The sequence below is a fragment of the Adlercreutzia sp. CNCM I-6216 genome, from assembly GCF_977113345.1.
The window spans coordinates 1-49,439 of record NZ_CDSBIE010000014.1 but is presented as its reverse complement, the minus strand read 5'-3'; the positions used below and the strand labels follow the sequence as shown (position 1 = coordinate 49,439).

Annotated in this window: 57 protein-coding genes, 6 tRNA genes and 2 pseudogenes; 24 read left to right on the top strand and 41 right to left on the bottom strand. The window is 65.3% G+C overall.

Annotated features, from left to right (window positions below; translation table 11 throughout):
• Window positions 1–99: 99 nt before the first annotated feature.
• The 9 genes and pseudogenes from ACYVRU_RS10770 to ACYVRU_RS10730 form a co-directional block, all read left to right on the top strand.
• A pseudogene (locus ACYVRU_RS10770) lies at window positions 100–642 on the top strand (amino acid kinase family protein); the annotation flags it as partial.
• 269 nt (window positions 643–911) lie between these two features.
• Window positions 912–1,706: a helix-turn-helix transcriptional regulator gene (locus ACYVRU_RS10765; protein WP_455798431.1), complete on the top strand. Its 795-nt coding sequence runs from the start codon at window positions 912–914 to the stop codon at window positions 1,704–1,706.
• A gap of 259 nt (window positions 1,707–1,965) precedes the next feature.
• Window positions 1,966–3,309 (top strand): phenylacetate--CoA ligase family protein, encoded by a 1,344-nt coding sequence (locus ACYVRU_RS10760; protein ID WP_417179821.1) that lies wholly within the window; start codon window positions 1,966–1,968, stop codon window positions 3,307–3,309.
• A 98-nt stretch (window positions 3,310–3,407) separates the two neighbouring features.
• Complete coding sequence (locus ACYVRU_RS10755) at window positions 3,408–4,064, top strand: LysR substrate-binding domain-containing protein (protein WP_288220901.1); 657 nt, start codon at window positions 3,408–3,410, stop codon at window positions 4,062–4,064.
• A 91-nt stretch (window positions 4,065–4,155) separates the two neighbouring features.
• Window positions 4,156–4,827 carry a 2-oxoacid:acceptor oxidoreductase family protein gene (locus ACYVRU_RS10750; protein WP_161127431.1) on the top strand — a complete coding sequence of 224 codons (672 nt, stop codon included), beginning with the start codon at window positions 4,156–4,158 and terminating at the stop codon, window positions 4,825–4,827.
• Window positions 4,811–5,356, top strand: a complete 546-nt coding sequence (locus ACYVRU_RS10745) for a 4Fe-4S dicluster domain-containing protein (protein WP_455798432.1) — start codon at window positions 4,811–4,813, stop codon at window positions 5,354–5,356. The genes ACYVRU_RS10750 and ACYVRU_RS10745 overlap by 17 nt, the downstream gene beginning before the upstream one ends.
• A complete protein-coding gene (locus ACYVRU_RS10740) occupies window positions 5,353–6,543 on the top strand; it encodes a transketolase C-terminal domain-containing protein (protein WP_455798433.1) in 1,191 nt (396 codons plus the stop codon). Before ACYVRU_RS10745 ends, ACYVRU_RS10740 begins: the two co-directional genes overlap by 4 nt.
• Window positions 6,540–7,457, top strand: coding sequence for a thiamine pyrophosphate-dependent enzyme (locus tag ACYVRU_RS10735; RefSeq protein ID WP_455798434.1), 918 nt, complete (start codon window positions 6,540–6,542; stop codon window positions 7,455–7,457). The genes ACYVRU_RS10740 and ACYVRU_RS10735 overlap by 4 nt, the downstream gene beginning before the upstream one ends.
• Before the next feature lie 125 nt (window positions 7,458–7,582).
• A tRNA-Arg gene (locus ACYVRU_RS10730) sits at window positions 7,583–7,658 on the top strand.
• A 44-nt stretch (window positions 7,659–7,702) separates the two neighbouring features.
• Here the strand turns inward: ACYVRU_RS10730 and ACYVRU_RS10725 are convergent.
• Window positions 7,703–7,776: transfer RNA gene (locus tag ACYVRU_RS10725), tRNA-Gly, on the bottom strand.
• A gap of 421 nt (window positions 7,777–8,197) precedes the next feature.
• Complete coding sequence (locus tag ACYVRU_RS10720) at window positions 8,198–8,467, bottom strand: hypothetical protein (protein WP_114539678.1); 270 nt, start codon at window positions 8,465–8,467, stop codon at window positions 8,198–8,200.
• Between the two features lie 207 nt (window positions 8,468–8,674).
• Here ACYVRU_RS10720 and ACYVRU_RS10715 point away from each other — a divergent pair, with 207 nt between their 5' ends.
• Complete coding sequence (locus tag ACYVRU_RS10715) at window positions 8,675–9,190, top strand: GNAT family N-acetyltransferase (protein ID WP_455798435.1); 516 nt, start codon at window positions 8,675–8,677, stop codon at window positions 9,188–9,190.
• A gap of 102 nt (window positions 9,191–9,292) precedes the next feature.
• On the top strand, window positions 9,293–10,888 hold the full coding sequence (gene cimA / locus ACYVRU_RS10710; protein WP_461186150.1) for a citramalate synthase: 1,596 nt from the start codon (window positions 9,293–9,295) through the stop codon (window positions 10,886–10,888).
• On the opposite strand, the gene ACYVRU_RS10705 is transcribed toward cimA, so the two are convergent.
• Window positions 10,885–12,084, bottom strand: coding sequence for a DUF3810 domain-containing protein (locus ACYVRU_RS10705; protein ID WP_461186149.1), 1,200 nt, complete (start codon window positions 12,082–12,084; stop codon window positions 10,885–10,887). The genes cimA and ACYVRU_RS10705 overlap by 4 nt on opposite strands.
• Before the next feature lie 128 nt (window positions 12,085–12,212).
• On the opposite strand from ACYVRU_RS10705, the gene ACYVRU_RS10700 reads away from it, so the two are divergent.
• The 6 genes from ACYVRU_RS10700 (at window position 12,213) to ACYVRU_RS10675 (ending at window position 18,692) form a co-directional block, all read left to right on the top strand.
• Window positions 12,213–12,289: transfer RNA gene (locus ACYVRU_RS10700), tRNA-Pro, on the top strand.
• Window positions 12,290–12,597: 308 nt separating this feature from the next.
• On the top strand, window positions 12,598–13,821 hold the full coding sequence (gene arcA / locus ACYVRU_RS10695) for an arginine deiminase (RefSeq protein WP_370797743.1): 1,224 nt from the start codon (window positions 12,598–12,600) through the stop codon (window positions 13,819–13,821).
• 98 nt (window positions 13,822–13,919) lie between these two features.
• On the top strand, window positions 13,920–14,915 hold the full coding sequence (gene argF, locus ACYVRU_RS10690; RefSeq protein WP_022739640.1) for an ornithine carbamoyltransferase: 996 nt from the start codon (window positions 13,920–13,922) through the stop codon (window positions 14,913–14,915).
• Window positions 14,916–15,032: 117 nt separating this feature from the next.
• On the top strand, window positions 15,033–16,631 hold the full coding sequence (locus ACYVRU_RS10685; protein ID WP_181815611.1) for a YfcC family protein: 1,599 nt from the start codon (window positions 15,033–15,035) through the stop codon (window positions 16,629–16,631).
• A 213-nt stretch (window positions 16,632–16,844) separates the two neighbouring features.
• Window positions 16,845–18,572, top strand: a complete 1,728-nt coding sequence (argS, locus tag ACYVRU_RS10680) for an arginine--tRNA ligase (protein ID WP_114549655.1) — start codon at window positions 16,845–16,847, stop codon at window positions 18,570–18,572.
• A 45-nt stretch (window positions 18,573–18,617) separates the two neighbouring features.
• Window positions 18,618–18,692 (top strand) — tRNA-Ile (locus ACYVRU_RS10675).
• Window positions 18,693–18,733: 41 nt separating this feature from the next.
• On the opposite strand, the gene ACYVRU_RS10670 is transcribed toward ACYVRU_RS10675, so the two are convergent.
• The gene (locus ACYVRU_RS10670; RefSeq protein WP_461186148.1) at window positions 18,734–19,765 is read right to left on the bottom strand and encodes a DNA/RNA non-specific endonuclease; all 1,032 of its coding nucleotides are present in this window, start codon (window positions 19,763–19,765) and stop codon (window positions 18,734–18,736) included.
• 371 nt (window positions 19,766–20,136) lie between these two features.
• Here ACYVRU_RS10670 and ACYVRU_RS10665 point away from each other — a divergent pair, with 371 nt between their 5' ends.
• The 3 genes from ACYVRU_RS10665 to ACYVRU_RS10655 all read left to right on the top strand — a co-directional run bounded on the left by ACYVRU_RS10665 (window position 20,137) and on the right by ACYVRU_RS10655 (window position 21,275).
• A complete protein-coding gene (locus ACYVRU_RS10665) occupies window positions 20,137–20,850 on the top strand; it encodes a tRNA threonylcarbamoyladenosine dehydratase (RefSeq protein ID WP_417004043.1) in 714 nt (237 codons plus the stop codon).
• A gap of 194 nt (window positions 20,851–21,044) precedes the next feature.
• Window positions 21,045–21,121, top strand: a tRNA-His gene (locus ACYVRU_RS10660).
• A 78-nt stretch (window positions 21,122–21,199) separates the two neighbouring features.
• A tRNA-Lys gene (locus ACYVRU_RS10655) sits at window positions 21,200–21,275 on the top strand.
• A 113-nt stretch (window positions 21,276–21,388) separates the two neighbouring features.
• On the opposite strand, the gene ACYVRU_RS10650 is transcribed toward ACYVRU_RS10655, so the two are convergent.
• Genes ACYVRU_RS10650 through ACYVRU_RS10640 form a run of 3 tightly spaced genes read right to left on the bottom strand, consistent with a single transcriptional unit; the run spans window position 21,389 to window position 23,125 of the window.
• Window positions 21,389–22,249, bottom strand: coding sequence for a CHAP domain-containing protein (locus ACYVRU_RS10650; RefSeq protein WP_461186147.1), 861 nt, complete (start codon window positions 22,247–22,249; stop codon window positions 21,389–21,391).
• Window positions 22,236–22,634, bottom strand: coding sequence for a phage holin (locus tag ACYVRU_RS10645; protein WP_461186146.1), 399 nt, complete (start codon window positions 22,632–22,634; stop codon window positions 22,236–22,238). Before ACYVRU_RS10645 ends, ACYVRU_RS10650 begins: the two co-directional genes overlap by 14 nt.
• Window positions 22,631–23,125 (bottom strand): hypothetical protein, encoded by a 495-nt coding sequence (locus ACYVRU_RS10640; protein ID WP_461186145.1) that lies wholly within the window; start codon window positions 23,123–23,125, stop codon window positions 22,631–22,633. The genes ACYVRU_RS10645 and ACYVRU_RS10640 overlap by 4 nt, the downstream gene beginning before the upstream one ends.
• Before the next feature lie 142 nt (window positions 23,126–23,267).
• Between ACYVRU_RS10640 and ACYVRU_RS10635 the strand changes: the two genes are divergently transcribed.
• The 4 genes and pseudogenes from ACYVRU_RS10635 to ACYVRU_RS10620 all read left to right on the top strand — a co-directional run bounded on the left by ACYVRU_RS10635 (window position 23,268) and on the right by ACYVRU_RS10620 (window position 25,622).
• Window positions 23,268–24,170, top strand: coding sequence for a tyrosine-type recombinase/integrase (locus ACYVRU_RS10635; RefSeq protein WP_461186144.1), 903 nt, complete (start codon window positions 23,268–23,270; stop codon window positions 24,168–24,170).
• 66 nt (window positions 24,171–24,236) lie between these two features.
• On the top strand, window positions 24,237–24,572 hold the full coding sequence (locus ACYVRU_RS10630; RefSeq protein WP_461186143.1) for a hypothetical protein: 336 nt from the start codon (window positions 24,237–24,239) through the stop codon (window positions 24,570–24,572).
• Window positions 24,573–24,605: 33 nt separating this feature from the next.
• Window positions 24,606–25,076, top strand: a pseudogene (locus tag ACYVRU_RS10625) (phage baseplate protein); the annotation flags it as partial.
• A gap of 15 nt (window positions 25,077–25,091) precedes the next feature.
• The gene (locus ACYVRU_RS10620) at window positions 25,092–25,622 is read left to right on the top strand and encodes a hypothetical protein (RefSeq protein WP_461186142.1); all 531 of its coding nucleotides are present in this window, start codon (window positions 25,092–25,094) and stop codon (window positions 25,620–25,622) included.
• Here ACYVRU_RS10620 and ACYVRU_RS10615 read toward each other — a convergent pair.
• From ACYVRU_RS10615 to ACYVRU_RS10450, 34 genes are all read right to left on the bottom strand, one after another.
• Window positions 25,619–26,647, bottom strand: a complete 1,029-nt coding sequence (locus ACYVRU_RS10615) for a hypothetical protein (protein ID WP_461186141.1) — start codon at window positions 26,645–26,647, stop codon at window positions 25,619–25,621. The genes ACYVRU_RS10620 and ACYVRU_RS10615 overlap by 4 nt on opposite strands.
• Before the next feature lies 1 nt (window position 26,648).
• The gene (locus tag ACYVRU_RS10610) at window positions 26,649–26,900 is read right to left on the bottom strand and encodes a hypothetical protein (protein WP_461186140.1); all 252 of its coding nucleotides are present in this window, start codon (window positions 26,898–26,900) and stop codon (window positions 26,649–26,651) included.
• A 2-nt stretch (window positions 26,901–26,902) separates the two neighbouring features.
• The gene (locus ACYVRU_RS10605) at window positions 26,903–27,877 is read right to left on the bottom strand and encodes a hypothetical protein (RefSeq protein WP_461186139.1); all 975 of its coding nucleotides are present in this window, start codon (window positions 27,875–27,877) and stop codon (window positions 26,903–26,905) included.
• The gene (locus tag ACYVRU_RS10600) at window positions 27,871–28,683 is read right to left on the bottom strand and encodes a hypothetical protein (protein ID WP_461186138.1); all 813 of its coding nucleotides are present in this window, start codon (window positions 28,681–28,683) and stop codon (window positions 27,871–27,873) included. Before ACYVRU_RS10600 ends, ACYVRU_RS10605 begins: the two co-directional genes overlap by 7 nt.
• A complete protein-coding gene (locus ACYVRU_RS10595; RefSeq protein WP_461186137.1) occupies window positions 28,684–31,623 on the bottom strand; it encodes a phage tail tape measure protein in 2,940 nt (979 codons plus the stop codon). It abuts the gene before it with no gap.
• Complete coding sequence (locus ACYVRU_RS10590) at window positions 31,616–32,308, bottom strand: Gp15 family bacteriophage protein (RefSeq protein ID WP_461186136.1); 693 nt, start codon at window positions 32,306–32,308, stop codon at window positions 31,616–31,618. Before ACYVRU_RS10590 ends, ACYVRU_RS10595 begins: the two co-directional genes overlap by 8 nt.
• Complete coding sequence (locus ACYVRU_RS10585; protein WP_461186135.1) at window positions 32,277–32,744, bottom strand: hypothetical protein; 468 nt, start codon at window positions 32,742–32,744, stop codon at window positions 32,277–32,279. Before ACYVRU_RS10585 ends, ACYVRU_RS10590 begins: the two co-directional genes overlap by 32 nt.
• Window positions 32,745–32,839: 95 nt before the next feature.
• Window positions 32,840–33,547, bottom strand: coding sequence for a phage tail tube protein (locus ACYVRU_RS10580; RefSeq protein ID WP_461186134.1), 708 nt, complete (start codon window positions 33,545–33,547; stop codon window positions 32,840–32,842).
• A gap of 4 nt (window positions 33,548–33,551) precedes the next feature.
• Complete coding sequence (locus ACYVRU_RS10575; RefSeq protein WP_461186133.1) at window positions 33,552–33,947, bottom strand: minor capsid protein; 396 nt, start codon at window positions 33,945–33,947, stop codon at window positions 33,552–33,554.
• On the bottom strand, window positions 33,944–34,273 hold the full coding sequence (locus ACYVRU_RS10570; RefSeq protein WP_303148446.1) for a minor capsid protein: 330 nt from the start codon (window positions 34,271–34,273) through the stop codon (window positions 33,944–33,946). The genes ACYVRU_RS10575 and ACYVRU_RS10570 overlap by 4 nt, the downstream gene beginning before the upstream one ends.
• Window positions 34,270–34,602 carry a putative minor capsid protein gene (locus ACYVRU_RS10565; protein ID WP_418380795.1) on the bottom strand — a complete coding sequence of 111 codons (333 nt, stop codon included), beginning with the start codon at window positions 34,600–34,602 and terminating at the stop codon, window positions 34,270–34,272. The genes ACYVRU_RS10570 and ACYVRU_RS10565 overlap by 4 nt, the downstream gene beginning before the upstream one ends.
• The gene (locus tag ACYVRU_RS10560; protein ID WP_418380796.1) at window positions 34,599–34,967 is read right to left on the bottom strand and encodes a head-tail connector protein; all 369 of its coding nucleotides are present in this window, start codon (window positions 34,965–34,967) and stop codon (window positions 34,599–34,601) included. The genes ACYVRU_RS10565 and ACYVRU_RS10560 overlap by 4 nt, the downstream gene beginning before the upstream one ends.
• A gap of 3 nt (window positions 34,968–34,970) precedes the next feature.
• Window positions 34,971–35,144 carry a hypothetical protein gene (locus ACYVRU_RS10555; protein WP_330037442.1) on the bottom strand — a complete coding sequence of 58 codons (174 nt, stop codon included), beginning with the start codon at window positions 35,142–35,144 and terminating at the stop codon, window positions 34,971–34,973.
• 10 nt (window positions 35,145–35,154) lie between these two features.
• Window positions 35,155–36,183: a hypothetical protein gene (locus ACYVRU_RS10550; protein ID WP_461186132.1), complete on the bottom strand. Its 1,029-nt coding sequence runs from the start codon at window positions 36,181–36,183 to the stop codon at window positions 35,155–35,157.
• An 18-nt stretch (window positions 36,184–36,201) separates the two neighbouring features.
• Window positions 36,202–36,720, bottom strand: a complete 519-nt coding sequence (locus ACYVRU_RS10545; protein ID WP_461186131.1) for a hypothetical protein — start codon at window positions 36,718–36,720, stop codon at window positions 36,202–36,204.
• A gap of 190 nt (window positions 36,721–36,910) precedes the next feature.
• Complete coding sequence (locus ACYVRU_RS10540; RefSeq protein WP_461186130.1) at window positions 36,911–37,198, bottom strand: hypothetical protein; 288 nt, start codon at window positions 37,196–37,198, stop codon at window positions 36,911–36,913.
• Window positions 37,195–38,814 (bottom strand): phage minor capsid protein, encoded by a 1,620-nt coding sequence (locus tag ACYVRU_RS10535; RefSeq protein ID WP_461186129.1) that lies wholly within the window; start codon window positions 38,812–38,814, stop codon window positions 37,195–37,197. Before ACYVRU_RS10535 ends, ACYVRU_RS10540 begins: the two co-directional genes overlap by 4 nt.
• Window positions 38,814–40,211, bottom strand: coding sequence for a phage portal protein (locus tag ACYVRU_RS10530; protein WP_418380800.1), 1,398 nt, complete (start codon window positions 40,209–40,211; stop codon window positions 38,814–38,816). The genes ACYVRU_RS10535 and ACYVRU_RS10530 overlap by 1 nt, the downstream gene beginning before the upstream one ends.
• 27 nt (window positions 40,212–40,238) lie before the next feature.
• Complete coding sequence (locus tag ACYVRU_RS10525) at window positions 40,239–41,900, bottom strand: phage terminase large subunit (protein WP_418380801.1); 1,662 nt, start codon at window positions 41,898–41,900, stop codon at window positions 40,239–40,241.
• Window positions 41,894–42,043, bottom strand: coding sequence for a hypothetical protein (locus ACYVRU_RS10520; RefSeq protein WP_418380802.1), 150 nt, complete (start codon window positions 42,041–42,043; stop codon window positions 41,894–41,896). Before ACYVRU_RS10520 ends, ACYVRU_RS10525 begins: the two co-directional genes overlap by 7 nt.
• Window positions 42,044–42,275: 232 nt before the next feature.
• Window positions 42,276–42,650 (bottom strand): hypothetical protein, encoded by a 375-nt coding sequence (locus ACYVRU_RS10515; protein ID WP_461186128.1) that lies wholly within the window; start codon window positions 42,648–42,650, stop codon window positions 42,276–42,278.
• Window positions 42,651–42,692: 42 nt separating this feature from the next.
• Entirely contained in the window at window positions 42,693–42,914 is a 222-nt protein-coding gene (locus ACYVRU_RS10510; protein WP_461186127.1) for a hypothetical protein, read from the bottom strand.
• Window positions 42,904–43,041, bottom strand: a complete 138-nt coding sequence (locus tag ACYVRU_RS10505) for a hypothetical protein (protein ID WP_461186126.1) — start codon at window positions 43,039–43,041, stop codon at window positions 42,904–42,906. The genes ACYVRU_RS10510 and ACYVRU_RS10505 overlap by 11 nt, the downstream gene beginning before the upstream one ends.
• Window positions 43,041–43,259, bottom strand: a complete 219-nt coding sequence (locus ACYVRU_RS10500) for a hypothetical protein (RefSeq protein ID WP_461186125.1) — start codon at window positions 43,257–43,259, stop codon at window positions 43,041–43,043. The genes ACYVRU_RS10505 and ACYVRU_RS10500 overlap by 1 nt, the downstream gene beginning before the upstream one ends.
• A 216-nt stretch (window positions 43,260–43,475) precedes the next feature.
• Window positions 43,476–43,829: a DUF4406 domain-containing protein gene (locus ACYVRU_RS10495; protein WP_461186124.1), complete on the bottom strand. Its 354-nt coding sequence runs from the start codon at window positions 43,827–43,829 to the stop codon at window positions 43,476–43,478.
• Entirely contained in the window at window positions 43,822–44,202 is a 381-nt protein-coding gene (locus ACYVRU_RS10490; RefSeq protein ID WP_461186123.1) for a zinc-finger-containing protein, read from the bottom strand. The genes ACYVRU_RS10495 and ACYVRU_RS10490 overlap by 8 nt, the downstream gene beginning before the upstream one ends.
• On the bottom strand, window positions 44,199–44,411 hold the full coding sequence (locus ACYVRU_RS10485; protein WP_461186122.1) for a hypothetical protein: 213 nt from the start codon (window positions 44,409–44,411) through the stop codon (window positions 44,199–44,201). The genes ACYVRU_RS10490 and ACYVRU_RS10485 overlap by 4 nt, the downstream gene beginning before the upstream one ends.
• 2 nt (window positions 44,412–44,413) lie before the next feature.
• Window positions 44,414–45,349, bottom strand: a complete 936-nt coding sequence (locus ACYVRU_RS10480) for a hypothetical protein (protein WP_461186121.1) — start codon at window positions 45,347–45,349, stop codon at window positions 44,414–44,416.
• 119 nt (window positions 45,350–45,468) lie between these two features.
• A complete protein-coding gene (locus ACYVRU_RS10475) occupies window positions 45,469–45,714 on the bottom strand; it encodes a hypothetical protein (protein ID WP_461186120.1) in 246 nt (81 codons plus the stop codon).
• The gene (locus ACYVRU_RS10470) at window positions 45,711–46,124 is read right to left on the bottom strand and encodes a hypothetical protein (protein ID WP_461186119.1); all 414 of its coding nucleotides are present in this window, start codon (window positions 46,122–46,124) and stop codon (window positions 45,711–45,713) included. Before ACYVRU_RS10470 ends, ACYVRU_RS10475 begins: the two co-directional genes overlap by 4 nt.
• The gene (locus ACYVRU_RS10465; RefSeq protein ID WP_461186118.1) at window positions 46,121–46,861 is read right to left on the bottom strand and encodes an ATP-binding protein; all 741 of its coding nucleotides are present in this window, start codon (window positions 46,859–46,861) and stop codon (window positions 46,121–46,123) included. Before ACYVRU_RS10465 ends, ACYVRU_RS10470 begins: the two co-directional genes overlap by 4 nt.
• A complete protein-coding gene (locus tag ACYVRU_RS10460) occupies window positions 46,845–47,498 on the bottom strand; it encodes a hypothetical protein (protein WP_461186117.1) in 654 nt (217 codons plus the stop codon). The genes ACYVRU_RS10465 and ACYVRU_RS10460 overlap by 17 nt, the downstream gene beginning before the upstream one ends.
• Window positions 47,499–47,507: 9 nt before the next feature.
• Window positions 47,508–48,410 carry a phage recombination protein Bet gene (gene bet, locus ACYVRU_RS10455; RefSeq protein ID WP_461186116.1) on the bottom strand — a complete coding sequence of 301 codons (903 nt, stop codon included), beginning with the start codon at window positions 48,408–48,410 and terminating at the stop codon, window positions 47,508–47,510.
• The coding region (locus ACYVRU_RS10450; RefSeq protein WP_461186115.1) for a DUF1351 domain-containing protein at window positions 48,403–49,439 on the bottom strand (1,037 nt) is incomplete at its 5' end. The genes ACYVRU_RS10450 and bet, both read right to left, overlap by 8 nt.

Below are 49,439 nucleotides of genomic sequence, written 5' to 3'. Positions count from 1 at the left end.
GGGTCGAGGAGGTATCTGGACGTGTCGCTGCTGGACGAGTGATCATGCCGACGGCTGGCGGTCGCCTGCTGGAATTTGCGCAAGATTATTGACAGTACCTTCATGGACGAGGAGACCGCCAAGGCCAAGGCCGAGGCCATGAACATCACCGTGAAGGAGGACGCCGGCCGCGGCTGGCGCCAGGTGGTCGCCTCCCCGATCCCCAGGCGCATCGTCGAGTTCGACGCCGTGCGCGATTTGGTGGAGGACGGCTACGTGGTCGTGTCCACCGGCGGCGGCGGGGTGCCGGTCTTCGAGACTAAGGGCGGCTACGTGGGCACGCCCGCGGTCATCGACAAGGACCGCTCGAGCGCGCTGATGGCCTCGGAGCTTAACGCCGACATGCTCGTGATCCTCACCGCCGTGGAGAAGGTGTGCGTCAACTTCAACACGCCGGAGCAGGAGCAGATCTCCGAGATGACCGTGTCCCAGGCCCGCGAGTACATCGCCCAGGGCCAGTTCGCCCCCGGCTCCATGCTGCCCAAGGTGGAGGCCTGCATCGACTACGTCGAGAAGTACCCCGAGGGCAAGGCCCTCATCACCTCGCTGGAGTGCGCGGCCGCCGGCCTTCGCGGCGAGACGGGTACCGTCATCGTCGCCTAGTCAAAGCTTGGGTGATGTGAAAGTAGTCCATGTTGGCATCGCGTTTTCTTACTGCAGGCAAAGGCTTCATTAAGTTTGATGGAGCCTTTGCGGTATTGTAAATGGAGGATATAAGCCCTTTTCATCACCGCATTATCGTGGCAAAAGGCGCACGGTGCCCATAGCGATTGCAGAGAGTTCGCAAGGGTGTTTTCTCTGCAAAGACCGACGAACACAGGAGAATGCAATTAATACAAGAGAGTTAGCGAATCGCAAATGAGGTGTTGCACATGGATGATGACGTTCGAAGGAAGCAAAATGAAATAATCATCGGAATATATACTACTCCTGTGGAAGATTTGCTGATTAGCTGCTGCGAGGGCTTACGCGAAATTATTCCTTTTGATCATTCGTATACAGCCCTTAACGATCAATCCGATCGATTCAAGGCGGCTTTCAATTATCAAAGTATGGACACTGACGAAGAAACCACGGCTCTTTACGCGGATTACTATCACACCATTGACTATCTTTCGTGGTTTTATAATCAGGGGATACCAGCAACGGTTCGATCAACGGATTTAGTGCCTCCGGAAGTAATTGAGCAATCGCGCATTCATCAGGAATGGGAAAGCCGCATGGGCATTTTTTATACAGCGACTGCGTGCATTGCCACAGACGGTATACTTTTTGGGACGATTTCCTTAATGCGCGCAAAAGAGCAGGGAAATTTTTCCGATGAGGAGATGCGCATACTGAATGAGGTCAATGAGCATCTCTGCAATCGTTTCAGGCTCGCCTATCCCAATGGTGTGAATCGCTTTATGATGGACTGCAATGTCGATAGCATAATTGCAACTTACTCTCTTTCCCAACGCGAGTGGGAAGTGTGCAGTCTTTTAGTTAAAGGTATGTCTCGCGCGGAAATTGCCGATAGCCTAAGTATTAGCAAGAACACTCTCAAGCATCATGTCGCTAGCATTTATCGCAAGATGCATGTATCGAATGGAATGCAGTTTTTTGCAGCGTTCAACCGAGCTCTGAAAAATAATGATAATTCAAAGAGCGATAGCGATATAACATGAGGACTATCGAATTACGCAGAGCTTTCTAGTGATATTTCATTGATTTTGCGAAACAAAGGGATGTGTAGCGGCTTGGTGGCCGTTAGGAGCTTAAATCCTTCTATTAAATAGTATTTCCCCAGGTAAAGCCCGTCATCGAAATCGGCGATGGCGGGCTTTACGCTTTCCGTATGCCGATTCGGCTTGCTTCGGGAGTGGGGTTCTGGTTTCATACTGGCTTACCGAAACAACCCCCGATACCTGCGAGCAAGGAGCAGTGATGGCGAAGAAGAACATTCCCTACGACCAGAAGTACTACGATCCCGAGATCGAGTGCATGCCGCGTCCCGAGCTGGAGCAGATGCAGCTCGAGCGTTTGCAGGAGATGGTCCAGTACGCCTACGACAACACGGTGTACTACAAGCGCTCTTTCGACGAGGCCGGTGTGGCGCCCTCCGACATCAAAACCCTGAAGGACCTGGAGAAGTTCCCTTTCATCGATAAGAAAACCGAGCGCGAGACCCAGCATGTGGGAACGTTTTTCGGCGAGATGTGCTCGGTGCCCGAGGAGGACGTCATCTTCATGGCCACCTCGTCTGGCTCCACGGGCGTTCCCACGGTAAGCCCGTTCACCCAAGAGGACTTCGATTTGTGGCAGGACACCGAGGCGCGCCTGTTCTGGCAGGCCGGCATGCGCCCGACCGACCGCTACGTGCACGGTTTGAACTTCGCCCTGTACGTGGGCGGCCCCGACGTCATCGGCGCCCAGCGCCTGGGCGCGCTCGCCATCTGGGTGGGCGCGGTGCCTTCCGACCGCCTCATCTTCGTGCTGCAGCAGTACCAGCCCACGGTCATCTGGACGTCACCGTCATACGCCTGGACGCTCGGCGAGAAGATCAAGGAGAAGGGCCTCGACCCGCGTACCGACTTCTCTATCCACACCATCATCGTGGCCGGCGAGCCGGGCGGCTCCATCCAGAGCACCCGCGAGGCCATCGAGGAGCTGTGGGACGCGAAGGTGGTCGACTTCTTTGGGCTCTCCGACATCTACGGCGCCTGCGCGGCCATGTGCGAGGCGAAGGACGGTCTGCACATCGTGGAGGACCAGATCCTCGTGGAAACGGTGGATCCGGTCACCGGCGAGGTGCTCGAGCCGGGCAGCGTGGGCGAGCTCGTGTACACCACGCTCATGAAGAAGGCCCGCCCCATGATCCGCTTCCGCACGGGAGATATCGGCTACTTCTCCACCGAGAAGTGCGAGTGCGGCCGCACCTTGGGCCGCATCCACATCACCGGCCGCAAGGACGAGATGTTCATCGTGGGCGCCGTGAACGTGTTCCCCTCCGACGTGGAGTACGTGGTGCGCGCCGAGAAGGGGCTCACCGGCGAGTACCTCATCCGCGTGTACGACGAGAACTTCTCCACCCGCTACGAGGTGTCCGTGGAGCGCGCCCAGGGCTCCGACGAACCCTTCGACGCCGTGGCCGCCCGCGTGACGGCGGCGCTGAAGGCCCACACCGGCGTGAAGCCGGCCCGCGTCATCGTCTACGACGCCGGCAAGCTCGGCACGTCCTCCGAGCACAAGGCGAGCCGCTTCATCGACGAGCGCGGCAGCGCGAAGTAGGGCAACGAACGTGCAAGCCGATGGTCGGGCGCGGCTATTTCGCTCGACCATCGGGTATCATTCCATTTGAAGAGATCCCACCGAAGAAGGGAACCTACATGACCTCTTACGACTTCGCCATTTCCGGGCAGCACTACTTGTTCGACGTGCAGTCCTTCGCCCACACCATCCTGGCGGCCGGCGGCGACGCCTTCTCCTACGCGCTTTTGGACCGCACGACCCAGGGCGTCATCGACGACGTGGCCTCCGGGGCCGCCGAGCTGGGCGTCATCATGCAGACCTCCGAGACGGAAAGCGCCCTGAACGAGGCGCTGGCCGAGGCGGGCCTCGCCTTCCACGAGCTGGCCGTCTCCGCGCCGCTCGTGGCCCTGCCGTCAAGCCACCCCTTCGTGAACGCGAAGAGCCTTACCCTCGAGCAGCTGGCCGACTTCCCCTACGTATACTTCGATCAGGGGGAGGACGCCCCCATCGCCTTCTTTGAGGAGGCCCTTTCGCAGGTGCCGCGCGCCAAGAAGGTGGCCTGCACCGACCGCGCCTCGCTCACCGAGCTCATCATGGCCATCAACGGCTACACCGTGACGAGCGGCATCCTCGTGGGCATCACCGACGGCAGCGCGCTCACCACCATCCCGCTTGAGACCGACCTCAAGCTGCATCTGGGTTACGTGACCGCCGACAACCGCGAGCTCTCCGTCATGGGCGAGCGCTTCGTAAGCCACCTGAAGCGCAGCCTCGACCTGTATGCCAATCGATAGGGAGTAGCAATGCTGCCGGTGGGGCAATCGCAGGTATAATGAAGGGACGGGTGAGAGACCCGTCCCTTTTTATTTCACGTAAGGAACCACTATGTTGGAATTCATTTGGCATGCCCGGGGTGGGCAGGGGGCCTTTACGGCGGCCCGGTGCCTGGGGGCGGCCGCAGCGCTGTCGGCAGGCGCCTATGCGCTGGCGTTCCCCACTTTCGGCCCCGAGCGGCGCGGCGCCCCCATGCGGGCGTTCACGAAGATCGACACCGCTCCCATTGGCGACCGCAGCGCCGTGCATCGGGCCGCGTTCGTCATCTATTTGGACGAGACGCTCGTGGAAGACGGCTGGGAGGACGAGCTCGCCCCCGGCGGCCTCATGCTGCTGAACACGAAGCGGGCCCTTGACGACCCGCGCATTCTGGGAATCGACGCCGATGGCATTTCCGCTGCCGTGCTCGGCCGCCCCATTCCCAACACGGTGTTTCTCGGGGCCATTCCCGCGCTCACGGCGGCCGTGACCATCGAGGACATCCATGCCGGCATCTGTGCCACCATGCCCGAGAAGCTGCACGCGAAGAACTTACGCATCGTGGATGCCGCCTTCGCCGAGGTGGCCTCCCGCGAGATCGCCGCCACGCGCGACCTGGTGGCCGCCGAGCAGGCGGCGACGGATGTGACCGCCGTGCTTTCCGAGAAGGACGCTATGTTCTCGCTGGCCGCCGAGATGCTCGTCGAGGGAGAGGGGAGGGATTTCGATGTCCGCGATTGCTAGTCAGAGCCGCCGCCCCTTCACGCCCACGTTGCGCGAAGGACTCGCCGCGCGTCCGAGCCAGTTCGCCCGCTCCACCTGCTTTGAGGCGGGGCACCTCACCTCGGTGAACGCTGGGTGGCGCAGCGTGCGGCCCGTCATCGATGCCGAGCAGTGCACGCTCTGCCTTAACTGCTATATGTACTGTCCCGACGGCACCATCGCGAAGGTGCGCGACGACGAGGGAGTGTGCGTGGCCGTCGTCGTCGACTACGATTTCTGCAAGGGCTGCGGCGTGTGCGCGAAGGTATGCCCCGTGCCTTGCATCGCCATGGTGGACGAGCGCGCCGGCGAGAACGAAGGGGCGGCTGAGACGGCCGAGACCCTGGATGAGACCTCGCCCTCGAGTGGCGTTGCCGGGGTTTCGGGTGTCTCGACCGAGCGAGTTCCGCAGCGACGGGAACAGGACTCAATGTCCTGTTCCCCAAAGCGAGGACTGTCTGAGCGAATCGAGATTCCCGAAACCCCCACTGGGAAGGGAGGCTTAGCATGAGGAAGTTCCTTTCCGGCAACGAGGCCTTCGCCGAGGGGGTGCGGCTCGCCCGGCCCCAGGTGATCTCCGCCTATCCCATCACGCCCCAGACCACGGTCGTGGAGGCGCTCGCCTCCATGGTCGAGGACGGCAGCCTCGCCTGCGAGTACCTGCACGTGGAAAGCGAGCACACGGCGCTCTCCGCCGCCATCGGCGCGTCCGCTACGGGTGCGCGCACGTTCACGGCCACCTCGTCCCAGGGGCTGCTCTACATGGCCGAGTGCCTCACCTACGCCTCGGGCGGCCGGTTTCCCATTGTGATGATGAACGCGAACCGGGCCCTCGCGTTGCCTTGGAACATCTACGGCGACCAGCGCGACTCGCTGTCGCTGCTCGATCATGGCTGGATCCAGGTGTATGCCGAGAACAACCAGGAGGCGCTCGATCTGGCGCTCATGGCCTATGCCGTGGCGGAGGATCCCCGGGTGAGCCTGCCGGTGATGGTGAACGTGGACGGCTTCGCGCTCACCCACACCTACGAGTCGGTGGAGGTGCCCGCCGCCGCTGAGGCCGACGCCTTCCTGCCTCCCTACCGCACGGCCAACAAGTTCGATTTCGAGAACCCCGTGAACATTGGCTACTCGGCGGGGCCTGAGTTCAATCGCTACTACCAGTACTGGCACCACCGCGACATGCTGGCCGCCGAGGCGGTGGTGGAAGAGGTGGAGGCGCGCTTTGCCGAGGTGTTCGGTCGCACCTACCCCGGCATGGTGGACGCCTACCTTTGCGAGGACGCCGATTTCGTGCTCGTCACGCTGGGCTCGGCGGCCGGCCTTGCCCGCGATGTAGCCGACGAGCTGCGGGCGCAGGGCAAGCGGGCCGGCGTGCTGCGCATCCGCTATCTGCGGCCGATGCCCGATGCCGCGCTCGCCCGAGCGCTGGCCGGCGCGGGCGCCGTGGGCGTGCTGGAGCAGGACATCTCCTTCGGCGGCACCGGCACCGTGTACGCGAATGTGCTGGCATCGCTCGCCCGTGCGGGCGTTGCGCGACCGAGCGCGAACTTCATCGGCGGCCTCGGCGGCGACGACATCAGCCGCGAGGCCATGCGCGGCGCCTTCGCGCGCCTGGAAGCGCTGGCAGCGGGGGAGGGCGCCTCGGGTGAGGTCGTCTTCCTCGGCATCGAAGAGGGAGAGGAGGAGCAGCGATGACGGTGAACGCGCGCACCATTACCGACGAGGAGTTCTTCTATGGGCACAAGGCGTGCCCCGGCTGCGGAGGCGCCCTGGCCGTGCGCCAGGCGCTCAAGGTGCTCGGCCCCCATGCGGTGGCGGCGCTGCCCGCCGGCTGCATGAGCGCCACCGGCTTCAACTTCCCGCAGCTGGCCTTCGGCAACAACGCGATGATCACGCCCTTTGCGGCCACGGCGGCGGTGCTCTCGGGCATCGAGGCGGGCCTGCGTGCCCAGGGGGCGGCGCCCGAGGACGTCATCGTAGTGGGTTTCGCCGGCGACGGCGGCACGGCGGACATCGGCCTGCAGGCGCTCTCCGGCGCTATCGACCGCAACGACGACGTGCTCTACATCTGCTACGACAACGAGGCCTACATGAACACGGGTATCCAGAAGTCGAGCCTCACCCCCTTCGGCGCCTCCACCACGACCACACCGGCCGGAAAGCGCGAGCACGGTTGTCTCACGCAGAAGAAGAGCCTGTTCGACATCGTGGCGGCCCACCGCATCCCCTACGCGGCCACGGCCTCGGTGGGGTATCTGAACGACTTCATCAAGAAAGTGGAACGAGCGCGCGATATCAAGGGCACCCGTTTCATCCACGTGATGGCACCGTGTCCCGTGGGCTGGGGCTTCCCTTCGGCCGACATGGTAGACGTGGCGAAGGAGATCGTGGATACGGGCCTGTGGTACCTCGCCGAGTATGAGGGCCCGGCGCTCACGGGGACGCCCGGCGGCACGTTCCGCCTGAACCGCGACCCCAAGCAGTTCAAACCCATCGAGCCCTACCTGCGCCGCCAGGGCCGCTTCTCCGCCGACGACGAAGCCGACCTCGCCCTCATCGAGCGCGCCCGCGACGAGCGCTGGGCCTACATGCGCGAGACGTGGGGGTAGGGAAGGGCTGCCCCTGCGAATAGCGGCGCTTTCGAACGCTGAGGGCGCGGGTTCATCTCCGAGGTTTGCCGCGCGAGAAGATGCGCTATAATGGCTTGCGACCGGGCGACCCCGGCGAACGTTAAGCGCCCATGGCTCAACGGATAGAGCAACGGACTTCTAATCCGTAGGTTGTAGGTTCGATTCCTACTGGGCGCACCAGAAAAGAAAACGGCCCCGTCGCAGTGACGGGGCCGTGGCATTTCTGGAGCGGGTGACGGGAATCGAACCCGCGTTATCAGCTTGGAAGGCTGGAGTTCTACCATTGAACTACACCCGCAGAGGCAGAGGGGATTATACCCCAATCCTCAAGGCTTTCGTCTCAAATCCGATGAATAATCCATTAAGCGGTCCACGCATGGCAATCGTGCGGCAACACCGAAGGGCGGCCTTTTCTGGAGCTGGTATCGGATCCGCGCGACTGCCTTTGGAGGATCGGGTGTCGCGAACCGGTGTCGATATCCGGAGGTTTGGAACTTGGGGCGACGAACTGCCTGAAAATGCACGAGATCGCGAGTTGTAAGCGTCCCGAGGGTGCGAATGACTCGGAACTGAAGGCATGCAAATCGGCTCCAATTCGCTGAGCAGGCATTTCTCGATAGCTTTTCGGAACGCGGGTCTTCATCGGCGGGATTGGACGCTTATAACTCGAGATCTCGTGCATTTTCGGGGTGCTTCGGCGACTGAGCGGGGCGCCAGCGTTAGCGAACCTCTGCCAAATAGGCGTTGGCGCTGCGGGGGAACTCGCGCTTGAAGGCCTCCCTCAGCAGGCGCTTGCCGGCAGCGCCCGGCGGCAGGGGAGAGCGGCTCTTCTCGAAGCCGTCCTCGACGAGGAACCAGCCCTCTCCATCGCGCTCGAGGATGAGGGAGCGGTCCTTCTTGAACGTCGCCAGAGTGAGCGACTTCAGCCCCTTGTCAGCCGGGGCGTTGAAGAACTTGGCTTGGGCCTGCTTCACGGGAACGAGCTTCATGGCGACCTCCTGTCGGGTGTACCTCAGCAGTCTGTCCGACTCTCGCCGATTTCGGACGCGCTTCCCGCGGCGATTGTACGTCGCGGCGCCTCCGCTCCAAGCGCCCCGACCCCCTCCTTGCCCAAACCGTTACGCGAGCTAGGGAAGAGAGGCGATACAATGGGCAGAAAATCACGGGAGTTGTCAAAAACGAGAGAAGAGGTGCTCATGGACATCGTTGTTGCGCAACCAGGGCACGTGGATGCCGTGGTCGCTATCACCGAGCAGGCCCGGGCTAACATGGCCGCTATGGGTATCGATCAGTGGCAGTGCGGCTATCCCGACCGGGGCACCTGGGAGGCCGACGTGGCGGCAGGTGCTGCCTACGTCGCCATGGACGAGGGACGCGTGGTGGCCGTGTTCTGCTACGCCGATGAGCCCGAGGCCGCCTATGAGACCCTGGAAGGGGAGTGGCTGACCGACGGCCCCTACGCCACGGTGCACCGCTGCGCCGTGGATCCGGTCTGTCGGGGTCGCGGCATCATTGGAAAGCTCTTCGCCTTTGCCTGCGAAAAGGCGGCTGCCGACGGCATGGTTTCCGTGCGCATCGACACCCATGCCGACAACGCTCCCATGCGCCGGGCGGTGGAGAAGTTCGGCTTCATCCCATGCGGCGACATCACGCTGACGGAAGGCCCCGAGGCCGGCGCCCCGCGCATCGCCTTCGAGAAGGTTCTAGGTTAGGTGGTCGAAAACGGGGGCCTCAACTGTATCGGGAAGGTGAAAGCGTGCGGATGACTTTGCGGGCGCTATAATGGCACCCGACCAGAGACTCGGGAGGCACCTATGACCGCAACGCGCATCTACACCTACGACTCCACCTTGCGCGATGGGGAGCAATGCGAGGGCATCACGCTCTCGCTGGCCGACAAGCTCGCCATCGTGCGGCGTCTCGACGAGTTCGGCATCGACTACATCGAGGGCGGCTTCCCTGCGTCGAACCCCAAGGACGTGGCCTTCTTCCGCGAAGTGGCGGCTATGGATTTGAAGCACGCCCAAATCGCGGCCTTCGGTTCCACCTGCAAGAAGGGCGTCGCCGCTGCCGAGGACCCCGGGTTGGCCGACCTCATCGCGTGCGGGGCGCCGGTCGCCACTATCGTCGGGAAGACGTGGGACGCCCAGGTGGAGCGCGCGCTGCAAACGACGCTCGAAGAGAACCTGCGCATGATCGGCGAGTCGGTGGCCCACTTGAAGGCGGCTGGCCGGCATGTGGTGTTCGATGCCGAGCACTACTTCGACGGCTTCAAAGCGAACCGCGACTATGCCCTGGCCTGCGTGGGGGCGGCCGTGGAGGCGGGCGCCGACTCGGTAGATCTTTGCGAGACCAACGGCGGCGCGCTACCCTTCGAGGTGGAACAGATCGTCGCAGCCACAGTCGCTGCCTTCCCGAGCCAGGCTTTCGGCATCCACTGCCACAACGACTCCGGTTGCGCGGTGGCCAACACGCTCGCGGCCGTGCGCGCCGGCGCCACGCAGGTGCAGGGTACCGTGAACGGCATCGGCGAGCGCGTGGGCAACACCGACCTGCTCACGGTCATCGCCGATCTGGAGCTGAAAATGGGCGCGCGCTGTGTGGGAGGCCACAGCCTCACCCAGCTCACGTCCGTGGCCCAGTACGTGGCCGAGCTCTGCAACGTGTCGGTGCCGGCGCACCATCCCTACACCGGCTCTTCGGCCTTCGCCCACAAGGGTGGCCTGCACGCGAGCGCCATTGCGCGGTTTCCCGCTGCCTACGAGCACGTGAGCCCGGCGGCGGTGGGCAACGCGAGCCGCACGGTGGTGAGCGAGCTGGCGGGGAAGGCCTCGCTGCTCGCGAAGGCGAAAAACCTCGGGTTCGACCTGGCAGCGGCCGGCGTGAACGTGCAGGCCGTGCTCGACGACATCAAGGCGCGGGAGGCGGCCGGGTTCACCTACGAGGTGGCCGATGGCTCGTTGGGGCTTCTGCTCATGCGCCATCTGGGGCTGTACGCGCCCGCCTTCACCCTGGAGAGCTTCCGCGTCATCGTGGACGACCGCGAGGACACGGGAGCCCTGGCCAAAGACGCGCTGTCCGAGGCCACGGTGAAGATTCACGTGGGGGAGGGGCGCTTCGTGGCCACGGGCGAGAGCGCCGGCCCCGTGGGCGCGCTCGACGCCGCGCTGCGCATGGCCATCCTGGAGTCGTACCCGCAGGTGGCGGCCATGGAGCTTACGGACTACAAGGTGCGCCTGCTCGACGAGTCCCAGGGCACCGACGCTATCACACGGGTGACCATCACCGCCACCGACGGCGTTGATACCTGGGGCACCGTGGGCGTCTCGGAAAACGTCATCGAGGCCTCTTGGAACGCGCTCGTCGATTCCCTGGAATACGGCCTTTTCCGCGCCCGCGTGCGCGCCTAGCCCTCCTGTCGTGCCTCGGCGAGGAGGAGGTCTACCATGCGGCCGTAGCTGCGGGTGCCGTCTTGCTGTTGGTTTGCCTTCAGATAGGCGTTGTTGGCGGCGTTGGAGGCCTCGGCCACGGGGCCTTCGAATTGTTTCAAGTATTCCGAGCGCGCGCGGCGGTCGGCCTTCACTTCTTCCGACAGCCCGTCGTTCACGGCCACGGCCGCATCACGATCGGCCTTGATGAGCGCCGAGAGCGCGTAGTCGTAGGCGAGCGAGTAGCCGCTGTAGCGTGTCAGCGGGTCACTTGCGTCCTTGCAGGCGAGGTACCCGATGAAGTTCGCTTCGTCTTCGCGCATGAAGCCGCATTGGTGGGCCATCTCGTGCCCCATGGTGGCGGGGATGGTGAAGAACGGCCCGTCGGTGTTGATGTTCGACTCCACGGTGAAGGGGAAGTACATGCCGGCGATGTCGGCGTAGCTCATCAGCTCCGAGAAGAGCACGGGCTTGGGAGGGGAGTACAGCGGACGGGCGAGCGCCGGATAGCGCTCGGCCAGGGCCTCCATGTTCGCGACGGTCTCGTGGGAGTAGGTCCAGAAGCCGCCGCGGGATTCGGCGTACTCGTCGGGAATCGCGGCCGCATCGGCATCGGTTCGGGCGGTACCTTCGGCGCCCGTCGTCGCGTCGCCGCCATTCGGCTCCGATTCCTTGGTCGCGCCGGCTGCCGCAGTTACCTCGGCACGCGTCTCGTTCATGTTAGCGGCCAGGTTCTCGCACAGCGCTGTCAGCTCTGCGGTGGAAGATTCCCTCAGCTCGAACCCGGCGTCCTCGGCGAAGGTGTGGCGGTAATAGTTCAGCCCGCACATGAGGGCGAAGATGCAGTAGGCCACCGATAGCACGGCGAGCATTGTGGCGACCGCGCGCCACGCCACGAACCGTCGCCGACCGCGTCCACGTACGAAGGCCACGAGGTAGAAGACGAGCCATCCGACGCAGAACGCGAGTGCCGCCACCACGATCCACTGCGCCACCGAGAACGGCGCCAGCGACGGCAGAAACCCCCACGCCGATGACAACCACGGGTAGATGCCCCGCGAGAACCACGTCTCGGTGAGCGACAGATTCGCACTCGCCGCCCACGTCAGCAACAGTGCTGCCGCGCCGGGCAGCAAAAGCCAAAGCCGCTTCAGCCGGTATGTCGGTGTTTTCTCCATAAGCGCTATTATGCAGATACGCGAGGGGGCAGGCAAAAGAAGACTCATATGGTAATGATTTTGTTTCCGCAAAAATCCTGCGCTTTTGCTCGGCAACGAGGGTTCTGCTATACTTTTCAAGCTATTTTCGGGACGTGGCGCAGTCTGGTAGCGCGCCTGCTTTGGGAGCAGGATGTCGCAGGTTCGAATCCTGTCGTCCCGACCATGAATCTAAGCTGCGAGCCCTGTCGAGCAATCGCGTTTGACAGGGCTCGTCTCTCCCTTACCAAAAAGCTCACCGAAAATAAAGAGCAGTTGGCCGAATTGGAAGTGACAAATAGGGAACGTCTCGTTTGCGCTGAGACAACCAAAGCCCCGGGCACCTGGAGCGACCCACAAGTTGTGGGACAGTAGGCGATGTCAAACACAACGGGCCTTGATACGACTTGGGGAAGCGAAGCTCCCGAAGCCGCGAGAAGTCTTGTGTGGCTGGCACGTTTCTATCTGTATCCGATCTAGGATAGGAGAGCTTCTATGCAAGGAGTAAACGTCAAAAGCGAGATCGGCAATCTCAAGAAGGTCATCCTTCACCGCCCCGGCGACGAGCTGCTGAACCTCACCCCGAACACCTTGGAAGAGCTGCTGTTCGACGACATCCCGTTCCTTCCCGTGGCCCAGGAAGAGCATGACGCCTTCGCGAAGATCCTTCGCGACGAGGGTGTCGAGGTCGTGTACCTGGAGGACCTCATGGCCGAGGTCCTGGACGCCAAGCCCGAGCTGCGCCGCCAGTTCCTCGATCAGTGGATCTACGAGGCGGGCATCCGCACCGACATGTACCACGACATCATCACCGACTATATCGAGAGCAACTACCCGAACACCAAGGACATGGTCATGAAGACCATGGCCGGCATCAACCTGCAGGAGCTGCCGCAGAAGGACACGCACCTGCTCGTCGACATGGTGTCCGATCGCTGCAAGCTCGTGTGCGCCCCGATGCCGAACCTGTACTTCACCCGCGACCCGTTCGCGATGATCGGCAACGGCGTGTCCATCAACCGCATGTACAGCCAGACGCGCAACCGCGAGACCATCTACGGCGATTACATCTTCAAGAATCACCCCGATTTCGTGGGTACCCCCGAGTATTACAGCCGCAACGATACCTTCCACATCGAGGGCGGCGACATCCTGAACATCAACGAGCACGTGCTGGCCATCGGCATCTCCCAGCGCACCGAGCCCGACGCCATCGATCACATCGCTCACAACATCTTCAACGACGAGACGAGCCCGATCGACACCATCCTGGCGTTCAACATCCCGGTATCCCGCGCCTTCATGCACCTCGATACCGTGTTCACGCAGATCGACCGCGACAAGTTCACCATCCATCCCGGCATCATGGGCCCGCTGACCGTCTTCGAGATCACCCCGGACGGCAAGGGTGGCACCAAGATCCGCGAGCGCAACGAGGATCTGGAGTCCGTGCTCTCCGAGTACGTCGGCGAGAAGGTCACGCTCATCCCCTGCGGCGGCGGCGACCGCATCGCGGCCGAGCGCGAGCAGTGGAACGACGGCTCCAACACCCTGTGCATCCGCCCCGGCACCGTGGTGGTGTACCAGCGCAACAACGTCACCAACGACGTGCTGTACAAGAACGGCATCAACTGCCTGGTCATGCCGTCCGCGGAGCTCTCCCGCGGCCGTGGCGGCCCGCGCTGCATGTCCATGCCGGCCTGGCGCGAGGCGCTGTAAGGCAACCCATCGCGCGGCTTGAAGCGCTGCGCATTGCTTGAGAATTTCCCGGCGGCCGGCCTGTCGGTCGGCCGCCATCTCATTGAAAGGAACGTATTATGCCCGTGAATATTTCCGGCCAGTCCTACCTCCGCCTGCTCGATTTCTCCACCGAGCAGATCGAGTACCTGCTGAAGCTCTCCAAGAACTTCAAGGACCTCAAGCGCACCGGCACCCCGCACCGCTACCTCGAGGGCAAGAACATCGTTCTCTTGTTCCAGAAGACCTCCACGCGCACCCGCTGCGCCTTCGAGGTCGGCGCCATGGACCTCGGCATGGGCGTGACCTACCTTGATCCGGGCAGCTCCCAGATGGGCAAGAAGGAGTCCATCGAGGACACCGCCCGCGTGCTCGGCCGCTTCTACGACGGCATCGAGTTCCGCGGCTTCGCCCAGTCCGATGTGGAGGAGCTCGCCGAGAAGGCCGGCGTCCCGGTGTGGAACGGCCTGACCGACATGTGGCATCCCACCCAGATGCTCGCCGACGCGCTCACCGTGCAGGAGAACTTCAACTACGACATCAAGGGTCTGAAGTTCGTCTTCTTCGGCGACCTTAAGAACAACATGGGCCGCTCGCTCATGGTGATGTGCGCCAAGCTCGGCATGAACTTCGTCGGCTGCGGCCCGAAGGACTGCTGGATGGACGATGAGCTCATCAAGACCTGCGAGGGTATCGCTGCCGAGAACGGCTGCACCGTGAAGTGCACCGAGGACGTGAAGGAAGCTGCCACGGACGCCGACGTCATCTACACCGACGTGTGGGTGTCCATGGGCGAGCCCGACGAGGTGTGGCAGCAGCGCATCGAGCAGCTGCAGCCCTATCGCGTGACCAAGGAGATCATGGCCATGGCGAAGCCGACGGCCATCTTCCTGCACTGCCTGCCGGCCTTCCACGACACCAACACCACCACCGGCGCCGACATCGCGAAGCGCTTCGGCGTGACGGAGATGGAAGTGGAAGACGACGTGTTCGAGTCGAAGCAGTCGAAGGTCTTCGACGAGGCCGAGAACCGCATGCACACCATCAAGGCCGTCATGTACGCCACGCTGCAGTAGCTTTCGTACCGCTACGGTAGCTGGCACATAGTTCGACACCTCGGGGCCGTGCGGAGTCGGGAGGGGAACCGCACGGCCCCCGTGTTTTGTCAGTCATTCGATTAAGGAGGGATAACCATGGCAGCTGCAGAGAAAGGCAAGAAAAAGAGGGCGCCTCTGTCCTCGTTCACCATCTTGCTCATCATCTTGGTGGTTCTGGCGATTGTCACTGTTATCATGTCCGCGTCGGGCGTCGAGGGTGTCCAGGGCGCGACGCTTTCCCAGGTGCTCACCGCGCCCGTGTTCGGCTTCCAGGACGCCATCGGCGTGTGCCTGTTCGTCATGATCCTGGGCGGCTTTCTGGGCATCGTCACCGAGACCGGCGCCCTTGACGCCGGCATCGCGGCCCTCGTGCACAAGCTGAAGGGCAACGAGCTCGTGCTCATCCCGATTTTGATGGCGATCTTCTCCATCGGCGGCACCACCTACGGCATGTGCGAGGAGACGGTGCCCTTCTACCTGCTGCTCGCCGCCACCATGGTGGCCGCCGGCTTCGACAGCCTGACCGGCGCGGCCGTGGTGCTGCTCGGCGCCGGCGTCGGCGTCATGGGCTCCACCGTGAACCCGTTCGCCGTCGGCGTGGCCGTCGACGCTTTGAACGGCATCGGCGTGTCCGTGAACCAGGGCATCATCATCGCGCTCGGCGTGATCATTTGGCTCGTGTCGCTCGCCATCGCCATCGTCTTCGTGATGCGCTACGCCAAGAAGGTGAAGGCCGACAAGGGCTCCACCTTCCTGTCGCTGCAGGAGCAGCAGGACATGATGAACGAGTGGGGCATGAAGGAGTCCGAGACCGAGGCCGCCGACGATGACGCCGCCGCGACGCCGAAGATGTCCGGCCGCCAGAAGTGGTCGCTCATCGTGTTCGCGCTCACCTTCGTCATCATGATCGTCTCGTTCATTCCCTGGGCCGACCTCGGCGTCACCATCTTCGATGCCGGCGCCACCACCCAGGAAGTGACGACCACCGTGACCGGCGAGGAGCTTGTGAGCGCCTACGACGAGGCGAACGGCACCACGACGACGCTTGCCGCTCCGGTTGAGGCCACCTCCGTTGCCGAGGAGGAGGTCACCCCGGCCTGGTCGAGCTTCCTGACTGGCGTGCCGCTGGGCAGCTGGTACTTCGACGAGGCCTCCACGTGGTTCCTGCTCATGGCTCTTGTCATCGGCGTCATCGGCGGCGTGTCCGAGAGCCGCTTCGTGAAGGCGTTCATCAACGGCGCCGCCGACATGATGTCGGTCGTGCTCATCATCGCGCTCGCCCGCTCCATCACCGTGCTCATGGCCAAGACGGGCCTTGACATGTGGATCCTGAACAACGCGGCCGCAGCGCTGACGGGCATGTCGGCGATCATCTTCGCGCCCTTGTCCTTCCTGCTCTACATCGTGCTGTCCTTCCTGATCCCGTCGTCCTCTGGCATGGCGACGGTCTCCATCCCGATTCTGGGCGGCCTGGCCCATCAGCTGAACTTCTCGGTGGAGACCATGGTCATGATCTACTCCGCCGGCAACGGCCTTGTGAACCTGTTCACGCCGACCTCCGGTGCCATCATGGGCGGTCTGGCCCTTGCCAAGGTGGAGTACTCCACGTGGCTCAAGTTCGGCGCCAAGCTGTTCGTGGTTCTCGGTGTGGTTTGCATCGTGATCCTCACGGCGGCCATGGTGATCCTGTCGTAGCTTCTCGGACTTGTGGTCGGTTTTGTGCACTTGCACAGTTCTGACCTGCGGAGACCGTTAGCGGGAGCGCCCGGGCACAGTGCTCGGGCGCTCCTGTTTTTCTCGGGCCGTTCATGCTATTATGGCCGCTTATAGGCGCGATTGGGTACGGCACAGCCCGCGCGCGTGGTAACGCCGACGTACTGAAGACGTACAGAAGAGGAAGTTAGATCAATGGAAATTCGCGAATCCCTCGAAGCGATCATCGATGCCGCGATCGATGCGGCCCGTGCCGACGGCTCACTTGAGCTGGCGGAGGCCCCGCAGGCAGCTCTTGAGCGACCTCGCGACGAGGCCAACGGCGACTGGGCGAGCACCGTCGCCATGCGCACCGCGAAGCTCGCTCACAAGAACCCCCGCGAGATCGCCCAGATCATCGTGGATCACATTCCTGCAAACGATATGATCGCCGCCGTGGAGATCGCGGGCCCCGGCTTCATCAACATCCGCCTGTCCGACGCCGTGCTGCAGGGCGTGGTGCGCGAGGTGCGCGAAGAGGGCGACAACTTCGGTCGCGGCACCATTCCCGAGGGCGAGCGCTACGTGAACCTCGAGTACGTGTCCGCCAACCCCACCGGCCCCTTCCACGTGGGCCACGGCCGTTGGGCGTCCTTGGGCGATGCCATGGCGCGCGTCATGCGCCACGGCGGCTACGATGTGTACGAGGAGTACTACATCAACGACCACGGCAACCAGATGGACGTGTTCGGTAACTCCGTGAACGTGCGTTACCAGCAGCTGCTCGGCCGCGATGTTGAGATGCCCGAGGCGTGCTACGGCGGAGCCTACGTGAAGGACATCGCCCAGGACATCATCGACCGCGACGGCGACAAGTGGCTGAACGTCTCCGACGAGGAGCGCGTTGAGGCCTTCCGCGAGATGGCTTACGACATGACGCTCAAGAACCAGCGCGAGGTGCTGGCCAACTTCGGCACCACCTTCGACAAGTGGTTCTCCGAGCGCTCGCTGTACGTTGAGGACGAGAACGGCGAGAGCGCCGTGTCCCGCTCCCTGGACGCCATGCGCGAGAAGGGCTACCTTTACGAAAAGGACGGTGCCCTGTGGTTCCGCTCGACCGATTTGGGCGACGACAAGGACCGCGTGCTCATCAAGGGCGACGGCGAGGCCACCTATTTCATGAGCGACGTGGCCTACCACTACGACAAGATGATGCGCGGCTTCGACCACCTGATCGATCTGTGGGGTGCCGACCATCACGGCTACATCAAGCGCTGCGAGTGCATGCTCGAGGCTTGGGGCTGGCCCGGGGCGCTCGAGGTGCAGCTGGGGCAGCTCGTGAACCTGTTCCGCGATGGCAAGGCCGTGCGCATGTCCAAGCGCACCGGCGAGATGGTCACCTTCGAGGAGCTCATCGACGAGGTGGGCGTGGATGCCACCCGCTACCTCATGCTCTCCCGCTCGGCCGACCAGCCCATCGACTTCGACATCGAGGTGGCGAAGAAGAAGGACGCCTCCAACCCGGTGTACTACGTGCAGTACGCCCACGCGCGCATCTGCTCCATCCTGCGCAAGGCGGCCGATGAGGCCGACGCCGCCGCCGTCGAGGCGGGGGAGATGACGATGGGCGAGCTCGCCGAGAAGATCATTCCCGAGGATTGCGACCTGACGCCGCTCACCCATCCCTCCGAGCTGGCGCTCATGCGCAAGATGGCCGACTTCGGCAACCTCATCGCCCTGGCGGCCCGCGACCGCGCGCCGTTCCGCCTGACCCACTACGCGCAGGATCTGGCGTCGCTGTTCCACCAGTTCTACACCAACTGCCACGTGCTCACCGACGACGCCGACGTGCAGACGGCGCGTTTGGCCCTGTGCGACGCCACCCGCATCGTGCTGGCCTTGACGCTGAACCTGCTGGGCGTGTCGGCTCCGGTGAAGATGTAGGTTTGGCGAGCCTGGCCGACTTGCGCTAGAATAGCCAACGCATCTGGGGCTGTAGCTCAACGGTGGAGCAGGGGACTCATAATCCCTTGGTTCTCGGTTCGAATCCGGGCGGCCCTACCAAGATTTCGAAAGACCCTCGCCGTATCGCGCGAGGGTCTTTTTTACGGGTTGCAGCGCTTGCAGGGGTCGTAGCCGTTGGCGATGAGGTTCTCGCGGGTGTCCTCGACGTCCTCGCGGTTCTTGGGGCTCATCTGGCCGACCGACGAGCAGCTCGGCAGGTGGAACTTCCTCGAGTTCGTGTTCAGCACGTACTCGGCGACGCCCTTGCCCTCGTCGGAGCCCGTCGCGCCCTTCTCGGACGCCTCCCTGGCACCTGCGCCTTCGCTTGCGGCATCGGGTGCGCTTTCGGCTCCCGACACGTCGGGGAGGGGAGTGGCATCCTCCTCGAGCATCGATGCGCCTGTGCCGTAGTCGATGACCACTCCCGGCTGCACGTTGTAGCAGAAGACGTTGAAGGCCACGCCCTCGCCGCCGTCTTCCACGGACTCAGCCATCATGTGCACGCCGCGGGCCACCAGCTCGCTTCCCTCGAAGACGGGCGTCACGGCCATGAGCACGTGGTTGCCTGTGGCATCCACATAGTCGGCCACGGCGTTCTCGAAGGGCAGCATGCCCTGGACGTTCAAATAGCGCGTGCCGGTGATGAGGTTTCGCTCGTTGGCGTTCTCGCCCGTGAGCTGGTAGCCCAGAAGATGGCAGCGATTGAACAGGTACTTGCCCTCCACGAAATCGTACTTGGCCATCTGCCATCCGGAGGGGCGCACCTCGCCGATGGAACCGCGCTTCTCCGTGGGCTGGGTCTCGGGGCCCACGACGGCGAAGACGGCGGTGCAGCGGCCTAACTCGTCCAGCTCGTCGTAATGCTCATACCCGGGTTCGGCCGCGCGCTGCTCGTCGGTGAACACCGGCTCGCCGTCGTTCACGTAGACGTAGGGATTGCCATCGAAGGCGGGGATGTCGCGGTAGGAGAGGACGCCATCGTCGGTTGCGGATCGGTTTTCGCTAGCAGCTTCAGCATTCTGCTGGTTTGCGTCCTCTGCGGGAGTGGCCTGTGGCTCTTGCGAGTCGTCGGGCGCCCCCGTGCTCGCGAGCTCCGGGGTCGACTTATCGGTCGGCGCCTCATCAGCTGCCATCGAGGCACTGCATCCGGCCAAAGAGCTCATCGAGAGCAAGAATGCTAGAGCGATACCGATGGCGGGGGTCAAATTTTTGTGCTGCGAGGATCGTTGGGACATCGTCTTCTCCTAATCGGGGCCGCAAGCGCCTTCCCGACAAAAAACTGCGATAATATGGTCACAAAATCGAGTTTTGAACTCTCTATCTTCGATTCTGAACCCTATTTTGCTAGTTTAACGCCTCTTTTCCGCGTTTCAGTGCTGAAAATGACGGGTTTGCGGTTCACGAAGAGTTCAAAAGTCGATTTTGTGACCATTTTTGCGAAACTTTTTGCAAGAGCGCCCGTGCCCGACACTCGACGCTCTTTAGGGAAGATGGGAGTGCTCTCGTGAATGACCTTTTCGCGCGGACGCGGCTGCTGCTGGGGCGAGATGGTCTCGACCGCTTGGCGGCGGCTCGGGTGGCCGTGTTCGGCATTGGCGGAGTGGGCGGCTATGCGGTGGAGGCGCTGGCTCGCAGCGGGGTGGGGGCGCTCGATCTCGTCGACTCCGACACGGTGGATCCCACGAACCTCAACCGGCAGATTATCGCCACGATGGGCGCTATCGGGCGTCCAAAGACGCAGGTGGCGGCCGAGCGCGTGGCCTCTATCAATCCGTCGTGCATCGTGCGTCCTCGCCAGTGCTTCTTCCTTCCCGAGACGGCTGACCAGTTCGATTTCGCGGCCTTCGATTATGTGATTGACGCGGTGGACACGGTGAGCGCGAAGATCGCCCTGGTGGAAGCCGCCTTTGCGGCAGGTGTGCCCATTGTGTCGTCCATGGGCGCGGGCAACAAACTCGATCCGACGACGTTTCGGGTGGCGGACATCTACGAGACCTCGGTCGATCCGCTTGCCCGCGTCATGCGTCGCGAGCTGCGGCGGCGAGGCATTCCGTCGTTGAAGGTGGTCTACTCCACTGAGCCGCCGCTCGTTCCCGCGGATGACGACATGGCTGTGAAGGACGGTACGCGTCCGGCACCCGGCTCGGTTGCCTTCGTCCCCTCCGTAGCCGGCCTCATTCTCGGCGGGGAAGTGGTGAAGGACTTGGCGGCCTGCTAAAGCGCGCCGCGGCGTGCTCGTCGGCGCCGGGGTACTCGGAAACGGTCGGACGGTGGCGAGACGAATCAACGGGCGACGGGAGCGGTGCCGGCAGCGGCGACGGGAGCGGCGCCCATGGCGCGGGGAGCGGCATGGGAAAAATAACTCTTGCACCCAGGCTCTCTGTTGCCTATAATTCTGCCTTGCGCGAAATGGTGGGTGTGGCCTAGTTGGCTAAGGCGCCAGATTGTGGCTCTGGAGATCGTGGGTTCGAGTCCCATCATCCACCCCAGCGCGCTTGAAAATTTAGGGCTTGCAATTCTGAAAAGCTTCGCCTAGAATATTCAAGCGCTTTGCGCAGGAACCAAGTGCACCATTAGCTTAGTTGGTAGAGCAGGGGACTCTTAATCCCAAGGTCGAAGGTTCGAGTCCTTCATGGTGCACCACTGAAACACCAGGCCAGCGGCTCATCGTCGCTGGCCTTTTTGTTGCGTGAGGGAAAATTTGGCTGAAAATCCCTCACGCGTCCCTCAACGGTGGGGGGATGCTTCCCTCGTGATCACACTTCTGCGGCATACGTTGCCCCCTGATACCTGATGGCGAACCAGCCGTCCGAGGTCTTGCCCCACAGGTTTCCGACCGAGTCCGTATCCGTCGCCGTCACGGTCACGGTCGTGCCCACCGGGTAGGCCTTGCGCACGGCGTAACGCTTGCCCGCGCCCTCGCGCACGTTGACGCCCGATGGGGTGGTGATCTTGTAGCGCGCCTTGGTCTCAACAGGCTTGGCAGCGCCGAAGGACTCGCCGCGCAGGTAGGCGTTGACTGCGAGCCTCACGGCCTCGTAGTCGTAGCCCAGCGCCTCCAGGTTGCGCTTGCGCTGCGTGTCGTTTCCGTAGTCGCCGTTGACCACCTTGAGCACCAGGGCGCGGTCCACGGCCATGGCGCCAGTGGAGCCCTGGCCGTCGTAGGCCGGGCGGATGCCGCCGCAGATCGTGGAGTAGGCGCGCGTCCTCTCGGCCACCCTGCCGCCCGAGGTGTTTCCCTCGATGGTGGCGATCTTCTTTGCGGCGGCGTCGTTGGAGGCGACGATGCCGATGTGGTCGTCCGTGCTATCGGAGTCCCAGTCGAACAGCACGAGATCTCCGGGCCGGAGCTGGGACGCCGCGAGCGTCTGGCTGTGGTGGATTGACGGGCAGTAGGCCCCCGGCATGCCGGCACACGAGACACCCGCCTTGGCGAGCACCCAGGAGGCGAACATGGCGCAGTAGGCCACGCCGTTGGCGCCGTAGTCGTAGCCGCCGGGGCCGTCCACCTCGGCCTCGTACCATCGCCCGTACTTGGTGCCGCGCTCGGGGTCGTCGTAGCGGCAGTAGCCGACCTCGCCCCGCGCGATGCGCAGCACGTCGCTAGCGGTCGCCATCGCCGGCCTCCTTGACGGCTTCGATGAACTCATCCGTATTGAACTTCACGGACTTGGCCGCAGCGGCGGCGCACTGCTCCTCGTACTCTTGCAGCCCGTAGGCGCTCGCGTTGGGCGCCGGCTCCTCGTAGGTGAGGGCGCGGGCGCTGTCGCCGTAGCCCTCGGTGGTCGTGTCCACGGGAATGCCGATGAGCACCAGCACCATGAACACGGTGCCCACGAGGGACAGCAGCGCCTCCATCAGCGGGCCGTCGTATAGGTGGCCCGCCTGGATGCTCCCCAGCACCGCGAAGAGCCCCCACAGCTGGTCGAGCAGCATGAGGACGGCGGGGATGATGGTCAGCCAGAACCACTTCTGGCGAATTCTCACCTTCCAGTTGATCATTTCTTTCTCCCTTCGATCAGGAAACTGTCTATCTGGCCCACGGCGTCCACGAGGTCCGCCGTCGTCCCTATGCCGATCTTCTCGTTGAGGATGGCCTTGAGGGCGGTGATGACCACCTTCTCGCCCTCGGCCCTGTCCTTCAGCTCGGTCTCGTGGTCGTCCAGCCTGATCTCGGCGCCGTCCTGGCGCTTGCTCAGCGTGGCCACGTCGCGCTTGAGCTGGTCGATGTCGCGCTTGTCGTTGTCGAACATCTGGCGGAACTCCACGTGCTCCTCGTCGGCGTGGTCGAACCAGTTGAGAATCTCCTCGCGCAGCGAGTCGTCCCCCTGGATGGCGGCATCGATGATCTTCGAGGCCTTTCTGTCCACGACCTTCTCCTTGATGCCCAGGAACGAGTCCATAAGCGTGTTCACCGCCGGCCCGGCAACGATGATCGCGGCCAGCGCGAGCAGGATGACCTCGACCGGGTCGATTTCGGGAATGCTGAGCATCGGCGTCCTTTCTCTCTGGTGCGATTCTCCGCCGTCTGTCGCCCGTCCGCTGCGCCTGTTTCTTGCGCGGGAATCCCAGACGCCCATGCTGGGGATGCGGCGCAAAAGCGCCTGGGATTTACGAGAGAAAAGGAGCGACGAGATGAGGCTTGGCGACTACTACGAGGGCTACTACAAGGGCTATATGCGCTACCTGGCGCCGGGGACGGCCCAGGGCTACGACGGCGACTGGCGCAACCACATCGCGGGCGAGTTCGGATCGTGGGAGATGGAGGACATCCGGGTGCGCCACATCAACGCGTGGCTCGCCTCCGACCACTTCGCCGGCGTACCGGGCGCGGCAAGGAGCGCCTACAAGACGCTGCGGCAGATCCTCCGATCGGCCATGGGGGACGAGCTCTACAGCGACGAGGTCGTAGACCCCACCACGCGGGGCATCAGGCTGCCTCCCATGGACACGGGATACGAGGCGCCCTACCTGCGCCCGTCGGAGTTCCGCGAGATGGTTCTCGGCCTCATGGGCTTCGAATACGAGGCCACGGCGCTGTGCGGCCTGTGGCTGGGGCCTCGCAGATCGGAGCAGTGCGGGCTCAAATGGCCCGACATCGACCTGCGCACCGGCATCGTCCTCATAGAGCGCGGACTCCAGGTCATAGGGGGCGAGGTGGTTGAGACCAAGGTCAAGACCCACCGATCGAAGCGGCCACATATGCTGCCCCGCTCCGGCGTGATGAGGCTTCGGGAGATAAAGCGCGGGCTAGGGCCGAGACCGACCGGGTGGCTTCTGGGCGAAGACCCCAACCCCGACCGCTACGCGCGGCGGCTGCGCGCCTGGTGCAAGAAGCGCGGGCTGCCCTACGTGGCCCCGAAGTACTTCCGGCATACGTTCAGGACGCTTCACGCGATGGCCGGCACCGACGAGACCGAGGTGCAGAAGATGCTCGGCCACGAGTCGCTGGGCATGGGCTACCGCTACATGAGCCTGGACGAGGACGTGCTGCGCGAGGACCAGGCCGCCTACGAGCGCCTCATCCTGCGCGCGTAGGCTTACAAGTCCCAGAACGACACGGCCGTGGCGACGGCCCAGGCAACGGCGAACGGAGCTGTCGGTGTGAACTCAAGCCAGAACACGCGCCTTACCGCGCTGGAGAAGACCGCGAGCGCCACAGTCGGCGGCGTCGAGTTCGTGAGGCGCGGCGATGTGGTGACCGCCTTCTTCTCGTCGGACGTCAACTACACGGCGGCAGCATGGACTGATCTAAAGATATGCGACATCCCTGTTGGCTTCAGGCCGTCGCGCCCTGGGTTCGGCACCGCCGTGTGGCCCGGAGGGTCGGGAAGGATGATCGCATCGATGAACAAAACGCTGTTCGTCGCCCTGCTAGACAAGGCCGTATCGAAATCGAACATCTGGGGCGAGGTGACCTACTTCACCGACGACGCGTAGCCTTACAAGTCCCAGTGCCCCTTCGACGTTGGCGATCTCTACATCACTGCCAAGGCGGGCAACCCCGGCGAGAAATGGCCCGGGACGATCTGGGAGCAGATAACCGGCCGGTTCCTGCGCGCCGCGAACGACCTCCTCACCGGCGGATCGGACTTCGTGACGCTCAAAGAGGCCAACCTGCCGAGCCACGCCCACGGCGTGTCGCTGACGGCGGCGAGCGCCGGTAGCCACGGCCACTACCTCGTCGCCGACAGCAAGAGCACCTACCTCGCTACCTACAGGATATCGCCCACAACCGCATCGTCCGGCAACTGGTACGGCGTCTTCGACACTTGCGACAACGGCATCCGGAAGCCGGTCGGATCGACGGACTCGACATCCGCGAAGGCCGCAGGCGCGCACTCCCACAGCGTGAGCGGGTCTACCGGATCGACGGGCTCCGGCACGGCGTTCGACAACCGTCCCGCCTACCAGGACGTCTACGTGTGGAAGCGCATGTCCTAGTCTTACAAGTCCCAGATGCAGACTGCGAAGGGCATCAGCGACAAAGGCATCCCCAGCACGAAGCTGGCCGATGGTGCGGTGACAAGCGCGAAGATCGCCGACGGAGGGGTGGGCACCGCCGACCTGGCGGCGAAGGCGGTGACGGACGCCAAGCTGAGCGACGCCGTGGCCTACAAGGTCAACGGCGGCGGCATCCTCTGGTCGGGCTCGTGGTACGTCTCGAACGAGCAGACGGTGGCGCTGTCGCGCGGCGTGAGCGAGCAGCGCACCGGCATCGTCCTGGTCTTCTCGGCGTGGTCTGACAGCGGCGAGAACAACGCCTACTTCGCTTCGTTCTTCGTCCCGAAGCAGGCGGTGGCGGCCCATCCCGGCTGCGGGTGGACGTTCGACCTATCACCGGTGGACAAGGCCGGCATGTCGAAGTACCTCTACATCTCCGACAAGTCCATAAAGGGCGTGGCGTCGAACACCGGCTCCGCGACCTCGCCGGCGGGCCTGAAGGCCCAGAACCACCTGTACGTCCTCCGCTACGTGATCGGCGTCTAGGCCACGGGGAACACCACCTGCCCGCGCAGGTAGAAGCCCGTGGAGCCGGCCGTCCACGCCGTGGACGAGCGGTTCTGTATCCTCACGGTGTCGCCCTCCACAAGGCAGATGGCCTCCCTTTCGTGATGATCCTCGCAGGTGAGGCTCGCCGCCATCGACTTCGCCGATTTATAGCCGCCGGGCAGCTTGGCGGTGATGCTCCCCCACGCCGCGAGCGCGGCGGTCTTCAGGCAGTAGACCTGCATGATTCCGATCTTGCCGCCGAGGACGTACAGGGTGCCAAAATCGGAGACGGCGGCCTCGTAGGTGACCGCCAGCTTGTCGGACACGGCCGTGTCGGCGAGTTTCGCCGAGGTGACCGCCTTGGCCGCCAGGTCGGCAGTTCCGACAGCGCCGTCCGCTATTTTGGCGCTCGTTACCGAGTTCGCCGCGAGCTTCTCCGTGCTGACCGCACTGTTCGCGAGCTTCGCAGTCGCGATGCCCCCGGCGCTGATGCCGCCTGCCGCCTGCATCTGGGACTTGTAATTCCGGAACTCTTCCAGCAGCGCCATGATGTCGATGCTCTCATTGGCCAGCATCTCCGGCGCCTGGGGGTTGATGCCGTTGACGCGCACCGAGCAGATTGGCATCTCGCACACGGTGTCGCCGTCGTTGAGGTCGCCCTGTACGTAGCCGGGCTGCACGGGCGCGCCCGTGGTCTCCTCGCCCTTGTAGACCTTCAGCTCCACTTTTTCTGCAGGTGCCGTCTCGACGCGTGCCACGAGCAGGTCGATGCGGTTGTAGCCCGGCACGCCGTTGTCGATGTCCACCTCCTCGTAGTCGCCCTCGATCTCCCAGTCGTACCCGCAGACCGACCCCACGCCGAACAGCACGCGCAGGGTGTTGCTGTCGGTCATGGTGCAGGCCAGCTTGCTGCCTATCGGCAGCACGTAGCAGCCGTTGCCCAGGGTGCCGGCGTTCCAGTGCGCGACGTGCTTCGATTCGACGTGCTCCGTCCCCTTGTGCGATGTGATGAGGTGCGCCATGCTATCTCCCCTCGTTCGCGAACTCGGTCATGTCCCGGTCGTGGGTGTCCATGATGGACCGGTACTTCCTCGCGCAGTCGGGGCACAGCGTCAGGGCCATGGGCACCCCCAGCGTGTCGGTGTACACGATGTCCAGCCACTCCTCGTTGCGCTTGTCCTCCGGCGTCATGTACACGATGGGCAGCTCGCCGCCGGGGTGCACCGCCTCGGCCCTGTCGCACGCCACGCGCTCGTAGCCCTTCTCCCTCGCCATGCCTATACCTCCATCGCCGTCTTGGTCTCGTAGGTGATTTTCCGGCTGCTCACGGACGCGATCTTCTGGGCCACGTAGGTGATGACGCTCTCGCCGTGCTCCACCGATGTGCCGCCGACTATATCGTCAATGTCGTACCGGCCGTCGTCCGCCCCCTTGAGGCCGCACTCGCTCATCTCCTCCTGCATCTCCCGCAGGCGCTTGATGCCGTCCTCCTCAAGCTCGGGGGCCTCGGCGCTGGACGACTCGAACACCTCCTCGCGCAGGGCCATGCCGGCGATGGTCTGGGTCTTCGACACGTTGCCCGCCCTGTCTGCGTAGAGGTCCACCACGACGCGCTCCAGCCCCTCGCCCGTTCCCAGGCAGTGGAGGTGGTTCACGGGGCGCGTCCGGCGCAGGATGAAGTCCACGCGCTCGCCGTCCAGGCCGTCGGAGGTGTAGTCGCCGCGCGGAACGGCCGAGAGCACCGCCTTGCGAAGCGCGGAGTCGTAGCGGATACGCAGCTTGGCCCCGGCGCTGCGCAGCATGGCGCGGATGCCGGCGTAGGCGTCCATGTCGGCCGAGGCGCGCGAGAATTTCCAGTTGCTCACCTCCATGCCGCTGGCGCCCTCCTCTGCGGCCATGCGCTCCCACAGCCCGAGCCGCCGCACCAGCTCGCCCAGGACGGCGTTCAGATCGCCCGAGACGGTGTAGTGCAGCTGGCCCGCGTCGGGCACGACGAGGCGGCTGGCGAGCAGCCCGTGCCAGGTGCGACCGGACACGGTCACGTAGTCGGCCGAGGTGTCTATCTCGACGCCGTCCACGATGCCGCCGTACTCGGTGCCGTCGATCATGAGGTAGCAGTCCTGGGAGATGCCGACCGACGACTCCACCTTGAGCGCGAAGGTGTTCTCCGTGCCGATGGTGAAGTCCCCGGACACCTTGCCCACGTACCCCTTCTCCCGGCCGAACCGGTCGGCCCATATCACGTCTACCACGGGCTCGTCCTCTCCTCGTACATGACAACCTCCACGTTGTAGCTCCCAGACCACGAGGCCGTGTGGCGCCCCACGGGTATCTCCGCGAAGGGGCGGGCGTCGTCCTCGGTCACGCGGTCGGCGAACGCGTTGCGCTCGGTGCCGTCGGAGTGGCGCACGACGATCTCGCGGTCGCCGTAGCCCCTGATGGCGAGCAGCTGGCCCTCCTGCACCTCGGTCCTCACCTGGTACCGGTTGCCCGCGATGATCACGTAGGGGTCGCGGCAGGGGCCGGGGATGTAGATGTCGCACTTGGCCGGGAGGCGGAAGGGGTTCACTATGGCCATGGAGTTCGCCGCGCTCGACTTGTAGTCGTGGGGGTAGTCGTGCGGGTAGTCCAGGCCCCCGTACTCCAGGTCGGTGCGCGCCGTAAGTGTCACGGAGGCGGAGCGCACCCACACCGGGTCGTCGCTCACCACGGTCAGCTCGGCGGTGAGCCTGTCCTCCAGCTGGTACCAGTCGGAGAGGGACGCGCCGGGAATCCAGCAGCGCATGGAGCAGCCGTTTGCCCACAGCGTCCCCGGCTGGCCCGTGCGCACGTCGTAGGAGGTCACGTCGGCCAGGCGGCGGCGTTCCTCCTCGGGGCCGGCCAGCTCCACGGTCAGGGACATCTCCCGTATGTCGCGCTCGAAGCCGGTGATGCGGCCGCCGATGGAGCGGTGCGCGCAGGAGGTGTCGAATATGTCGGTCTTCCCGTAGTGCCAGAACCCCACGCCGAAGACGATCTCCTCGCCGATGGAGTTGACGTACCTGATTGCCTCGATCACCTAGTAGCCCTCCGAATCCCTCACGGCGCGGGCGAACTCGCGCCTGTTGTACTCCAGAACCAGGGGCGCGCCCAGCACGGCCTCCAGCAGCCGTCGCATGGCCCTGAGCTCCGCAAGGACGGCGGACAGGTCGCCCATGCCCCCCGCGTCGGCGATGGCCTCGCCGACGTTGCGCATCGTGCGCGGGTTGCTCAGCGGCAGCACCGTCTCGCGGCCCGCCTCGCCGACGCCGATGATGGCGGGGGAGTTGAACTCGCCGCCCTTGGCGTACCAGTCGATGCCGAGAGAGGGGATCTTGCCCTCCAGGAGGTCGCCGATCTGCCACCCGCTTGGCTTGATGGAGAAGTGCGGCAGCTTTATGTGCGGAATCTGGATCTTGAAGCCCGTGAAGAAGCCCTTGATGGCGTCCACGATGCCCTTGATGGCGCTCTTGGCCGTCTCCATCGGGTGGGTGATCGCGTAGGCGGCCTTGTCGAAGATGCCCGTCACCGTGGACACGAACCCGTTGAACGTGCCCACGACTCCCGAGACGAGCGAGTTGGCCACGTTGGACACGGTGCTCTTGATGTTGTTCCAGATCGAGCTGGCCACGTTGTAGATGTTGCGCATGATGCCCGAGAAGGTGTTGAACAGCCCGGTTATGATCGAGGACACCGTGGTGGCCAGGGCGTTGAAGATGTTGGCGCCCAGGCGCAGGATGCCGTTGACGATGGAGGAGAACACCTCGCCGATGCCGCGCCACACGCCCTCCCAGTCGCCCGAGATGGCGGCGCTCACCGCGTCGATGACGCCCTGGATGACCCCCATGAACATCTCGGCGGCGGCGCTGATGGCCTCCCAGACCGCCATGAACACGCCGGACACGACGCCCCACACGGCCTGCCAGGCGACCTCGATGTTGCCCAGGGTGCCGACGATGGTCTCGAAGATGACCGAGAGGATGGGCACGAGTGACCCGAGCACGAACTCTGCGACGGCCGCAAGTGCTGGCACGACGTTTTCGACGACGAACGCCGCCACGGCCTGGAGCACCGGCAGGATGTTCTCGGCGAACCAGCGGTAGGCGTCCACGACGGCCGGCACCACGCTGCTCACGATGAAGTCGGCGAGCTGCTGGAGCGCGGGCACCACGGAGCCCGTCACGAAGTCGGCGAGCTGGAAGAGCACGGGCACGAGGTTGTCAGCTGCCCACTGCGCGAGCTGCTGTACGGCGGGCACGACGTTGGCCTCGACGTACCCCGCCATCGCCTGGAGCGCGGGCACCACGTTGTCCACGGCCCAGCCCGCGAACTCCTGGAGCGCGGGCACGGCCTCCGTCTGGAGGAGCGTCCCGAACTCGGCCACGGCGGGCACCACCGCATCGGTCAGGAAGCCCGCGAACGACTCGATGGCCGGCACCACGACGCCCTCAAGGACGCCGGATGCCCCCTCCATGGCGGCGGGGAGCACCGCGCCGAGCGCATCCGCCGCCTGATCGACCACGGGGCCGAGCGCGTTCTGGAGTTCTGCCGCCAGGGCGTCCACGGCCTCGCGGAACGGCTGCACGTTGTCGTAGGCCCACTTCGCCCCGGCCGCGAGCGCGGTGAGCGCCCCGACCACCAGCAGGATCGGGCCGCCCGTGAATCCCGCGAGCAGCTTGGGGACGGCCGAGAGCGCCGAGGCCACCTTCCCGAAGTTCATCGCGGCCACGGCGGCGGCGACCCCTCCCAGGGCCACGGCCACGTAGTCCACGTTCTCCACGAGGAAGGTGAGGGCCGGAACTACGGAGCCGGTCACGAACTGAACCGCGCTCCTCAACGGCTCCTGCACGCCGTCGTAGATCTTCAGCGCCAGCTCCTCGAACGCCGAGCCCATGCCGGCCAGGTCGCCCTGCAGGTTGTCGGTCATGGCCTTCGCGGCGTCCTCGGCCGCCCCGGCGCACCCGTACAGGTCGTCGCGGAAGGATGACAGCTCGCCCGCGCCGGCGTTCAGCATGAGGTTCAGGCCCTTGATGCTGTCGGCCGTGAACGTGCTCTGCAGGGCGGCGGCCTTCTCGGCGTCGCCCATGCCGTCGGTGGCGGCCTCCACGTCGGCCAGGATGTCGGCGAAGTCGCGGTAGTTGCCCTGGGCGTCCATGACGGCCACGGTAGCGTCGCCGATCTTGATGGAGCCGTCCTCCATCTTCTGGGTCATGTCGCGCATCACGGCGTTGAGCGCGGTGCCCGCCTCGCTGCCCTTGAGGCCCTGGTTGGCCATCATGGCGATGGCCGCCGAGGTGGTCTCCACGTCCATGCCGGCGGCGTTGCAGTTGGCCGCACAATTTTTAAATGCCTGGCCCAGGCCGTCCACGGTGGTGTTGGCGTTGGCCTGGGCGTAGGCCAGCACGTCCACCATGCGCCCGGTGTCCTCGGCGGTCATGTTGAACGCCGAGAGGTAGTCTGTCACGAGGTCGGAGGCGGCGGCCAGATCCAGCTCTCCCGCCTGGGCCAGCGACAGCACCGGCCCCACGCCCGCGAGCATGGCCTGGGTGTCCCACCCGGCGAGTGCCATGTAGCCCAGGGCGTCGGCGGCCTGGGAGGCGGAGAACGTGGTGGTGCTGCCCAGCTCGCGGGCCTTCGCCTCAAGGGCGGCCAGATCGTCGCCGGTGGCGCCGGACAGGGCGCTCACCTTGCTCATGGAGGTCTCGAAGGCCGAGCCGATCTCCACGACGGCAGAGGCGGCGTCCTTGATGCCCCCCACGGCGGCGGTCACGGCGGTGGAGGCCAGGTTGGCGAGCGTCCCCTTGAGGACAGTGTAGCCCTCGTTGGACTCGCGGGCGGCCTTGCCTCCGGCCTCGGTGCCCTTCCAGTCCAGGCCCGCGTCGGCCTTCTTCAGGCCCTCGACGGACTTGGTGATCTTCTCGACGCCCTGGACGGCCCCCTTGTCGTCCAGGGTGACCTTGAGCGCGATCTGGTTAGCCATTGCGCGCCGCCTTCATCTTGGCGGCGGCGAGCGCGGCGGCGAAGGAGTCGGCCGCCTCTGTGTTCGCGGCCTCCACGGGGTCGGCGCCTTCCGTCCTCAGGGCGAAGTGGCGCTTGCGGGCCTCCAGGGCCTCGCGCTCATCCTTGTTCCACTTGGTGGGCTTGGGCGGCTTCGCAAGGCGCGCCGACACGGCCTCCGCGAAGGGGGAGGACTCGGCGGTCTCCATAAGGGACGCGAGCAGCCCGATGAGGTCGCAGAAGGACAGGCGTCGGCTCGCCTCGTCCCAGTCTAGCCCGTAGGCCGACATGAGGGAGGCCCTGATGCGCGCGGCGTCCTGGGCCCAGTCGAAGGCGGCGCCCCCCGTATCTTGGGGATGGTCGCCGGCTATGTCGATGCCGTAGGCCTCCCACGCGAGCGCGGCCACCATGCCCTGGGGGTCGTCACCGGCGGCGTCGCGCGCGGCGGGAGGGTCGGCGAACATCATGTGGGGGAGCCAGAGGGCCTTCTGCTCGGGACGCACCGACTCGTCGGCGAACAGCTCGATGACGAGCAGGGCGCGCCGGGCGCTGTCGCGCAACCAGACGCGCCCACCGTTCCAGTCGTAGGCGGTGACGGTCTCGGTCCTCCCGGAGACCTCGTCTGTGTGATCGCGGTTAGGCGGCGGGGTCAGGCTCGGTCTGCGCATGGCTCTCCTCCGGGAGGTAGTGCGCAGCCTTCTCGTCCATCTGCTCGTTGCGGCCCTTGACGATCTCCAGCACCTCGCGGAACACCTGGGCCGTCACGGGCGTGCAGTCGGCGTCGGAGACCTCGTGGCCGTTGCCCACGGCGCGCAGCAGCTCCTCGTAGGAGTCCGCGCCGATGGCCTCGGTCAGCACGTCGCGGAGGACGGCGCCGGTCTTGGCGTTGGCCTCCGCGATCTTGGCGATGCTGTCGGTCTCCCGCCCCTTGCTCATCAGCGCCTCGATGGCGCCCATCTTGTTCTGGGCGGCGGTGCACGTCTTGGCCAGGCGGGCGAGGTTGGTCGGGGTCACGTCCACCTCGGCGGCGACGCGGACGGTCCCGCGCCCGGTGTCGATGTCGATGTCCAGCGGCTCGTAGAGCGACTTGATGCTGATCTCCATGGGTTGTCTCCTGTTCCTTTCGCGCAGTAAAAGGAAAGGCCGGGGAGGCTGCGCTTCCTCCCCGGCCTCGCGGCTCATGTTCCTATGTGTGTCGCCTACGACCCCGTGACGGTCACCTTCACGGCGGCGCTCACGGTGGGCTTGGCGGAGCACTTCACCACGACCTCCGTCTCTCCGGCCGCGAGTCCGTGCACGTTGCCCTCGGCATCCACCCGGCAGACCTTGCGGCCCGACTCTGCCACGGCGAACAGGCAGAAGCCGGAGGCGTCCGCGGGGGTCACGGTCGGCTCGATCTTGGCCGTCTCCCCGACGGCCACGGTGACGGCGGTCACGGTAACGGTCTCGGGCAGCTCGGTGCCGGCGGCCTCCTCCACGAGCAGCGGGTCGCCCTCGCACTTGAGGGCGCAGCCGAAGGGCACGTTGTCCGGCGTGTTGCCGTCGGCCCCGGCCCCCTTGATGTCGGTGATCGTGACGGGCCACTCAAGCGCCTCGCCGTCGGGGCCGACCTGGCGCAGTTTGGTCTTGCGCTCGCTGCCCTTGAGGTAGGCGAGGCCCACCACGTAGTCCTGGGCCTTGTCGCCGACGAGGCGGTCGCCGGCCACCGTCCAGCCGCTCGTCACGGCGGTGACGTTGGTGGAGGTGGCGCCGCCCTTGTCCCAGTAGGCCTTGTCCACGGTGGTGTCGGCGCGGTCGTTGGTGAACGACTCCACGCCGGGGCCGAGGAAGGCCCAGTCGGGCGTCCCCGTCGGGTTCGTGTCGATCAGGTACACGAACTGGTAGTTCAGGGCGAATCCTAGATCCATGTGATTACCTCTCTTCGTACTCGATTTCCGCGTCGAAGGCCCACACCCAGCGCCCCTGCTCGTCCCATCGGAGCTGGCGGGGGGTCTCGGCCGAGTTCGACACGAGGCGGTAGGAGCCGTCGCGCGACTCCAGCGCGCCGGCCTTGTTGAGGGCGCGGGAGGCGTCGTCGGCGTCGGCGATGGCCTCCTCCTCGCACATGCGCTTCACGATCACGGTCAGGCGAAGCGTCACGGTGCCGCTGCCGTCCCAGTACCGCTTGCCCGGCACGGGCATGCCGCACGTCAGCACGGTGGCCTCGGGGCGGCGGTAGGAGTCGGCCATGGAGAGGGACACCGGCTTGCCCAGCGTCCCCTCCAGGACGCCTCTGGCCACGTCCACGGCGTCGATTCTCGCGCTCATCGCATCTTCCCTTCGTAGATGGCCGCCACGTAGTCCATCCACTGCGGCAGCCTGTCGCGCGCCCACGCCTCGTCCCAGTGGTCGGTGGTGCCGTCCGTGGTGTGGGCGTGGGGCAGGTAGTACTGGTTGGCGGCGTAGGGCGTTGCCCACACGAGCAGCCCCGCCCGGAACTGGCTGGCGATCTGCCCCGAGGCCCGCAGCACGCCCTCGTCCATGGGGACGTAGCGGCGGATCTCGAACTCGGCGCGCATCGCCGCCTCCTCCAGGATGTCGCCGCGCATCTTCTCCACGGCCCGAAGGCCCGACAGATCGACCGTCACGCTCATCCCAGGGCCACCTCCCAGTGGTGCACGCGCCCCATGCCGTCCGGGCACGGGACGCAGGACGTGGCGGCCACGGGCGGCGAGCCGTCAACGCTCACGAGCGACCCGGCGGGGACGGCGAGCGCCCCCTCGGTGCTCACGGCGTCGATGAACAGCGTGCCCTTGGGGCCGTCCCGCAGCTGGTACTCGGTGGCCCGCACGTCGTCGGAGGACTCGAAGCGCACGAAGCGCATACTCCGCTCCTCCCCGTAGCGGCCGCCGAAGCCGCCGTCGTCCAGCGGCTCGCGCACGGTGCACGAAGAGGGGAGCATGCGGCGGGGGATGGGCCTCATAGCGCCAGCCCCTGGTAGAGCAGCCCCGATCCCACCAGCTCGCGCCGTGCCGCAGCGCGAACCTCGTCTCGCCACGGCGACGATCCCGGCGCGGGCGACGATGCCGAGTAGGAGAACTTTCCGAGCGTGACGGACTCCGTGCCCTCGCCTATCCCGTGGGAGAACCCGTAGGCGGCGTCCACGGACACGGCCGCCATGACGGCGCGCTTCCAGGCGTCCTCCCTCGCCGGAGTGTCCACGGGGGCGTACCCGACGATGGAGGCCACCTCGGCCTCGGCGCAGCGGAGCGCCGCCCCGAAGGCGTCTTCGTCCACGGGGCCGTATGCGTCCTCGTAGTCCTCGACTGTTATCTCGGGGCGGCCCATCGCCTAGCCCTCGGCCTTCTCGGCCGCCGCCTTGGGCGCGGTCTTGGCGGCCGGCTTCTTGCCGCTCGTCGCTGGTTTCGCTGCGGTCTTGTCGCTCGCGACGGCCTTCTCGGCCGCCGCCTTGGGCGCGGTCACGCGGACGGTCTTGCCAGCCACGGTCTTTCCGACGGTTCGCATGCTCTCCTCCTTACTCGGCATGGGTGCCGTAGATGAGTTCCTTCTTGTTCTTGTAGACCCACAGGTCGTGGAACAGGCGGTACTGCCACTTGTGGGCGTCGTCGTCCTGGTTCACGTCCGGGGCGAAGTAGCGCAGCTTCGCGAGGCGCGAGAGCGCGGCCACGGCCGACGGGTGGACCACCTGGAAGTTGATGGCCTTGCCCTGCCCGGAAAGCTCGTAGTAGTCGCCCAGGCTCTCCTTCGCCGGGCTCGCCACCTTCGTGTAGGTCTCGCCGGACTTCGTGTAATAGTCCTTCCCGCTCACGATGTCGGTGTCGGCGGTCTTGCGGTAGCCGCCGGATGCGATCTTGTAGCCTCCGGCCTCCTCGCCGGTGGTAGTGCCGTCTAGCAGGTCGATGGCGGTCATGAAGCGGCTCGCCGGGATGACGCGGATGCGCATGTCGTCGAAGGTGTCGAACGTGCCGTTCGGAGCCTCGCCCTGGCCCATGCGGTAGGGCTGCGCCTTGCGCAGCAGGCCCTTGTACTTGGAGGTGCAGTACAGGATGCAGCCGGACAGCTGCACGCCGTTGTCCTCCATGCACTCCTCCGCGAGCAGCAGGTCGTCGAACGCCTGCTGCGGGGTGGTGTAGGTCGCCGCCTCCATGTTCGCCGCGTTCTCCGCCATGCGCGCGAAGCGGATGGCGTCGATCTCGGGGATGACCTTCTCGCGGTTGAACTCGGACATGAGGTTGGCGGTGACGATGCGCAGGCGCTCGGCGTCGTCGAGCTCGTCGATGACGAACTCGCGGTCGCGCTCGAACTCGAGCTGGTAGGGCGTCCACTTCAGCTCGGCGCCGCCGCGCACGAACCCGCGCCCGCGCACGTGGTCTGCCAGGCCGTCCATGGCGATGGTGGCAACGTCGATGACGCCGGCCCCGGTCATCTCGCCGAGGAGGTCCTGGTTCATGTTGAGGTCGGCGGTGCAGGTGCCGACGGTGATCTGCTGGTCGAGGCGCGTGGTGTACTTCTCGACCATGTTCCCCAGATTGTTCTGTGCCATCTAGGAGTGCCTTTCTCTCTAAACGCCGAAGATCTTGTCCAGCTTCTCGTCCATGGCCTTGGACGCTCCCGCAGGGGGCTTGCCCGTGCTGCCGGTTTGCTTCGGCTTCTCTCCGAACAGGTATGGGCACGATTCCTTGAGCTTGGCGACGTCGCCGTCGAAGTCGGCCAGGCGCGCCTTGGCGGCCTTCACGTCCACGCAGCCGGACATCTCCAGCTTGTGGGCCGTGCGCTCCTCGGCCTGCTCGGCCCGGAGCTTGTCGATCTCGGCCTTGAGGTCGGCGCGTCCCTCCTCGGTCTTCGCCGCCTCCTCGAGCTTTCCCTCCAGCTCGGCGATCTTGGCGTCCCTCTCCGCGATCTCGCGGTCGTGGCGCTCCTTGTTGATGCCGGGCTGTCCGTGGGAGTCCTTGACGTCTCCGTCGTCCGGGCCGCCCTTGCCGCCGTCGGGCTTCGGGTCGGCCGGCTCCGCGCCCGTCGGCTCGGTGCCGCCCTGCGGCTCTCTCTCCTTGGCCTCGTCGCCCAAATTCTCTCCTGCCATTTCCTGCTCCTTTCATCCCAGGTTTGTTCGCGCGGTTCTCTCCGCAGTGGGTGGGTTTTTCGCGCTATCCCAAGCAGGGAGCAGTATCTGAGAGGTGTCGCCAGGGGGTTCCGGGCAAAAGAAAGGCCCCGCCGTTGCGGGGCCGTGGACGGGGCGCCGTAACGCTTGCCGTCATTACCGTAGGATGCGACTATGCGGATGCCATGGCACGGGCGAGGAACTCCTCGCACGGGGCGAGGTCGTAGTGCTCAACGTGGTAGGTGTCCCGGGAGGTCCAGGAGAAGGTGCCGTCATCGAACGCGAGGTAGTCGATGCCGATCTTCGTCTCGCCGGTCACGGCGTCGTCGAAGAAGCCGGCGGCTACCGCCTTGCGGCGGAAGGAGCGCATATAGGAAAGCAGGGCCTCCTTCTCGCCCGGTGCGTAGTCGCGGGTTGCGAGGTCGCCCTTGCTCTCGTAGTCTGTGAACGCGTCGGTCATCGCTTCCTCCTCGGGTCGAATTGTACCATGCTTCCAGTGTTCTCGCCCTTCCTCTTGCCGATGGTGAAGGATCCGTCGTCGTAGAGCCACAGCATCCCGTCGGGCGCCGTCACTGCCGCGCCGAGCTCGTCGGCGAGCCTTTGCGCGAAGCACTCGCCGCGCTCGTCCGCGCGCCCCGTGTGGCAGGACAGCAGCCTCACCGGCTCCCCGTGGTAGTCGTCCCTCGATCGCAGCACGTCGGCGATCAGGCGGGCGTCGGCCCTTTCGAGGTAGGGGAGCGCGATCTGCGGCGATCCGTGCATCACCACGTCGTAGCGGCCCTCCTCCTTCCTCGCCGCGTGCGTGGCGCGGCCGATGCGCCCAAGCTCGTCGCGGTCGAACACGGGGTACTTGGCGCGCAGGCACTTCTCCTTCAGCGCCGTCCTCTCCATGGCCCTCTTCCTGGATGCCGCGCTGACCGCGAGGCCGCCCTTCGGCATGTCGCCGGCCCACTCGCGGTCGGGCTTGCGGTGCAGCACTGGCTTCCCGGTCTTGCTCTTCGCGTTGGCGGCGCCGATGTACTCGCGCATCTTCTCCTGGCGCCGCTGCAACTTCTGCTTCGCCTTAAGGTACTCGGCCAGGTTCGCGTCGCTCTTGTCGCGGTCGTAGAGCATCCTCGCGCCGCGCAGCTCGCGCTTCGCCTCGCGTATCTTGCGCTCGCGGTACCGCTGCCCCTGGGTCAGCTCGTACACCTCGTCGTTGGGAAGCCCGCTGGCGGTCTTCGGGTCGGGATCGTACATACGGGGCGCGCCGTGCCGGTAGGGGCCGAAGCTGTGGCGGCAGTTCGCGCCGAGAAGGCCGTCCACGTTGCCGTATCCTGTTGCCGATCTGAGGTCGGGATACACCGTTCCGTCGATGACCTGCTCGCCCTCATAGCTGTAGCACTGGCCCTGCCACTCGGCGTGGCTCTTCCTGCTGCCCTCGTGGCTCGACACCTCCACCAGGTCGATGCCAAGCCGCTTCATGCGCTCGATGGTCAGGCGGGCGGCGTCCTGGGCGATCTGGGTGCGCACGTGGCGGCGCACGGCCACGTCGGCCTTGTTGCGCACGGTGACGCGCCCCGTGTCGGCGTCCTGGTAGGTGATGATTTCGATGCCGTCGCGCTCCAGCTTGCGCACAGCGCGGTGCAGCGCGGCCTCCCTGTCCGCATCGCCGGAGTTGACGCGGGCGACGGCCTCGATCGAGGCATTGAGGAACGCCTGCTTGGCCCCCTCGGCCATCTGGATGTTGTCGCGGGTCAGCACCTCGGCCATGCCCTTTACCGTGGCGTCGATCTGCGCCGGCCACTCCGACGAGCCGCCGGCCCTGGCCACGTCGTCCTCGTCGGACGCCTCTAGGCACTCCTCCACGACCTCCAGCACGGCGGCGTCGATGTAGGGTCTGAACTCCTCCACCATGCGCCGCAGCTCCTCGGCCTGAGACTGTGCGAGCAGCGCGGCCTCCGTCACGGTGCGGGGCGACTCCCCCCATCCCTCGGCCATGACCCTGGCGAGGTGGTCGAGCATCCGCGCCTCGATCTCGCGGTAGACGGCGGCGACGCGCTCGCCGGCCTCCTCTATCTGATCGGGGGACAGCACTAGTATCCCGGATCGAACGTCGCCTCGGGCAGGAGCGCGCGGGCCTCATCCTCGCTCTTGCCGTAGAACTCGACGAGGTACATCCACTTTGGCACCACGCCGGCGGCGATCTCGGCCATCATGGTCTCCTTCTCGCTCTGGGTGTCGGTGATCACGGAGTCGTCGAACATGACGGACACGGCCCCGAAGTCCTCCTCGATCTCGGCCCCGAGGTGGATGCGGTGGTTGTCCAACAGGGCGCCCACCACGTCCTGGATGCCGCCGCGCAGGGCGTTCTCGTGCTTGCGGACAGTGCGCATCAGCTGGGAGCTGTCGGCCATGACCTCCTTGGCGGTCTTCATGCCGCCGGGCTTGTCGAGCGTGAAGTAGTTCTGGCCGAACCCGCAGGCGTCCCCCATCTCGGCGAGGGACGCGTTCAGCGCGGCCAGCAGCGGCTCGGTGCGGATGTTCGGGGAGAAGGTCTCGATGTAGTTCTTGGCCTCCTTCCCCTCCACCTTGCGGTAGAACATGTCCTCGGCCACCCCGGTCGGCACGACGCGTCCGCCGTCCTCCCCGGTGGAGATCAGCTCGTCGTCGACGAACAGGCGCACGCCCGTCAGGGTGATCTCCTGGATGAAGGCGTCCCATGCTATGTCCACGGCCTTGATCTCGTCCTCGGCGTCCGCGAAGATCGATGCTCCGAAGGGGGAGAGGTCGTCGTGCACGTTCTCGTTCCCCGTCGTGAAGATGCCGAACGGCTTGAAGCGGCTGCGCGTGTCGAAGTCTGCGATGATTCCGCACGACTCGGGGTCGAGCGGCTTCCCGTCGCGCAGCAGCCAGGTGCGCACGTGGTAGGTGCCGGTCTCGACGTCCATCGTCATGAGCTGCACCTGCTCCGCGTCCTTGCCGGCGTCGGTCACCCGCGTGACGAAGGCGCACTCGTAGACGCCTTGGGAGTCGAAGGTCAGCGGGAGCACCATGCGGGCGTCGTAGCGGGGCATGAGGATACGGCGCACCTCGTCGTCGCGCACGTCGAAGGACAGCGCCCACGCGGCTGTGCCCAGCGCGGCGCAGCTCTCGACGACGCGCTGGCCCGTGGGCCAGAAGTTCGATCGCGCCAGGAGGCCGCCGAGCCACTCGTTCGCCAGGGGCTTCTCGACGGACACCTCGGTGTCGTCGGTGAGGATGAGGGAGGCGAGCTCGCGGCATACCCTGCGGGCGGGTTTGAGGGAGTTGCGGCGCCGCTTCCTGCGCGCGCCGCTCGCGTTGACGTAGGGCACCTCGAAGAACGGGTCGGTGCCCGTGTACAGAGCCCTCCACTCCGCTATCTTCCCGTCCATCGTGCGCCTCGGCTCGTACCCCTGCTCGCGGATGAGCCTGACGGCATCGGATGAGATCGTGAACTCGTTCTCGGCCACGCGGCCCCCTTTCGCTCTCTTGCGCGGCTATTCTGCCCCCTCTGTCGCCGGTCGCATGGCCCTGCGGGAGCGGGCCTCGCGCATCATGGCGTAGCGCACGGAGTCGATGCCGTGGTCGTTGCCGTCGGGGATGGAGTTGAGCCACTCTCCGTCCGCGTTCCTCTCGTACTGCATCTCGCGCACCTCCTTGGCCAGGCGGGGGCAGCGGGCCGGGTCGATGACCCACTCCACCGACTGCAGGAAGCGATAGGAGCGGTCGCGCATGCCGCCCTTCTGCGCGGCGCGGGCGTTCACCCCGGCGTCCCTCTGCGCCGAGATGGTGCCCGGCTCGGCGTCGTCCGAGCGCACGGGCAGGCTGTGGAAGGCCGCGTCCTCGCCCTCCCAGTCGGCCCATGTGAGCGCGATGCGTATCCGCTCCGCCTGCTCCCACGGCTGCAGCTTGTTGCCCGAGTCCTCGTACCAGGTGACCAGGCGGCGCCTTGCGGGCTGCCACTCGGATATGGTGAAGTGCCACGGGTCCGGGTACCATCCGAAGTCCTGGCCGCAGCGCAGGTTGTCGAACGCCGCAGTCTCATCGTCGGTCACCTCGCGGAACACGGCGTTGTCGAACACGTCGCCTCCCACTCCCACCGGGATGCCCAGGTACTCGTGCTCGTAGGCCCTGGGGTCGGTCTCCCTCAGGGCCTCGGCATCTGCTATGAACTGCTCGCCCAGCCACTCCCTTGGGGCGTCCAGGTAGGTTGATCGGAACACCCTCTCGCCGCGCGCCTCCATATCGGCGCAGTGCTCGTTGATCCAGCAGGTCTTCGAGCGGGGCGGGTTGAAGGAGTAGAGGCGCACGAACTCCGAGCCGCCGCGCGTGAGCGACTGGTTGACCATGCGGATCTCCGCCATGCCCCGGAACATGTCGGCCTCCTCGAACCAGCCGATGCCGATGTGCCCGAAGGGGACCTTGACGGATTTGATCTTCTTGGGGTTGTCGCAGCCCCGGAACAAAATGAGCTGGCCCGTGGACTTCTTGCGGATGCGCAGGGTCGAGTCGGGCATGTCGTAGTCGTCCTGCAGCCCCATCATGTTGATGGCCCACACCACCTGGGCGTAGGCCGAGTCGCGCAGCGAGTTCTTGTAGCGCATGAGCACCAGCCCGTGCTGGTCGGGATGGCGCTCAACCCAGTAGACCAGCTCCAGGGCAGCGAATGACGACTTCATGGAGCCTCGGCCGCCGCCCAGCCACACGTCGGTGATGCCGCCCGCGGAGATGAGCCTGTGGGGCTCGAGGAACGATGGGGCGATCAGGAGGCCGAAGTCGGCCACGAATGCGGGCCGCGCCTCGGGCTCGTCCTCGGGGAGCCATTTCAGAAGGGCCTCGTTGCTCCTGATGGCCGCGCTGGACGCTGCCCCGTAGCTCGCCGGGTCGGCGTCGTGGGCGCGCTCGTAGGCGTCCTCCGCGAGGTCGGCCAGCCGCTCTATCACCTGCGCCCTGGTGATGCGCGCCTCCTTGGCGGCGGACTCCCGGAGTTGGGACAGCCTACCCAAAACCTCACTATCGTGCTCCAGCTCGCTGGCGCGACTGTCTACCGTGCCCTCATGCCACTTCCTGGACGCCGGGTACGCCTCGCGGTACGCCTGGCGCTGCGTGAGACCGCGGCACCTGGCGAGGCAGTAGGCCTCCTGCTTGGGCGTCAGCACCGGTTCTCCCGATGCGGCGTGACGCGCTCGCACCACGGGCACCACATGGTCTTGATGTGGTTCCTCTCGCGCTTGCGGTTGTTCTGCCGGCGGATGGGGAAAGAGCCCCCGCACCGGAGGCAGTAGAGCATGCTCCTGGGCATCGGGCCTCCTCTCTCTGGGCTGTATGGTGCGAAAGGTGTCGCCGGAAAGGGGACGGACCGCCCGGATGGACGGCCCGCCAGATAGGAGGGGGAGGGGGGAAGGAATGACTAGGAAGCCCCTCCGCGCCCCCATAGTCCCCCAGGTGTCGCTACTCGCACCTCCTAACCTCGTCCATCGCCATCCAGCACACCAGCCCCAGTGGCACCAGCACCGCCGCGAGGGCGGCGCGGGCTAGCACTGGGCCTCCTCGGTCGGCGGCTCGTAGAAGTCGTCCGTCCTCACGATCTCGGCGATCACGTTGTCCTCGCCCGTCAGCATCACTTGGAGAACCACCACCGGCTCCTCGCCGTTGACGTATTCGTACCTCGTATTCTCGAAGCCGTATCCGCCGCTGTAAGTGCGATTCGCCCTCTTCTCGAAGTCGAACCTGTACGTCGGGCATGGCCCCATCAGCTTCTCGCCCACGGGCGAGTCCTTGTGGAACCAGGCGAACACGCTCTTCGGATGGCTCTTGCACAAATTGCCAGAGACAGCGTTGAAGTTGAGGTTGTGGTGGTGCGTGGACGACGCGTCCACCTTCGGAGTGACTTTGTACGTGTTGAGCATCACGCCACCACCTTCGCGCCGCAGTTCGGGCAGTGCTTCAGCTCATCGGTCATTAGTCGACACCTCTCCCTCTCCCTCGATCCAAACGGATGCCTCTTTCCCGTCGGCGTAGAGATCGACGGTATTCGTCGGGCCGTCCTTGCTGGTGTTCAGCCACGGAGACCCGCAGCAGCCGCAGCCGCCGATCTCGTAGCCGTACTTTCCGCACAGGTCGCGAAGCTCAGCCAGGAAGCCCAACAACTTATCGCGCTCGTCATCGCTCATCGGTCGCCTCCTCGCCCTCGTCGCTGACCCAGCACTTCACGGACTCGTCGCACATCTCGCAGCAGATGTCCTCGCACCAGCCGTCGGGAACCCAGTCGTGCTCGGCCGGGCAGTAGCACCACAGCATCAGAAAACTCCTTTCCCCGCGCCCCAGCAGCACCAGTCGCTCGGGCGCACGTACTTGCGGACTACTTGGCAGTAGTCGTGCGCATAGATCGACTCGGCTCCCCAGTTGACGCAGTCGCTGCATCGCACCAGCTCGCCATTGTCGATCCACACGTCCTCGCTGTGCTCGACGCCCGCGTACTGCATGACGCGCTCGTCTCCTATCTCGTAGGCGCTCATCACTCCTCCTCCAACCACTCGCTCATCTTTCGTCTCCTCTCAGATCGCCGGCGAGGTACCTGCACTCCTTGCAGCAGGGGTGCGGCTCGTCGTTCTCTTTCGAGGTCTGGAATCCCAGGCACTCGCCCGTCTCGGCGAATCGGCTGAACCTCATCGCCCCCTTGCATCCCCGAATCGGGATGACGAAGCAGTCCGAGGGCTTCCGCGCGAACCGCCTCATCGCGCCTCCTCCAGCCACTTGTCCACGGTCTTCACCGGGATGCCGCAGGCCTCGGCCACGGCCTTCTCCAACTTCGCGCCCTCCGACTGCTCCCAGCCGGGTAGGAGGGCCACGCCGTCGTAGAGGTTGGCGAGCTTTCCCTTTCGGTAGGAGTACGTGCGATCCGTTAGTCTATTAAGCAGCACGGCCATGGCCTCATCATGCGGAGTTCCCTCCTCAACGAAGTCGTGCGGGATGTCAGCGATATATCCCTTGTGCTCGTACCACAGCTTTCGTCTCGCTTCCTTGAACGCCTCGCGGTTGTTGTCCTCGATGCCCGTCACGGGGCCGGAGATGTAGAGCCTAGTCATTGCCTTCCTCCTTGAGTATCGCAAGCGCCCGCTCCAACATCGGAGCGTCGAAGTAACCGAAATGGCACTCGGCGACTGGGATTCCCAGCCTGCTCGCGAGCCGCGCGTACCTCTCGCGGCGCTCGGCGTTCGTCTCCCACGTGCGGTCGAACAGCTCATGGCACTCCATCTTCAGTCTGCGCATCCGCTTGTCGGCGAGGATTCCCATGGCCTCCCTCGGGCGCGGCCCGTGGGTGCCGACGTAGGCCCCGCAGCTCTCGCAGAGATAGCACCAGCCGCTCCCGTACCTACTGCCGTAGACGCGGGCGTTGGAGACGTAGGACACCTTGCCCCCGCAGATGTTGCAGACAGTCGGATGCTTCGGCGGCGTCATTGCTCTCCCCCTCTCAGGTCGCGCCCGCACATGGGGCAGTAGCTGATCTCGGCGTGATGCCATGTACTGGCATCCCACAGCACCGTTTCAATCGCTAACGTAAACCTGCCACCAAGCGAAGGGTCGTAGTCAACGAATACGTCGGTTTGCTCGTTATCAAGACGCACCTCGATGATCGGCTCGGGCTCTTCGCCGCAGTACTCGCACACGGCTACTCGCCTCCCTTCCGGGCGTCAAGATCGGCCTGCCTGCGGGCTATGTCCATGCCCTGGGCGATCCAGCAGTTGAGCACGCCGTACCGATCGCTCGGCCTCTTCCCGTCGATCTCGGCTGGGCAGTCTCCGCAGAGGAAGCCAACGCACCTCCAGTACTCGTTGCCTTTCTTCCCTTTGTCCTCGTCGATGCGCTCCTGGGTGTCGGGAGGGGTGTGGGTGAGGTTGCAGCAGTCTATGCACGGAGACCATCTTCCGTCATCCCATTTGACATATGCGGTCGAGTCGTCGTTCATAGAACTCACGGTGCCCTCGATGCCGCTGAGTATCCCCCACACCGTCTCGCCCACCACGATGGGCAGCCCGTCGGCCCCCAGCGCCTCGGGGGCGGGGCGCTTCACGCGTTCGCTCTTCGCTCCGAACTGCACGTCCCACAGCTTTGGGCTTGTCTCGTCCTCGTACTTGTCCGGCTCGAATTCCCAGCTCCCGTCCATGTACACGCGGTACGTGGCCAAAGCTCCGATTTCCTCCATGTCCGAGATTTGTACCGGCTCACCGTCCTCGAAGCGGGGGCGCGGTAGGAAGCATCGGTGCAGGTAGTCGCGGAACTTCTCTCCGTCTCGCGGCTCGGGCCAGTCATATCCGCACTTGATCGCATTACGGAACCACCACATGGGCTTCTTGGACTCGCGAATTGCATCTTTCCGGGCCTCGGAAAGCTCGGCATCGATCTTGTCAGCAATGGCGACCAAGGTATTTGCCAAATCTATCGAATAGCTCGTCTCGTTTTCAACAACGCAGAACATTTCCCTGAGCAAATTGATGCTGTCAGCCATGTTGAGGTACTCTAAACTTCGTTGATGCGTCTCTATCGAGCTGGCCGTATTCCGCAGCAGCTCCGATGCGGTCATGTCCTTGGGGTCTTTATCGGTCATGGTCTCCCTCCTTCATCCATTCGCGCTCTTCCCTTGCGCGGCGGCTGGCGAAATCCTCGTAGCTCTCTCGCGGCTCCTCGCGCCTTTCTTTCGGAGGCTCCCAGTAGGGCTCCCGGTCTTTATCGGTCATGGTCTCCTTCCTCTCTGATTTCGTCCCATGCGAGGTCATCGTCCATCTCCGGAGGCTCCCCGTCGAAGTCGCCGCAGTCGTCCGAATCGTCTGGCCTTGTGAACTCGTCGGCGTAGGTGCACCAGCCCCAGCCGCACCCGCAGGGGCACTCGGCCCAGTTGAGGCAGCGGTCGCACCATCGGCGGGGAACGGGCGCATCGGTAGGCTCCAGGGGCAGGTCGGGCACGTCCGTCATCGCAGCCGCCTCCACCCGTCCATTCCCAGGGCCGTCAGGTAGTCGCACCCCTCGTCCAGGAGCAGGTACTCCCAGTGGCCGCCCTCGTAGGGGGCGGGGAAGTGCGCGAGCGACGTGTCCAGGCCGCGCACCTCCGACCAGCGGAAGTGCAGCCGGCCCTCGTGGGCCAGGCCGTGGCAGTAGGGCGTCCCGTCGGCGTCAAGCCGGTTGTTGCCGAAGCCGCACAGCGTGATGGTCGGCTTGCGCACCTCCCGGCCGTTGGCGTCGAAGAGCTTCCCGGCTCCCCGCCGCACGGGGTGGTGCTGCTCCAGGGGGGATGTGCGGCCGCAGATCGGGCAGTAGGGGAGCTTCACGCTGGGCCTTCCCATCAGCGGCCACCACATCTGCGGCAGCGTGGTCTTGCCGATCATTGAAGCCTCCAATCTTTGTCGTCCATCACGACGTCATCGGTCGTCTCCTTGAGCCGGCTGGCTATGGCGACGCCGGCCCCTCCCTGGCTCACCCGGTTGGCCACGTCGTTGCGGGGGAAGTTGCTCGTCACGATGATGGGGCGCGGGTGCGCCATGGTCTGCTGGTTGTAGCGGTCGTTGAACAGGTCGAACAGCTTCTCGGCGGCCCTAGGGGTCGCCGCGCCCTCCTTGCCCAGGTCGTCCACGACGAGCAGGTCGCACTTTGCGAGCCCGGCAAGCAGGTCCCTCTGGCCCTCGCCGAACTCGCGCAGCTCGTCCAGCAGCTTTGAGGCCACGGCGAAGCGGACGGACAGCCCGTTGCGCAGGCAGATCAGCGCGGCGGCGCAGGCGAGCGTGGTCTTCCCGCTGCCGTTGCGGCCGTGCAGGTAGATCCCGTCCCCCGCGCTGACCCTCTGCGCGAGCCTCGCGGCCCATGGGTGGGCCGCGTCGCGGTAGCGCGGCGGGATGCCGCTCTGCTCGACCTTCCGCTCCCAGGCGGCAGCGGCGGCGGCCTCGTCGCCGCGCCTGCGCTCGGTCTCCCACTTGGCCCTGGCCGCCTCGGCCCCGGGGCACCCGCACGGCTCCCACCCGGCGAACACCTTGCGCCCGTTGAGATCGGCGGTGAGGGGCGACAGGACACGCCCGCAGTGGGCGCACGGCTTGGGATCGGGGACGAAGCCCCTACGCGTACTCCGCATACCGCTCCGCCTCCTCCCGGTTGGCCATGGACTGGGCCATGTACTGCTCGAAGTGGTCAGGGCTGAACAGCGTGTTGGGCGTCAGGATGCCCTTCCAGCGGGTGCCGGCCACGTCGTCGCGCTTGAAGGCGACCATGGCCCGCACCTGATCGACGCTGAACCGGCCCTCGGCCGCCGCCAGCGTGCGCCCGCACTCGGAGGGCATCCGGGTGAAGGGAGTGCCCAGCTCGTCGTTGAGGGCGGCGAGGCACAGTAGGGGGAAATCGCCAACCGGCTCCGTGGGGGGACAGTAGGGGGGATACTCTGTATCTTCCTTTACTTCTTCCTTTGTTAGCGTTGGGATGTCTTCCGGCTGCGCTTCGGCTATCTCTCGGTTGGTACTCGGTTGCGATTCGGTTAGCGTTCGGCTGGCGCTTTTCCTCGCCCTCGGGCGTGGCTTGCTGCCGCGCTGCGACTGGTTGCGGGACTCTTCGAGCGAGTAGCGGATGCCGGCGAAGCCGACCTCCGCCGCCTCGGTCTTGAACTCGGGCTCCACTCCCTTGTAGTAGAACTCGATGATCGCCGCGTAGAACTCCTGCCGCGCGCGCTTCGAGCGCATCTTGTCGCCCGTCTTGAAGTATCCGTCCAGAAAGTTCATGCGCGCCTCCTAGAACGGTATGTCGTCGTCGGACAGGGGCAGCTGCTCCTCCACGACCTCGTACTCCGGCTCGGGCTGCCCAAGGCCGTCTACGATGGTCACGGCGGCGGCGATGTCGGCCTCGTCGTAGGCCTCGGGCGGCTTGGAGATGATCTCCCGAACCTTGGCCATGGCGTCCGCCACCGGGACGCCCCGCTCGTCGCGGGCGCGGATGAGCGCCAGCTTGTAGGCGTCGATGGGGGCCTGGGGAGTGGGAGGGGCCTGCACCGTCTCGGCTGCCGGCGCTTGCCGCACCGTCTCCACGCTCTCGACGGCCGGGGGCTCGTACGACTGCGGCGCGGCCTGATCCATCTCCTCGGCCCCGTACATTCCGCGCATCTCCTCCGGGTACATCCCCCGCCAGCCCTGGCACTTCGCCACCTTCTCGATCATCATGGCCGGCCGGCTCTTCCAGTTGCCCCAGCCGGTGGTGTAGTCGGCGAGGGAGACGCGGACGACGAACGGATGCGATCGCTTCTTCGAGTAGACGCGGGCCCAGCCGCCCAAAAGGGTCTGCCCCAAGTTGGGGAAGAAGGCGGCGCCGGGCACCTCCGTCACGCGGCCCTGGCTGTCGGCCACGATGATCCCGCTCTCTATGCCGTCGTAGTCGTCGTGCGAGCAGGCGATCTTGTTGAAGACGTGGTAGCTCGTGATGATGGAGGCCTGGAAGTTCCCCGTCTTCTTGTCCCGGAAACCGACCAGGTACGCGTCCTTCGCGCCGATGGGGTCGAGCTTGTGAGCCTGGCAGAACGCGAGGAAGAGGGACACGTCGCGCGGGGATGCCTCTGGGCACACCAGGTCGCGCACCTCCTTCTCGCCGAACTCGACCATCTGGCCGTCGTCGGCCTCGAACTTCACGATCTCGCTACTCATGGCGCACCTCCCCCTCGAACCTGATTGCGGCGCCGGTGATGCCCAGGCCCTTGAGGGCGGCGGCCACCTGCTGGGCGAGCGTGCGGGTGCCCTCGAACTGCGTGGACAGCGACCAGCGGCAGACGGGATCCGGCTCGGGCTCCGGGATGGGGGCGGCCATCGGCTGCGGCGCGGGCTCCGGTGCGGGGCTCGGCGCCGGTGCGGCCATGGGGGCCGGCTTCGGCTCCGGCTCGGGAGCCTGGGCCGCCACGGCCGCCTGGGCCGCCCGGAACTCCTCCATGCGGGCGCGCTCCTCCTCCAGCTCGCTGTTGCGCTTGATGGCCTCCACGAAGGAGAGCGTCTCGCAGAAGCGCGCCACGGCCTCGTCCTTGAACGGCAGGTCGAGCTTCATGATCTGGCTGTAGGCGTCCAGCGCCTCGGCGGCCTTGTCGGCGAGCTTGCCGCAGGCCCACTCCTCGGACTTCTTGGGCGCCAGCCACTCGCTCTCGATGAATGACTCCAGCGGGATGAGCCCGGCGACGGGGCCGGCCACGGCCTCGTACTCCTTCTGCAGGGCGGCTCGCCGGCCGTCCTTGAACGCCTTCTCGCCGGCCTTGAACTGCGCGTCGATGTCGTCGCGGGCGGTGTCGATGATGCCGATGATGCCCTTGACGCGGCCCTCGAACGCGGCCATGGGGGCCATGTAGGCGTCCTTGATGCGCTTGAGGTCGGCCTTGATGGGGTCCTTCATCTTGTTGAGGTCGGCGCGGGCCTTGCGGGCCTCCTTGCGGCGCTCGTCGTCGTCGTACTCGATGACCGCGCCACGGTACGGCGCCACCTGGGACTCCACCCATGCCTCCACCGCCGCCAGGTTGTCGTCGATGACGGCCGGCGTGTAGGTCACGGACAGATCGCTCGTCGGCTCCTCGATCACCTCGGCGGTCACCTCCATGTTAGCGCTACCGTAATAATCGCCGATTGGGCCCCCGCTTCCCGCCAATCGCGCCACCGCACAGGCGCCGATCGCGCTACCGGACTTTGGCCGGCGGC

Coding starts and splice junctions, on each gene's coding strand:
- ACYVRU_RS10510 (WP_461186127.1), bottom strand. CDS start 42,914: ATGAGCGATGACGAGCGCGATAAGTTGTTGGGCTTCCTGGCTGAGCTT.
- ACYVRU_RS10460 (WP_461186117.1), bottom strand. CDS start 47,498: ATGAACTTTCTGGACGGATACTTCAAGACGGGCGACAAGATGCGCTCG.
- ACYVRU_RS10515 (WP_461186128.1), bottom strand. CDS start 42,650: ATGCTCAACACGTACAAAGTCACTCCGAAGGTGGACGCGTCGTCCACG.
- ACYVRU_RS10620 (WP_461186142.1), top strand. CDS start 25,092: ATGCAGACTGCGAAGGGCATCAGCGACAAAGGCATCCCCAGCACGAAG.
- ACYVRU_RS10745 (WP_455798432.1), top strand. CDS start 4,811: ATGTCCGCGATTGCTAGTCAGAGCCGCCGCCCCTTCACGCCCACGTTG.
- ACYVRU_RS10520 (WP_418380802.1), bottom strand. CDS start 42,043: ATGCCCAGGAGCATGCTCTACTGCCTCCGGTGCGGGGGCTCTTTCCCC.
- ACYVRU_RS10500 (WP_461186125.1), bottom strand. CDS start 43,259: ATGAGCGCCTACGAGATAGGAGACGAGCGCGTCATGCAGTACGCGGGC.
- ACYVRU_RS10755 (WP_288220901.1), top strand. CDS start 3,408: ATGACCTCTTACGACTTCGCCATTTCCGGGCAGCACTACTTGTTCGAC.
- ACYVRU_RS10570 (WP_303148446.1), bottom strand. CDS start 34,273: ATGAGCGTGACGGTCGATCTGTCGGGCCTTCGGGCCGTGGAGAAGATG.
- ACYVRU_RS10580 (WP_461186134.1), bottom strand. CDS start 33,547: ATGGATCTAGGATTCGCCCTGAACTACCAGTTCGTGTACCTGATCGAC.
- ACYVRU_RS10590 (WP_461186136.1), bottom strand. CDS start 32,308: ATGCGCAGACCGAGCCTGACCCCGCCGCCTAACCGCGATCACACAGAC.
- ACYVRU_RS10610 (WP_461186140.1), bottom strand. CDS start 26,900: ATGGCGAGGGAGAAGGGCTACGAGCGCGTGGCGTGCGACAGGGCCGAG.
- ACYVRU_RS10640 (WP_461186145.1), bottom strand. CDS start 23,125: ATGCTCAGCATTCCCGAAATCGACCCGGTCGAGGTCATCCTGCTCGCG.
- ACYVRU_RS10505 (WP_461186126.1), bottom strand. CDS start 43,041: ATGCTGTGGTGCTACTGCCCGGCCGAGCACGACTGGGTTCCCGACGGC.
- ACYVRU_RS10645 (WP_461186146.1), bottom strand. CDS start 22,634: ATGATCAACTGGAAGGTGAGAATTCGCCAGAAGTGGTTCTGGCTGACC.
- ACYVRU_RS10490 (WP_461186123.1), bottom strand. CDS start 44,202: ATGACGCCGCCGAAGCATCCGACTGTCTGCAACATCTGCGGGGGCAAG.
- ACYVRU_RS10740 (WP_455798433.1), top strand. CDS start 5,353: ATGAGGAAGTTCCTTTCCGGCAACGAGGCCTTCGCCGAGGGGGTGCGG.
- ACYVRU_RS10615 (WP_461186141.1), bottom strand. CDS start 26,647: ATGGCGCACCTCATCACATCGCACAAGGGGACGGAGCACGTCGAATCG.
- ACYVRU_RS10670 (WP_461186148.1), bottom strand. CDS start 19,765: ATGGCAGCTGATGAGGCGCCGACCGATAAGTCGACCCCGGAGCTCGCG.
- ACYVRU_RS10575 (WP_461186133.1), bottom strand. CDS start 33,947: ATGAGCGCGAGAATCGACGCCGTGGACGTGGCCAGAGGCGTCCTGGAG.
- argF (WP_022739640.1), top strand. CDS start 13,920: ATGCCCGTGAATATTTCCGGCCAGTCCTACCTCCGCCTGCTCGATTTC.
- ACYVRU_RS10705 (WP_461186149.1), bottom strand. CDS start 12,084: ATGGAGAAAACACCGACATACCGGCTGAAGCGGCTTTGGCTTTTGCTG.
- ACYVRU_RS10715 (WP_455798435.1), top strand. CDS start 8,675: ATGGACATCGTTGTTGCGCAACCAGGGCACGTGGATGCCGTGGTCGCT.
- ACYVRU_RS10720 (WP_114539678.1), bottom strand. CDS start 8,467: ATGAAGCTCGTTCCCGTGAAGCAGGCCCAAGCCAAGTTCTTCAACGCC.
- argS (WP_114549655.1), top strand. CDS start 16,845: ATGGAAATTCGCGAATCCCTCGAAGCGATCATCGATGCCGCGATCGAT.
- ACYVRU_RS10550 (WP_461186132.1), bottom strand. CDS start 36,183: ATGGCACAGAACAATCTGGGGAACATGGTCGAGAAGTACACCACGCGC.
- ACYVRU_RS10685 (WP_181815611.1), top strand. CDS start 15,033: ATGGCAGCTGCAGAGAAAGGCAAGAAAAAGAGGGCGCCTCTGTCCTCG.
- ACYVRU_RS10475 (WP_461186120.1), bottom strand. CDS start 45,714: ATGACGGACGTGCCCGACCTGCCCCTGGAGCCTACCGATGCGCCCGTT.
- bet (WP_461186116.1), bottom strand. CDS start 48,410: ATGAGTAGCGAGATCGTGAAGTTCGAGGCCGACGACGGCCAGATGGTC.
- ACYVRU_RS10560 (WP_418380796.1), bottom strand. CDS start 34,967: ATGGGCCGCCCCGAGATAACAGTCGAGGACTACGAGGACGCATACGGC.
- ACYVRU_RS10735 (WP_455798434.1), top strand. CDS start 6,540: ATGACGGTGAACGCGCGCACCATTACCGACGAGGAGTTCTTCTATGGG.
- ACYVRU_RS10650 (WP_461186147.1), bottom strand. CDS start 22,249: ATGGCGACCGCTAGCGACGTGCTGCGCATCGCGCGGGGCGAGGTCGGC.
- ACYVRU_RS10540 (WP_461186130.1), bottom strand. CDS start 37,198: ATGACCGACGCGTTCACAGACTACGAGAGCAAGGGCGACCTCGCAACC.
- ACYVRU_RS10635 (WP_461186144.1), top strand. CDS start 23,268: ATGAGGCTTGGCGACTACTACGAGGGCTACTACAAGGGCTATATGCGC.
- ACYVRU_RS10465 (WP_461186118.1), bottom strand. CDS start 46,861: ATGCGGAGTACGCGTAGGGGCTTCGTCCCCGATCCCAAGCCGTGCGCC.
- ACYVRU_RS10565 (WP_418380795.1), bottom strand. CDS start 34,602: ATGAGGCCCATCCCCCGCCGCATGCTCCCCTCTTCGTGCACCGTGCGC.
- ACYVRU_RS10495 (WP_461186124.1), bottom strand. CDS start 43,829: ATGACTAGGCTCTACATCTCCGGCCCCGTGACGGGCATCGAGGACAAC.
- ACYVRU_RS10555 (WP_330037442.1), bottom strand. CDS start 35,144: ATGCGAACCGTCGGAAAGACCGTGGCTGGCAAGACCGTCCGCGTGACC.
- ACYVRU_RS10470 (WP_461186119.1), bottom strand. CDS start 46,124: ATGATCGGCAAGACCACGCTGCCGCAGATGTGGTGGCCGCTGATGGGA.
- ACYVRU_RS10595 (WP_461186137.1), bottom strand. CDS start 31,623: ATGGCTAACCAGATCGCGCTCAAGGTCACCCTGGACGACAAGGGGGCC.
- ACYVRU_RS10765 (WP_455798431.1), top strand. CDS start 912: ATGGATGATGACGTTCGAAGGAAGCAAAATGAAATAATCATCGGAATA.
- ACYVRU_RS10585 (WP_461186135.1), bottom strand. CDS start 32,744: ATGGAGATCAGCATCAAGTCGCTCTACGAGCCGCTGGACATCGACATC.
- ACYVRU_RS10480 (WP_461186121.1), bottom strand. CDS start 45,349: ATGACCGATAAAGACCCCAAGGACATGACCGCATCGGAGCTGCTGCGG.
- cimA (WP_461186150.1), top strand. CDS start 9,293: ATGACCGCAACGCGCATCTACACCTACGACTCCACCTTGCGCGATGGG.
- ACYVRU_RS10545 (WP_461186131.1), bottom strand. CDS start 36,720: ATGGCAGGAGAGAATTTGGGCGACGAGGCCAAGGAGAGAGAGCCGCAG.
- arcA (WP_370797743.1), top strand. CDS start 12,598: ATGCAAGGAGTAAACGTCAAAAGCGAGATCGGCAATCTCAAGAAGGTC.
- ACYVRU_RS10750 (WP_161127431.1), top strand. CDS start 4,156: ATGTTGGAATTCATTTGGCATGCCCGGGGTGGGCAGGGGGCCTTTACG.
- ACYVRU_RS10760 (WP_417179821.1), top strand. CDS start 1,966: ATGGCGAAGAAGAACATTCCCTACGACCAGAAGTACTACGATCCCGAG.